Below are 57,671 nucleotides of genomic sequence, written 5' to 3'. Positions count from 1 at the left end.
GGATGGAACGGGTGTTCAAGCTCAGTGAGCACGGCACCAATGTAAGAACCGAGCTGGTCGCGGGCCTGACGACCTTTCTGACGATGGCCTACATCATCTTCGTCAATCCCTCGATCCTGGGGGATGCGGGGATGCCCAAGGGGGCCGTCTTCGTGGCCACCTGCCTGATCGCGGCGCTGGGCACGACCATCATGGCGCTGTACGCCAACTATCCCATCGCGCTGGCGCCGGGCATGGGCCTGAACGCCTACTTCGCCTACGTGGTGGTGCTGCACATGGGCTTCACCTGGCAGGCCGCGCTGGGCGCGGTCTTCGTCTCGGGCTGCCTGTTCCTGCTGGTGACGCTGTTCGGCCTGCGGGAGCTGATCATCAAGGGCATACCGCAGTCCATACGCATAGCGATCACCGTGGGCATCGGCCTGTTCCTGGCGCTGATCGCGCTCAAGAGCGCGGGCATCGTCGCCGCATCGCCGGCCACCTTCGTGACCCTGGGCGACCTGCACAAGCCCGAAGTCATCCTGGCCTCGCTGGGCTTTCTGATCATCGTGGTGCTGGACCGCCTGAAGGTGCCGGGCGCCATCCTGATCGGTATCGTCGCGGTCACCGTGGCTTCGTTCTTCTTCGCAGGCAACGAGTTCCACGGCGTGTTCTCGGCCCCGCCCTCCATTGCGCCCACCTTCCTGCAGCTGGACATCAAGTCCGCGCTGACGGGCGGCATCCTCAACGTGGTGCTGGTGTTCTTCCTGGTCGAGCTGTTCGATGCCACGGGCACGCTGATGGGCGTGGCCAAGCGCGCCGGCCTGCTGGTGCCCAGCCGCATGGGCCGCTTCAACCGCTCGCTGCTGGCCGACAGCGGCGCCATCTTCGCGGGCTCGCTGCTGGGCACCTCCAGCACCACGGCGTACGTGGAAAGCGCGGCCGGCGTGCAAGCGGGCGGCCGCACGGGCCTGACGGCGCTGACCGTGGCCGTGCTCTTCCTGTGCTGCCTGTTCCTGTCGCCGCTGGCCGGCGTGGTGCCTGGCTACGCCACGGCGCCCGCGCTGTTCTTCGTGGCCTGCCTGATGCTCAAGGAGCTGACCGAGATCGAATGGGGCGAGACCACCGAGGCCATCCCCGCTGCCGTCACGGCCCTGCTCATGCCTTTCACCTACTCGGTGGCCAATGGCCTGGCCTTCGGCTTCATCACCTATGCCGTGCTCAAGCTGTTCACGGGGCGCGCCAAGGAAGTGCACTGGATGGTGTGGCTGATCGGTGGCGTCTTCCTCTTCAAGTTCGTCTATATCGGCGGCTGACGTAGCGCACTGTTTTTGGTGGGGGGCCCGCGCCTGGCAGCAATGCCTTGCGCGGGCCTTTTTGCTGGCGCTGCTTTTCCGCGGTACTCATGCGGGGTGGATGGCACCCAGGATGCGCGGGCCGCGTGCGCCCGTCACGGCGGGCAGGTTGCCCGGCAAACCCAGCAGGGCCTGGCGCGCCAGCCAGGCGAAGGCGGCGGCCTCCACCTGCTGTGGCGGCAGGCCGCGCGCGGCCGTGGTGTCCACGGCCACGCCAGGCAGCAAGGCGGCGATGCGCTGCATCAGTTGCGTGTTGAAGGCGCCTCCGCCGCAGACCAGCAGCTCGCCGCCGCCATGCCCGAAGCGCTGCACGGCACCGGCGCAGGCGCGGGCCGTGAATTCGGTGAGCGTGGCCTGCACGTCGGCGGGGCGGGCATCGGCGGCGCTGGTTGCACTGGCGGAAAGATGGCCGGCCAGCCAGTCCGCGTGGAACAGGTCGCGCCCCGTGCTCTTGGGTGGCGGCTGCTGCAGGAAAGGCTCGGCCAGCAGGCGGTCGAGCAGGGCGGGCAGCACCTGGCCCGTGGCCGCCCATTGGCCGCCGTCGTCATAGGGCTGGCCCGTGTGCGCCTGGCACCATCCGTCCATCAGCGCATTGCCGGGGCCGCAGTCGAAGCCCAGCACCGTGCCATCGCCCGCCAGCACGCTGAGATTGGCAATGCCGCCGATGTTGAGCACCAGCACCGTCTCGCCGGGCCGGCCGAACACGCCCTGGTGGAAGGCGGGCACCAGCGGCGCGCCCTGGCCGCCAGCGGCCACGTCGCGGCTGCGCAGGTCGGCCACCACGGCAACGCCGCTGAGCTCGGCCAGCAGGGCCGGGCTGTTGAGCTGCAAGGTGTAGCCCGTGCCGTCGAACATCTGCGGCCGGTGGCGCACGGTCTGGCCGTGGGCGCCAATGGCGGCGATCTGCGCGGGCGCCAGGCCCGTGGCCTGCAGCAGTTCCCGCACCACCTCGGCATAGCTGCGCGCCAGCGCATTGGCCGCCAGCGCCGCGCGGTGGAGCTCATCGCGGCCATCGGGGGTGTTGAGGGCCAGCAGCTCGGCGCGCAGCGCGGCGTCGAACCCCCGGCTGGCATGCCACAGCACCTGCGTGCCTTCGGCAAAGTCCACAAGCACGCCGTCCACCCCGTCAAGCGAGGTGCCGGACATCAGGCCTATGCAGTAGCGGTGGGCGATGGGGGAGGGGGTGGGCTGGTTCATGCCGGCAATGGTAGCCCTGCGGCCTGGGACCCACGATCACAAAAGGATGCGCCTGAAACAACAAAGGCTGCCAGGGCAGCCTTTGCGGGATGGGAGCGCGGCGGCTCAGCGTTCGCTGGCCAGGGCCAGTGCTTCGTTCGATGCCTGCAGCTCGATGCGCATCTGCGCGGCCATCTTGTCGAAGGCGGCGCGGCCGGCCTTGGAGACGGGGCGGGCGGCATCGGTGGCCTGGACGATGGTCATGGGATCGCGGTGCTCGCCGTTGACGCGGAACTCGAAGTGCAGGTGCGGGCCGGTGGCCCAGCCTGTGGAGCCCACGTTGCCGATGATGTCGCCTTGCTCCACGCGCTGGCCGCGCGTGACGCCGATGTGGCTCAGGTGGGCGTAGACCGTGGTGTGGTTGTTGGCGTGGTCCACGAAGATCACGTTGCCATAGCCGTTCTGCACACCCGCGAAGGAGACGGTGCCGTCGCCCACGGTACGCACCTTGGTGCCCGTGGCAGCGGCGAAGTCCGTGCCCAGGTGGGCGCGCCAGGTCTTGTGGATGGGGTGCATGCGCATGGCAAAGCCGCTGCTGATGCGCGAGAACTCCACGGGCGAGGTCAGGTAGGCCTGGCGGCGGCTCTTGCCGTCCATGGTGTAGTAGTCGCCCTTGGCCTTGCCTTCGTCCTGGAACCACAGTGCCTGCACGACCTTGCCGTTGTTGTGGAATTCGGCGCTGAGCACGCGGCCGGCGCGCAGCGGCTCGCCATCGGCTTCCAGCGATTCGTAGACCACGGAGAAGCGGTCGCCCTTGCGCAGGCTGCGGCGGAAGTCCACGTCGCCCTGGAAGATGTCGGCCATCTGCATGGCCACGGCATCGGGGATGGAGGCCGCGTCGGTGGCGGCGAACAGCGAGCTGCGGATGATGCCGCCGGCCAGGCGGGGCGAGGCCGTCAGCTTGCCCGTCTCGATGCGGGTGCTCAGTTCATTGTTCTTGCGCTCGACCACGAGGCGGCGGAAGCTGCCGTCCTCGTCGGGTGCCCAGCGCACGGTCAGCTGCGACAGCTGGTGGTCAGGCGTGGTCTCGGCCGTCACCAGGCGGCCGGCGCGGCCCAGCACATGCTGGCGAACCTGGTCGTTGCCGCGCATGAAGGCGGCGGCGGCCGGATCGGCCACGCCCAGGCGCTGCAGCAGGGTTTCGGCCGTGTCGCTGCCGCGCGTGTATTCGAAGCGGTACAGGGACATGCCCTGCACGCTGTCGGTCAGCTCGGCCAGGGTCTGGCCTTCGGCCAGCGATTCCACGGGCGTGGAGAGCATGCGCACCGGCAGGTCGGCCGGATCGGGTCCCAGGTTGGCCACGGCGAAGGCGCCGCCGCCGCCCGTGAGCAAGATGGCTGCCAGTGCCGCGGTGACACGCTTGGGGTGTTGCTGGATCACGGAGGTCAGCCGCGCAACAAGAGCACCGCTGGCATGGTTCAAGCCATATTTCACAACATCAGATCCTTGGGTTGCGCGCATCCGGCCCAGTGGGGGCCGGACAGCATCGCAGCGGCGGGATACGCTCTCCAGACGGGCAACAAGTCCGCGCTCTGCGGTGCGGATAGGCGGGCGTCTAGAATTCGCCGCAGCGGGAAAATCCCCGGAGTATACCGACGCAGTCCTACGCGGCCTGGCGAAAAACCCTTATGAATCAATCTGCTGTTACAACATACCCGGTCACCGACGGTGTAAGCCAAGCGCTTGAAACCACCCTGCGCGGCGTGGATGAGCTGCTGCCCCAGGCGGACTGGGTGCAAAAGCTGGCCCGTTCCGAGGCCACCGGCGTGCCGCTGCGCATCAAGCTGGGCCTGGACCCGACGGCGCCCGACATCCATCTGGGCCACACCGTGGTGCTCAACAAGATGCGCCAGCTGCAGGACCTGGGCCACCAGGTGATCTTCCTGATCGGCGACTTCACCACCCTGATCGGCGACCCTTCGGGCCGCAACAGCACGCGCCCGCCGCTGACGGCCGAGCAGATCAAGGTCAACGCCGAGACCTACTACACCCAGGCCGCCAAGGTGCTGGACCCCGCCCGCACCGAGGTGCGCTACAACAGCGAGTGGTGCGACAAGCTGGGCGCGCGCGGCATGATCGAGCTGTCGGCCAAGTACACCGTGGCCCGCATGATGGAGCGCAACGACTTCCACCAGCGCTTCACCGACGGCAGCTCCATCAGTCTGCACGAGTTCCTCTACCCGCTGCTGCAGGGCTATGACTCGGTGGCGCTGCGCGCCGACCTGGAGATGGGCGGCACGGACCAGAAGTTCAACCTGCTCATGGGCCGCCATCTGCAGCAGGAATACGGGCAGGACACGCAGTGCGTGCTCACCATGCCGCTGCTGGTGGGCCTGGACGGCGAGCACAAGATGTCCAAGTCCAAGAACAACTACATCGGCATCACCGAGGACGCCAACACCATGTTCGCCAAGGTGCTGAGCATCTCGGACACGCTGATGTGGAACTGGTACACCCTGCTGTCGTTCAAGAGCCTGGCCGAGATCGCCGCGCTCAAGGCCGAGGTGGAAGGCGGGCGCAATCCCAAGGATGCCAAGGTGCTGCTGGCCAAGGAAATCACGGCGCGCTTTCACAGCGCGGCGCTGGCCGATGCGGCCGAGCAGGATTTCAACAACCGCAGCAAGGGCGGCATTCCCGACCAGATCGACGAGGTCAGCCTGTCGGGCGCGCCGCTGGGCATCGGTGCCCTGCTCAAGCAGGCCAACCTGGCGCCTTCGACCAGCGAGGCCAACCGCCTGATCGACGGCGGCGGCGTGCGCGTGGACGGCACGGCCATCAGCGACCGGGGCCTCAAGCTTGAAGCCGGCACCTATGTGGTGCAGGTGGGCAAGCGCAAGTTTGCGCGCGTGACGCTGGGCTGATGCCCGCGCCGGGCCATGCGCCCGGCTGCACAGGAATGAAGGACGCCGGCATGCCCGCGTCCTTTTTTCATCGCCGGGCCGCCCCAAGATGAAAACGGCCCCCTCGGGGGGCAGCGGACCTTGCGCAGCAAGGGGAGCGTGGGGGGCATTTTTCAAGCCGGGGGCGATTCGACGGCTTCGCGCGTGACCTCGGCCTGCTCCTGCAGCCACCGGCAGAAGGCGGCCACCTCGGGACGCGCGGCGCTGCGCGGGCCCACGATCAGCCAGTAGGCCAGCGGCGATTCCAGCCGGTGCGCGGGCAGCACCTCGACCAGGTCGCCAGCCGCCAGTGCATCGGCCACCAGCGGCAGCCGCGCAATCGCCAGGCCCTGTCCGGCCAGTGCGGCCTGCACGATCTGGTGGGCGTAGTTGAAGTACAGCCAGCGCGGCGGCTGCAGCTGGTCGCAGCCCTGCACGCCGAACCAGCGCTGCCAGCCCAGCCATTCCAGCTGGGGCATGCGGTGGGCGTCGCCGGTCTCGATCAGCGTATAGCGCGCGGCATCGGCCGGCGTCCTGAGCGGCGGGCCGCCGGCCAGCAGGCGCGGGCTGGCCACCACGGCCAATTGCTCGCCGAACAGGCGCTGCGCCTGGGGCCAGCCATCGCCTGCGCGGCCGTAGCGCAGGGCCAGGTCCACGTCGGTGGTGTCCAGGTCCATCACGGTGTCGCTGGTGTCGATGCGGATGTCGATATCGGGCCAGGCGCGCTGGAAGGACTCCAGGCGCGGGATCAGCCACATGGCGGCAAAGCTGGCCCAGGTGGTGATGGCCACGCTCTTGCGGCCCACGGTCTGGCGGATCTGGCGCACCGAGGCGTCGATCTGCTCCAGCGCGGGCGCCACCGAGCGCAGCAACTGGGCGCCGGCCCCCGTCAGCTCCACGGCGCGCGTATGGCGCAGGAACAGCGGCACGCCGACTTCATCCTCCAGCGACTGTATCTGGCGGCTCACGGCCGACTGCGTCAGCGACAGCTCGTCGGCGGCCGCGCGGAAATTCAGGTGCCGGGCCACGGCCAGGAAGGCACGCAGATGGCCGGCTCCGATGGCGCGTGTGCGCAGCAGGGGAACGGGTGCAGTGGTGGCATGGGGCATGGCGCCGCCAGCATACGTCAATCGTGTGACCGGCCGCAGCCCTTGGCGGGCAGATAATCGGCGGCGTTGCCGGCACAGGTTCTGGCGTTTTGGATGAATCACCTATGACAGCACCTCTGGATCTCGTCATCATGGCCGCGGGCAAGGGCACGCGCATGAAAAGCCGCCTTCCCAAAGTCCTGCAGCGCCTGGCGGGGCGCCCGTTGCTGGGCCATGTGCTGTCCACGGCGGCGCAGCTGGATGCGCGCTCGGCCGTGGTGGTCACGGGCCACGGCGCGGACCAGGTGGAGCCCGCCATGGCGGCGGCCTGCCAGGGCGGCTCCATGGCGCTGAAGTTCGTGCGCCAGGAGCCGCAGCTGGGCACGGGCCACGCGGTGCAGCAGGCCGTGCCCGCGCTGGCGGGCGATGGCATGGTCATCGTGCTCTCGGGCGATGTGCCGCTGACGCAGGCCGACACGCTGCGCGCTCTGGTCGATGCGGCCGATGGCCAGCGGCTGGCGCTGCTGACCGTGCGCCTGCCCGATCCCACGGGATATGGCCGCATCGTGCGCGGCGAAGACGGCACGGTGCAGCGCATCGTCGAGCAAAAGGATGCCAATGACGCCCAGCGCGCCATCCAGGAAATCTACAGCGGCATCATGGCCGTGCCGGCCCGCCACCTGGCCGGCTGGCTGGCCCGCCTGACCAATGACAACGCCCAGGGCGAGTACTACCTGACCGACGTGGTCGCCATGGCCGTGGCCGACGGCGTGCCCGTGGTCGCGCACTGCATTGCCGACCCGGTGCAGGTGGCGGGCGTCAACAGCCCGCTGCAACTGGCCGAGCTGGAGCGCGCCCACCAGGGCGCCCAGGCCCGCACGCTGATGGAGCAGGGCGTGCGCCTGGCCGACCCCGCGCGCTTTGACCTGCGCGACGACCCGCGCACGGGCCGCGCGGCACGCCTGGCCTGCGGGCAGGATGTGGAGATCGACGTGGGCTGCATCTTCAGCGGCCATGTGGAGATTGGCGAAGGTGCGCGCATCGGCGCCTATTGCAGCATTGCCAACGCCACGATTGCGGCGGGCGCCGTCATCCATCCGTACACGCATGTCGATGGCGAGAAGGCCGGCGTCAGCGTGGGCGAGGGCGCCCTGGTCGGCCCGTTTGCGCGCCTGCGCCCCGGAGCGCAACTGGGCCGCGAAGTGCACATCGGCAACTTCGTCGAGGTCAAGAACTCCGTGCTGGCCGATGGCGCCAAGGCCAACCACCTGGCCTACCTGGGCGATGCCACGGTGGGCGAGCGCGTCAACTACGGCGCCGGCTCCATCACGGCCAACTACGACGGCGTGAACAAGCACCGCACGGTGATCGAGGCCGACGTGCACATCGGCAGCAACTGCGTGCTGGTGGCGCCCGTGACCATTGGCGCGGGTGGCACGGTGGGCGGCGGCTCCACGGTCACCAAGAGCACCGAGCCCGGCGTGCTCACGGTATCGCGGGGCAGGCAGGTGAGCATCACCAGCTGGAAGCGCCCAGTCAAACTGCCCAAGTCCTGAGACTTCCGAGACACGTGGGCTCGAGGGCCCGCATCGCCGGCGGGTCCCGTACGGGGTACGCCGATTTGCCGAATCTCCTGACCCTGTCCATGCCATGACGGAACCTTTCGCCCCCCATCCGCCCCCCGACCCCGCCGCCGACCTGCAGGGCCCTCCCCGCACGTTGCAGGATGCGCTGGAGCGCCTGGCCCAGCGCGAGCAGGAACTGCAGGCCCTGCGCGCCGCGCAGCAGGAATGGCTGCATGCGGTGTCGCACGACCTGCGCGCGCCGCTGCGCCATGTGCTGTCCTTCGGCCCCCTGGTCGATGAGCTGCTGTCGCAGGCCGCGCCTTCGCCGCAGGAGCTGCAGGAGGCGCGCGGCTTCCTGCAGACCATGGACCAGTCGGCGCGCCGCATGGGCGGCATGCTCGACGGCCTGCTGGCCCTGTCGCGCGCCGCGCGCACGCCCATGCAGTGGCAGCCCGTCGCCTTGCAGGAGCTGCTGGAGCAGGCGCGCACGGCGGTGCTGGCGCAGCCGCGCTGGGCGGCCTGCGGCGCGGCTGCGCGGCTGCAATGGAGCCTGCCGCAGCAAAGTCCCGCCGTGCGTGCCGACGCGGCCCTGCTGCGCCAGGTGCTGGAGGCGCTGCTGGACAACGCCGTCAAGTTCACCCGGCCCGTGGACCAGCCGCGCATTGCCATCGATGTGGAGCGCCATGCCGACGGCGGCATCACGCTCAGCGTGACGGACAACGGCGTGGGGTTCGACCCCTCGCGTGCGGGAGCGCTGTTCGGCATCTTCCAGCGCATGCACCGCGAATCCGAGTTCCCCGGCCTGGGCACGGGCCTGGCCCTGGTGCGCGGCGTGATGCGCCGCCACGGCGGCGAGGCCACCATCCGCGCCACGCCCGCGGGCGGCTGCTGCGTTTGCCTGAACTGGCCCGGCGGCGAAGTGCGGCGCGCCGATCGCGGGCTCTGAGACCGCCTGCCGCTGGCGCCTGCCCTCAGATCAGCGTGTCGTCCGGCTCGGGCTGGTGCGTGGGGCGGGAGTCCCTGGTGTCCGGGCCCGTGTCGGAGCCTGTATCAGTGTCTGCGTCCGAGCCTGTTCCCGCTCGGGCAGGCGCGCTGCCGGCCATCAGCGGCGCGGCGGGAATCACCTGGTCGCGCCCGGCATCCTTGGCGCTGTAGAGCGCGCTGTCGGCCGCATTGATCCAGTCCTTGACCGACAGAAAGCTCGGGTCCGCCGCCGCCACGCCAATGCTGGCGCTTACGCGCAGCTGGGGATGCTCGCGCACGCGCAGCTGGCTCAACTGGTTGCGTATGCGCAGCGCCACCGCATAGGCGTCGTCCAGCTGGGTGTGCATGCACAGCACGGCGAACTCGTCACCGCCATAGCGGCCAGCCGCGTCGTGCGAGCGCAGGCAGTGCCGGATGGTCAGGCCTATGGCCTGCAGCACCTCGTCGCCCACGGTGTGGCCAAAGCTGTCGTTGATGCGCTTGAAGTGGTCTATGTCCACGATCAGCAGGCAGGCCGAGGCCTGCGTCTGCCGGTAGTCGCGCAGCGCGGCGCGGGCCTTTTGCCACCAGTAGTCCCGGCTATACAGCGTGGTCAGCGGGTCGATGCGGCTGAGCACCTGCAGCTTCACGTTCTGGCGCGCCAGCTTGCGCACCAGCTGGCGCGTGGACCAGCTGGAGAACACGCTGTGCAGCAGGAGCAGGGGCAGCATGCTCAGCTGCACGGCCAGGCTGGCCTCCCAGTCGGGCACGGGCCGCAGCAGCAGGGCCACCAGCGCGGCGGCCAGCAAGGTGGCCACCAGCGATTGCAGCCAGCCGTCGCGCGTGGCCGTGTGGTTGCGGTCGGCAATGCTGATGGCCAGCAGCGCAATGCTGGGCAATGCGCAGAAATGCATCACGGGAATCCAGCTGCCGATGATCAGCGCGTCTATCTGCAGATTGGCGTGTTCGGCGCGGTGGCTGTCACGGCTGTGGCGGGCGTGCAAAAAGGCGATGTGCGGCCAGACCAGGGCGCTCACCAGCACAAAGCCCCAGACCGCCGGGCTGGCGCCCATCTCCGTCATGGCCGTGCCCACGACGAGGCCGCCCAATGCCATGCTGGAGACGCGCAAGGGATAGGTTCGGCGATGGATGCGCTGGCGCAAGGACATGGCGGTGCGAGCCGAGTGCGCGCCGATTGCCTAGCGCGTCAGAAAGTGTTGTTGCATCAATTTGTATCATTGTCCCCGTGCGTGCGCAACGCCTTAAAGTTTAACGTTGCCCAAAGTTGGCGTTCGGGACACATTGCAGGCCTCTTGTCCTACGCGGGCCCGATGCAGCGTAGCTTCCTGATGAGCACAAATACTCACAAAATCAAGGCTCCTGGCCTCATTCGGCGGCTGTTCCTGGATTTGTGGACGGCAGCGGCATGGCGGTGGAAAACTTGGCGCGCTTGACGCTGAAAAAACTCTTGACATTGCGCACGTTGGCGTCGCCCGTGAATAGCGCGCGGCTCAACTCCAGGTAGGCGGGCATGTCGGGCGCGGCCACCACGAGGATGAAATCAGGCCCGGCCGACACGCGCCAGCACTGCTGCACGGCGTCCAGTGCCACGGCGCGGCGCTCGAAGCTGTCCAGCGAATCACTGTCCTGGCGGTCCAGCGAGACTTCCACGATGGCCTGCAGCCCGTGGCCCAGGGCGGCGGCCAGGCGTTCCGGCTGGAGGATGGCCACCTGCCGCTCGATCAGCCCGGTCTCCTGCAACCGCCGCACGCGGCGCAGGCAGGTGGGCGGCGACAGCTGCAGCAGCGCGGCCAGGGCCTGGTTGCTGCGGCTGGCATCGACCTGCAGCAATTGCAGCAACCGCAGATCGGTGGCGTCCAGTTCTATGGAATTTTGTGTCATTGAATTCTATAAATTGAAATAATATTTCTTGCGCTGGTTTTGATGAGATATTAGTTCAATAGATAAGGAAATTTGGCGAGAAATTTCTTTTCAACCTGCGTAGCATCCGTCGTCATCTCGAAACAAGGAGCTTGTCCATGTGTGGCATCGTCGCAGCGGTTTCCTTCCGCGATATCGTCCCCGTCCTCGTCCAGGGCTTGCAGCGCCTGGAATATCGCGGCTATGACTCCTGCGGCGTGGCCGTGCAGGCGCTGGACGCCCAGGGCGTGCACAGCCAGGGCCTGCAGCGCGCCCGTTCCACGGCGCGCGTGGCCGAACTCATGGCCCAGGTGCAGCAGGACAAGGTCATTGGCCACACCGGCATTGCCCATACCCGCTGGGCCACGCATGGCGAGCCGGCCGTGCGCAACGCCCATCCGCATTTCAGCCACGGCCCCGGCGTCTCGCCCGTGGCCGATGCCGACCAGCCGGCCCGCGTGGCCCTGGTGCACAACGGCATCATCGAAAACTACGAAGCCCTGCGCGCCGAGCTGCAGTCCAAGGGCTATGTCTTCGCCAGCCAGACCGATACCGAGGTCATCGCCCACTTGGTGGACAGCCTCTACGGCGGCGACCTGTTCGAGGCCGTGCAGGCCGCCACGCAGCGGCTGCATGGTGCCTTCGCCATCGCCGTCATGCACAAGGACGAACCGCAGCGCGTGGTGGGCTCGCGCGCCGGCTCGCCGCTGATCCTGGGCGTGGGCCAGGAGGGCGCCGAGCATTTCCTGGCCAGCGACGCCATGGCCCTGGCCGGCGTGACCGACCAGATCGTCTACCTGGAAGAGGGTGACATCGTGGACCTGCAGCCCGGCCGCTACTGGCTGGTGGGCAAGGGCGGCGAGCGCCTGGCGCCCGAGCAGCGCCCCGTGCGCACCGTGCACGCCCACAGCGGCGCGGCCGAGCTGGGTCCCTACCGCCACTACATGCAAAAGGAAATCTTCGAGCAGCCGCGCGCCATTGCCGACACGCTGGAAGGCGTGCAGGCCATCGTGCCCGAGCTGTTCGACGGCGTGGCCTCGGACGGCAAGGCCGGCGCCTCGGCCTGGCGCGTGTTCAAGGAAATCGACCGCGTGCTCATCCTGGCCTGCGGCACCAGCTACTACAGCGGCTGCACGGCCAAGTACTGGATCGAAGCGCTGGCCGGCCTGCCCTGCAGCGTGGAAGTGGCCAGCGAGTACCGCTACCGCACCAGCGTTCCCCATCCCAAGACCCTGGTCGTCACCATCAGCCAGTCGGGCGAGACCGCCGACACCCTGGCCGCGCTGCGCCATGCCCAGAACCTGGGCATGAAGCACACGCTGACTGTCTGCAACGTGGCCACCAGTGCCATGGTGCGCGAATGCGAGCTGGCCTACATCACGCGCGCCGGGGTGGAGATCGGCGTGGCCTCCACCAAGGCCTTCACCACCCAGCTGGCAGGCCTGTTCCTGCTGACCCTGGCCCTGGCGCAGTCGCAAGGGCGGCTGAGCGAGGAAAAGGAGCAGCAGTACCTGGCCGCCATGCGCCACCTGCCCGTGGCCCTGCAATCGGTGCTGGCGCTGGAGCCCCAGGTCATCAGCTGGTCCGAGGACTTTGCCAAGCGCGAGAACGCGCTCTTCCTGGGCCGTGGTATCCACTACCCGATTGCGCTGGAAGGCGCGCTCAAGCTCAAGGAAATCAGCTACATCCACGCCGAGGCCTATCCGGCGGGCGAGCTCAAGCACGGCCCGCTGGCCCTGGTGGACAGCGCCATGCCCGTGGTCACGGTCGCGCCCAACGACGAGCTGCTGGAAAAGCTCAAGAGCAACATGCAGGAAGTGCGCGCGCGCGGCGGCGTGCTCTATGTGCTGGCCGATGCCAAGACCAACATCGAAAGCAGCGAAGGCATGCACGTCATCCGCATGCCCGAGAACTACGGCGCCCTGAGCCCCATCCTGCACGTGGTCCCGCTGCAGCTGCTGGCCTACCACACGGCCTGCGCACGCGGCACTGACGTGGACAAGCCGCGCAATCTGGCAAAGAGCGTGACGGTGGAGTGAGGCAGAGGGCCGGGGGCAGCAGGTATTCTGGGTAATTAAAGTCGTAAACACGCAATTAAAGTTGTAAACAAGCCTGCAGCATCCATGCATCTTCGCGCCGTAATCGTTTGTAACGGTAAAGTCGTAAACTCGAATTCGACGGATGAAGATGACTTGGATATGCGGAGGTAAATTCAGCAGTTTTGAGCTTGTTGCTATAGAAAAGAGCGCACATTTTTGGCGCTCTTTTTTTAATGTGATGAGAGGTTCTTTCGGTCTGAGCAGGCTTACATGCAGCAATGCTGCAAGAGGCTGAGAGGAGCTGGTCACCCGTCCTCCGAAAAGATGTACGGTCCCAGGAAGTCATGGTGCACTCTTCAGCCTGGAACAGGAGAAAGCACTATGGCAGTCCGCCTGCATGGCGGCGATCGCGCGGCGCCTCGTATCCGCGCAGAACTCCAGCTAGCGACCGGCTCCCATCGGTCCTCGGCGAAGCTCTAGGGCATCAACCCCCAAGACCGCGGTCAAGTGGCATGCGCTCACTTCGGTGCTCGATGAGCTCGTGGGTCCTCGGGACAGAGCAAGCCAGCATCTTTCCCAAGAGCAAGAATACTTGGTGAGTGCGTTGCGCAAGCAAGGGCATCTGTCGGTGGACGATCTCATGGGGCAACCCCGTAGCGCCTTGCATCGATGCCTGTAGCGTCACGGAATCAGCCGACAACCCGCAACGCAACTGCCACGAAGGCACGGAAAGCTTGAAGAAACGACGCTGGGATCGGTCACATCTTCGAGCGCATTTTGCGATTTCAATGGTGTCGAGAAAAGGCAGACCAAGCCGTACCGCCCCTGGACGAACGGCATGGTCGAGCGCATGAACCGGACCATCAAGAAATTCACGATCAAGGCCTACGAGTACCAGGGAGTGGAGCAGTTACGGGAGCATGTCCAGGCCTTCGTTCAAAGCTACAACTTCGGAAAGCACTTGAGGGCGCTCAGGTGGAAGACACCATTCCGGGCAATTTGCGAGGCGTGGGCAAAAGATCCAAGCCGCTTTAGATTTCATCTGCACCATCCAACTATTGGACTGGACATCTAGCGCTTAGCCAATACTTCAAACGGTACTACATTAGTCCGTAGATCAACGCGAAGCTGAGTAGTTCAGCCCGAATGCCCGCCAACTGAAGGTACAGCATGGTATGACTAATAGCGCAAGCATGCTGTGTTGTCTAGTCGTGGATGTAGGTGTCCTTGAATTGTATGTAAAGGTTAAAGTCGCTTTATAAGCTCTGGTTGTCAGATTTCGTAAAAAATTGAACTTTTGAAAAATCTTTGAAATGTTGACATGTGCAAATGATTTTTGCCATATGCAGCTCAATTGATTGGTAACACTTATGTCCGCATTGTTGTCAGAAACTAAGTTGCAGAGGTCGTACGCCTCTTCGATTGATTCAACTGGGGAGGCCATTAGTAGCCTAACGCCAGAGTTGGTTATTGCATTATGTGGACCGATAGGATCTCCTTTGCATCAATCGGCAATGCAAATAAAGAACACACTTGCTGAGTTTGAATATCAAACGGAAATTGTTCGTTTAAGCGACTTGATTCGATTGAATGCGAAGAAAGTTAATATCGCGCTAGATGCTGATACTAAGTTTGATGAAATACAGTCGTTGATAAAAATTGGTGATGGGTTGCGGCAAAATTTTGGTCACGATGTTCTTGCAAAGCTTGCCATTGCAAAAATAGGAGCGGATCGTGCACAGCATTTTGGTGCTTTTGAAGATGTAGCCGCGGAATCTGAGAAGGTTGATAATGAAAAAATTAAGCAGCAGAGAATTTGTCATGTAATTGACTCTGTAAAGAATTCTGCTGAACTTGATTTGCTGAGGTTGATATATGGTGACGCCCTTTTTGCTGTAGGAGTATTTTCTCCTTTGGAATTACGTGTGGCGAATTTGGCAAAGCCTGGAAAACTGAAGCATGATGAAATAACGAGGCTAATTGACATAGATTCGGGAGAGGAATTCGATCACGGTCAATCTGTTAGAAACACGTTTCCCCAGTGTGATTTCTTTCTTCGTGTTGATCACGCAGTTGTTGGGCCATCTGAGGCAAAGGCTATTGCGCAGATTAATGAGCGTGTACGACGATTCTTTGATTTAATTTTTAGGACTGTTGTTATCACCCCCACTGCAGAAGAAACGGCGATGTATGCAGCTACATCGGCAGCGCGTAACTCGGCTTGCCTTTCTAGGCAGGTTGGGGCTGCTGTGACTAGCGCTACGGGTGAGCTTCTGGCCGTTGGTTGGAATGATGTGCCTCAAAGCGGTGGAGGGCTTTATGGAATGAAGCCCCTTTCTATGCGTTTGCTTGTTGAGAGCGCCCAAGAAGATCATCGTTGCTTTTCTCAAGTTGGCTCACCATGTCATAACGATAGGGAGAAGGATTCTATTGCGCGTAAAGTCGTTGAAAGCCTGGTAGAAGGAGGTGTTCTGTCTAAAGACGTAACGGACAAGGCTGTACAGACAATATTGGGTGATACTCGCGTGAAAGATTTAATAGAATTTTCACGAGCTGTTCACGCCGAGATGCACGCAATTCTTGCTGCAAGTCGTATTTCAGGTGATCGAGTGGTACAAGGCAAGATTTTCGTAACTACCTACCCATGCCACTCATGTGCTCGCCACTTAGTTGCAGCAGGTATTTCTGAAATTCACTATATTGAGCCATATCGAAAGAGTTTGGCGACTAGGCTTCATGAAGATGCGTTGACGGAATCTTCCGAGGCGCATGGTAAGGTTCAGCTACGGCAGTACGATGGCATCGCGCCGCGGCGCTTCATCGAAATGTTTGAAGGGAGAGGTCGGAAGGAGGCCGGCATGCTAAAATTGCCAAGCCGAACGGAGGCCATGCCCCTAACCCAAGTGAGCCTCAAGGCGATTCCTCGGCTGGAGGAGGTTGTGGTTGCAGAAATTGAGACCAAGAACCTTGAGCTTCCAAGTCTTCTTGCTAGTGAGGAAAACAATGCCAAAGTTACACGATAGACCTGAGCAGTTGCCCCTGCGGCTGTTCGTAGATGTCAGTGTGCAGACGCAGGCTCTTTCCTGTTCGGTGAAGAAGAAAGAGGCTACATCGAAGGGCGGGGCGATGCCGACGCCTCAGGCTGCTTCAGAACACGATATGTCGGTTTACCGACAAATATCTGGTAATTATTTCCGTAGCCGACAGAAGGCCTGATCCAGGATTAGGGTGGAGCAAGCTGTTGCTTGCAGATCGCACGTTCATATGTGCCGACTGGTGCCGGCGCGGTAAGCGGTGAAGTCGTACCTTGCTGTAGCTGCGCTGCCGTCTGGCCGTCTCGTCGCGAGCCTGCACCGGCGTCTCGAACCATAGCTCGTTCAGACACTTGTCGTGGAACATACGGTTGAAGCTCTCGATGCAGGCGTTCTGGACTGCATCGTTGATCATGTGCCGCGCGTCCAGTCCCACCGCCAACGCCATGAAAGCCCGGCTGGTGAACCCCGGCCCCTGATCGGTGCGGATGGTCAGGTGTTAGCGTCGGAAGTGCGCGGCTCGGTCCAGCAAGTGCACGACGTACTCGTCGCCCATCAGTTGTCAATGCCATGACGGTTGCTTATCGAGGGCTAAAGCTCGCCCGGGGACGCTTGGCCTTGCGTCGCTTGCGGCACCGATAGGTTCGCCAGCTTGTACAGGCGCCACACCCGCTTGTAGTTCACCTGCTGTCCCTCCAAGGTCAACAGTTATTGGATGCACTGTTAGCCAAAGTGTCAGTGCCCAGCGCCAATTCGACGATGCGCGTGCTCAGCTTGGCCGCGCAATTGTTCGTGCGGCGCGGATTCTGGCTGTTCGTTCTGGACTATCCGCATAGCGAAAGGCGCTGCGCTCGCTGATGTTCAGTTCCTGAACCCTCTTGGCAGCGGCCTCGCGTCTGGTCTGCATGGTCAGCGCTTTACCTCGAAGCCCACCTTCAACGCTTCAATGTGCAAGCGGGCCGCGGCTCGTATTTTCTTGAGCTTGGCGTTCTCGCCCTCTATCTCGTGCAGCCGCGTGGCTTCGCTGGGTTGCATGCTACCGAACTTGGCACGCCAGGCCGCATCGCTAAAACGACCCACCCAATTGCGGCTTGGCGCATCTGCCTGGAACTGGCTGTCAAGCACGTTGTCGGCGAAGGCGCTGCGCTCGCCAAGGTCTTTGGGCAGGCCTCGGCGACGAGGCCGTGCAGGAAGTGCCCGTTCACGCATCAGCCGCTTAATGCGGTGCAGTCCGCAGTGCTCCCCTAATGCCAGCACGCCATGCCACACGCGCCGCCACAGCCATCTTGGCGGCATCAGTCCCGAGGCGTTTGAACGCGCCTCGGCTTGAGGCTGGGGTTTGTCTACCAGACCAGGGGCAGTCCACTCCAAGGATTGGCGGAGCTTGTCTGCTGGACCAGAGGGCAGTCCAGCTCAGCGTTTGCGATTGGACTGAGATAGAACCGAGGCAGCAAGTATTTTTGTCGTTGACGAAGAGCGAGAGTTGTCCAGCGCTGCGGATGCTTTGCCTTCAGTTTTCCCTCCAGTCTGCGCAGAGCCTCCCGATTGACGTAGCGCAGATGCTGCCATGGTCTTCTGAATTCCACTTGAGGACGGGCTTTGAAGAGTTTTCGCAGCAAGGGATGCCACTTTAGGCGAGGTTTGCTTACTATTTTTCCCCATGGAGACGCTCCTTTAAATATTAAATTGGAATGCTTCGACTATTTAATCGCACATATATTCTTCGAACAAGCAATACTTCAATTTAATGAAGAGACACTTGACGAACTTTCACACCACTCTACTTTTCCTTCTTTAATCCAGAAATGAGATTTACATCCATCCTTAAGCCAAATAGATGGATGCAAGCTTGGACGGCCTTGAGCATCAACCGTCAGTTCCCAGCGTGGGCGTGCCTCAGGGATTAGGAGGAGCTCAAGAGATCTACTACAGCCGCACGGGCACTTCATTCCAATACACCAATCTTCACCTTCATCTCGTGCTAGCACGAGGTCTCTTTCCGGCAATTCCTTCGGCAAACTATCGCCTGACACCACTATCAGGCGTCTTCCGGCTGGTGGACTTGCCCAAAATCGGCCCCACCACTTGGAAAATGCCTTTGTTAATCTTTGCGCAGAATTACGTATGAAGGATTTCAACCCTAAATATTTTTTCATTCCGTGGTTTCCGTAGAAAGCGCCGGTATGCCAAGCAAGGGTTCTTGTGCTCCTTTGCCTAGAAAATGGAAGGGATGCGAAGGAAAATATTCCTCGCCAAAGAAATCTTCTGCAGTCGCCGCAAGAGATAATTTTCGGCGGGCATGGCCACTATTTCCATCATGACGGAATGGGTATGCGCGGGCAATGAACTCAAGCACAGCATCCGCTGCTGCCCTCATATTTAGCGAAATTACTGAAGGAGCTTCTTCATTTGCGCCAGGAATATATCCCTCATCAAGTTGCGATTTGTATTGAGCGGCATCCGTTCTTTTTAAGTACTCCCCTCGAATTCCTTGCTGCGTATATACTCCGCGCTCATAGAGCATGGGGGCTCCTGGCCAAACATAGTCCACGCGAGCACATACATCAAAGATGCTCAGCCCCTTTTTCCCTGATCGCGTCGGTATGGTTACGCCCACATCGAAGGCCGGCAACAGGAAAAATGCTGCAATCAAGTCTACGATTTGCCGGCCTTCCTGAGAGTCGACGCAGCTGAATAAAACGTCGGCCTGACAAGCCTTGATGACTGCCGTACGCGAGATGATATTTTCAGGAACAGGCAGGGCAACGTCTGCCCCCCTGTATGAGTCGATAGCACGTCGCATGGAATCCACTTTGAGTACATTCAAGCCGGCATCAGATTCCGTTGAATTCAGTATGCGGTTCAGATTTTTCTGCTCTACACGATCAAAGTCTACCAAGATAATCTGACCAAAACCTAGCCGGGCAAGCTGCTCTGCAACGATCGATCCTGTGCCCGAAACCCCAACCACGCATGCTGACAGTCTTCCCAACTCGTCACGAGATTCGGCGGTAAAGGCCATGGGACGCTTTGCAAACTGACCATCAGCCCACCAGAAATTTAAGTCGTGATGGGCCATCGTCACTACATCGATTATGTGGCACTCCATGGCTTTGGAGTAAATTCGCCCAAGGATTGCACCTGTGGGAACCATAATTGCTGAGCCGTGCAAAGTTTCTATTGCGTGATGCAGGCAGGGAATGACTTCTTGATCACTACTATCGTCCAATTGAGAAAAGCCAAAAAACCCTCCTGGATGTGAGTGCAAGAGAATCAAACTGTCACCAGTTGGCTCAGCTTTATCGATCGCAGCTTCGACGGCGACGCCAGGCCACTTAAGGAAGTCAGCATGGCGCTGACATTGTGAGTGGGGTACAAGGACGATGTCGTGTGCAAGAAGGCGTGTTCGATTTCCGGCGACTCTGGAGCAAACCAGAATCGCTGCGGCCTCGAGTCCGTCGCCTGGAAAAAGGTGCTTGCGCGCGCGCTCATACACCTCATGCGTCAACGTTAGACACGAGGCCGGCATCATTGCTGGACCTCCTTCAGCAAAGATGTTTCAACGAGTGCAAGATGCGTGATCAAGTTGTCGACGCCAGGGCGCCACTGAGAAGCGCCGCCACGGTGACGGGACCAGCGTTGAAATTGCATCCCCGAGACCACGACACGCGCTTCGGTTGCCGGTATCCCAGCTCCGCTAGAGAGCGTCGCTTGCGGAAACAGATAAAACATGTCGACCTCAGACATGGGGTATGTTTGAGGAATGTTCAGCGCCAACTGCACCACGGAAGGCGAGTACCCTTCAGGCAGCTGATATTGAGGCAGGATGACCCAACGGGTTTCCCCTTGAACCACCGCTTGCCAACCTGGGTAGTGGGTGTTGAGATGGAGTTCATCACCCTCCGGGAGCCGAAACTGGCGCAGCAGATGCACGCCTTCCCCATTGTTGATCTCATTGGGTGAAACCCGCAGCTTCTCGATTCCGGGTGTGGTCAAGTCGATGTCGTCGTCCAGGGTCAAGGCCCGTTTGGGCTGGTCTTTCACCTTCAAAAAGATCTGCCACCCTTTGTCGAGGTTGATGCCTGCGACAGCCAGCGCATCACGGACTTTCACAGTCGAAGTCCGGAAACCGAAGAAGTCATCCTGGATTTTCAACACCCAGCGGGTGAAGAGCTGTTCTACCCCAGCCGCTCCCAACTGCACAATTTCATCATCGTCCAGCAAGCGATCTTCCTCGCGCTCGAGCGAAAGGTAGAAGCTCTTAGATGGAGGCAAGTTTGCTAGCTTGCGCAAGATCTTTACCGGAACGCTGGAGGCTGGCCAGTCGTATCGCAGGCCATCGACCGTCAGCCGCAGCAGGGCATCGCTTTCGCAGACGATGAACCGGTTCTCACCATTTTTGAGGCGAGCTACCTCGGTCGGGCTAATGTCCTCAACACCATGATCCAACCACTGAAGGACGCAAACCTGAGGTTCAGGATTGAATCCGGCTGCAAGCGCGATCTGCGTCCCTGTAGGAGTTCCATCGTCAAGGTGGACGGTACGCAGTTCCAGGTCAAGGCCGCAGACATGGATTTGTTGCCCCTGGCCGGGGCGGGTATCTTCATGCGAAACCATTTTGGTTCCTTTTCTTTAAAAAACTTCTTCTAGTGATGTGGGAAATTCCCACATCGCCCTGCAGTTTTCCAATGAAAAGTTGACAACCTCATGCGCTCAGCACGACACTCTTGGCTTCCACACCGAACGAGCGCGATCGCGTGAGTTCACTCAGGGGGTCAACCTTCACTGGTTTGACCCCTTGTTTCATTTTGCTGCGTTCATCTCACCCTCCATGTCAGTACTAGTCACGCATGCCATCGCATGTGCTCTCGGTTGACATTATAGGGTTGCGCCCGCATGTGTCAACGGGGAGCACATTCCTTGTCATGTGCCCCTTGTTGACATGTCAGCGCGGTTGACATGGCCGCTTGTATTGACTAGATTTTGTTCCAGAGGAGCCGTTGACGTGATTGAAGAGAGCGGTCTGTACGTTGCCTTGGGTGAGAACATTCGTTCTCGCCGGTTGCTTGCTGAGCTGACGCAGGCCAAGTTGGCTCAGCAGGTCGGTTTGGAGCGTACTTCGATCACCAACATTGAGAAGGGTACGCAGAAGGTTCCACTTCATGTTTTGCTGCGCATCTGTGAGGCTCTTGATGTCAACGTCGCTAGCCTGCTGGAGGCGCTACAGCGAGAGGCGGTTTCCGAACACCAAAAGTCCGAGATTGACGGACCGTCGCTCATGGCTGAGCTGAGTTCTGCTGGCAGTCCATTGTTGGGAAGCGCCATCGCACGCGTCTTGGCACCGACTTGAGGGGCACATGTCTCACACAGTAAAGACTATTGAACAGCGCGCGCAGGAGCTTCTGCGAGGTGCGCGTGTGACTAGTACGCCGGTCGATCTATCGAAGATCGCGCATTTCTGCAATGCAGAAATTCATTGGGAGAAGATGGAAGCGGATGTGTCAGGTGCGCTTGTCGTGCGCGGTCACGAGCGGCACATCTTTGTTAATCAAGAGCACCCCGAGGTCCGGCAGCGTTTCACGATTGGCCACGAGTTCGGCCACCTGATCCTCCACGATACAGGTGACAGGATGATCGTAGATAAGGACCTGCGCATATACCAACGCGTTGGTGAAGCTTCATCGTTCGCTTACACCGCTGTTGGAGCAACGACCACGCCCCAGGAGGAGCGTGAGGCAAACATGTTTGCCGCTGCGTTGCTGATGCCTGCGCCTGTGATCGCTGCAGAAGCTTTGGTTCGGGATATTTCTGATGAAGATCAGATGCAGAGCTTGGCCCAAGAGCTCAAAGTTAGCTTGCAGGCACTCTTGATTCGACTTCAGCAACTCAAGGTCATCGAGAGCACCTTGGGAGCGCCACTTAAGCAAACAACATTGTTTGACTGAGCTTTGACGAGCCCTGCCGTCGGGGCAGCTCAAGCGTCTTAGATCTAGCGCCGTTCAGAGGAAATGGTGAATCGCCCCGGGTTTCGAGGAGGCTCCAACTCTGGAGAATGGAGCTATGAAGAAGTCCCCGAAGTTTTCGCCTGAGGTGCGTGAGCGCGCCGTGCGCATGGTGCAGGAGCACCGGGCGGAGCATCCGTCGCAATGGGCGGCCATCGAGTCCATCGCTGACAAGATCGGCTGCGTGCCGCAGACCTTGCACACTTGGGTGAAGCAGCACGAGGTCGATGCCGGCCAGAGTGATGGCGTTAGCACGGCGGAGGCGCAGCGCATCAAGGAGCTGGAACGAGAGGTGCGCGAACTACGCAAGGCCAACGAGATTCTGAAGCTGGCCAGCGCGTTTTTTGCCCAGGCGGAACTCGACGGGCAGGCCTTCCTGCGCCGCATCAAATCCTGAAGGCATTCGTCGACCAGTACCGCCAGCAGCTTGGGGTCGAGTCGATCTGCCGCGTCTTGCAGATCGCCCCATCGGCGTACTGGCGCCACGCCGCGTGCCAGCGCAGCCCGGCCTTGCGCTCGTTGCGAGCCCAGCGCGATACACAGCTGCTGCCGCAGGTGCAGCGCGTCTGGCAGGCCAACCACCAAGTCTATGGCGCCGAGAAGGTCTGGCGTCAACTCAACCGCGAAGGTGTTGCGGTGGCACGTGCACCGTCGAGCGGCTGATGCGCCAACTCGGGCTGCAGGGCGTGCGCCGCGGCAAGGCGGTGCGGACCGCCATTGCTGATTCCAAGGTGCCATGCCCGCTGGACCGGGTCAATCGGCAGTTCCGTGCCGAGCGGCCCAAACAGCTCTGGGTCTCTGACTTCACCTACGTCTCGACCTGGCAGGGCTGGGTCTACGTGGCATTCGTGGTGGACGTGTTCAGCCGGCGCATCGTGGGCTGGCGGCAGAGCCGCTCGATGCACACCGAGTTCGTGCTCGACGCGCTGGAGCAGGCGCTGTACGACCGCAAGCCGTCTGACGACGGCAGCTGACGCACCACTCTGACAGGGGGTCGCAATACCTGTCCATCCGCTACAGCGAACGCTTGGCCGAAGCCGGCATCGAGCCCTCAGTGGGCTCCAAGGACGACAGCTATGACAACGCGCTGGCCGAGACCATCAACGGGCTCTACAAGGCCGAGGTCATTCACCGGCGTGGGCCGTGGAAGACCAAACAGGCGGTGGAACTGGCGACGCTGCAATGGGTGGCCTGGTTCAACCATCATCGGCTGATGGGGCCGCTGGGCTACGTCCCGCCTGCCGAGTTCGAAGCCAACTACCATCGACAACGCGCTGGTCAGGCCGCGACCGTCTGACTTAAACCAACTGGCCTCCGCGGAACCCGGGGCGATTCAGTAGGGTAGGCGTCCGGTGAAGCTAGCGGCAGCTCTTTGTAACGTCCAGATGAGCGATTCCTTGTGTAGCGACTTCTTTCGGAATACTCTATTGAAATGCCAGAAGTGGACAGCCTATTTTCCGAGTATCAGCTCCTGTGCTGGCTGCCTGACGAGACACTGTTCAGTCTTGTTAGCCGTCATCACCAGTTGTGGGGACACGTCACATCTGCTCAAACATGCCAACTGATCTTCGGCCGTGCACGTGCCGGTACCCATCATGATTTATCCAATAGTCTTGGTGCCTTCGCGCAGCGCACAAACGGTTTGCTTGGCGACGTAAATTCCGTTGCGAGAGAGCGGACTCTACTTAAATTCTACGCAGCCTTCGTTCCACAAAGTGAGACTGAAAACGCAGTAGCGTGCATGTCCAGTAACAGCGTAGCCTATTTGAAGCTGCGCCTTGGCATCCTCACAAGCCGATTTCGCGCTAACCATCCGCTAAAAGCCTGTTCCCAATGCATGGAGCAGGACATCCGCGAGACCGGGTGGGCCTATTGGCATCTGAAGCACCAGTTCCCAGGTGTATGGATGTGCACGACACATAAACAACAACTGTTGCTATCAACCCTCAAAGCCAATGGGGTAAAGCGTTTTCAATGGCTTTTGCCTCACTGGAGTGAATTGAATCCTGCCAGTTTGGTGACCGGCGAGACCGCCTCGTCTTGCGTGTTACTGAGCCTTGCAGAACTCATTGAGGCCCTTGTCCAAGCAGCGGTACACCAGCCTTTGTTGTGGAGAGAACTGCACGAGGTCTACCGTCAAGAACTACGGCTGCGTGGATGGACTGCTGGTGTTGCCAGCTTGCGTACGGCTCAGATCGCGGCGGCCTTCCTCGACTACTGCAAGCCGCTGAGGTGCATTCCGGAGTTTGCCGCGCTGGCGGAAGATGGAGTAGCTATGGCGACACAGTTAGGCCGATTGCTGAGACCTCCCCGATGTGGCACCCACCCACTGAGGCACCTACTGCTTATCCATTGGCTGTTTGGCGATGTCCAACGCTTTGACGTCGCACTGAAATCTGAGAGTCTCAACAACCACCCGCCCACTCATGAGGGTGTTCCGGCCACAGTGCCCGTTGTTGACCCCCGAGTTACCCACCTCTGCAGTCTCATTCAGCAGGAGGGGCAATCTGTGCGCAGAGCTGCAGGCTTGGTTGGTGTCGATACGCATACAGCGCTCGTGTGGGCTGCAAAGGCTGGAATAGCGATTTCACGCCGCCCACAGAAGCTGTCTACAGATGTCCGTGCCGGCGCAAGCCGTGACTTGCGCCGCGGGAATGACAAAGAGCAAGTGGCATTTCGAGCGGGTGTCTCAGTCGGGACCATCACTCGATTGCTGCTCAGCGACGTAACTCTGCATGCAGACTGGTCTGAGGCGCGAAGAGAACAAGCGAGATCCCAGTCGCGAGCACGATGGCTCCAGCTGTTGCAGTTATCGGGAAGTCTCGGGATTAAATGGATGCGCCAAATGGACACGCGCACCTACACCTGGCTCTATCGAAACGACCGCGCCTGGTTGGATGCTCACAAGCCGGCGCCTCTTCCCCAGCGTTCAAGGTCCCTCCCGGTTGACTGGGCAGCTAGAGACGAACGACTAAGCGGCTTGGTCCGTGAAGCAGCGCTGCGTCTCATGGAGGAGCGGGGCGTGCGGCGTATCCAATTTTGGCAGTTGTGCCAGCAAATACCTGATCTCCGAGCAAAGCAGGCTGCTTTGCACCGGCTGCCCCGCACCCTTGAGGCCATCCAGGCGGCAATGACTGCACACGTGCCATCTCAGGACCTTTTGCGCTGAGTCAACCCAATTGCACTCGCGTTTTGAACTTGATATGCATATATGTATTAATGTATGCTTAATGCATGATGGAAACGGAAGTGAGAGTACGCGCAGCCAACGCGCGACGCATCTGCACGGCGCATGGAATCGCCCAAGCCGACATCGCTGCTCATGTTGGGGCCAGTCAATCGCAGGTCAGTCGCATCCTCAAAGGGGAGGGCATCAGGGCTTCCCGACTGTTTGAAGAGGTTTGTCTTTTCGTTGAACGGTTCGAGGGCGGCATCAGTGCAGATGCTGTGCGCGGCAATCGGGAACTGATTGAGGCACTTCAAGCCACATGGGATGGCTCCGCTTCACATGCCAAGGCTCTCGCGGCGGTGATTCGGTCGTTGGCGATTTTCAGACCTACTTGACCATGAACGGAGACAGCCCATGAACATGCTTGTTCAACCAGCACCTTTGCCGGAAGAAATGGATCGCGGCTATCTGGGACGGATCATGCGGATCAATGGTTACCGTTCCCCAAAGGACATGGTCGAAGCGATGGCCGGGCACTTTGGTAAGGAAGGGAAGACACGCCGTGAAGTCACAACGCACGAGCTTCTAAGCCGGATGGCGGGAATGACTACCGAGCACTTTGCGCAGCGTCACACGACCATGCCGCTTCGCCGGGGGATTACCTCCTATCTTCCAACGCTTGTGCATGGCGCTGCTGAGCGCACAAGTCTGCTATACGTCAGTGGCACCTTGCGAAAGTATCCGGCGGCCTTCTTCTGCGAGGAATGTGTGAGGGCAGATATGTATTTTCACGGGACGAGCTATTGGCGCCGAGACTTGCAGACTCCAGGCCAGCTGTGGTGTCCCAAACACGAGGAACCGCTGAGCTTTGCTGCCGGAGCGGATCCCTTCCTTACTTCCCCTGCCGAATATGGTGGGAAGTTAGGGAAAATACCCCTGGACTGGGTGACGCCTGCCATTCGCAATGTTCAGGTGGAGCGGTTCTTAGATCTGGCTACCGCGCTCTATGATCGGACTTCTCCTCTCGATGTTGCCCTCATTACTCCACTTCTCCGCGATATGGGGAGCGCGCAGGGTTTCAAGGCCAACGCTTGCTCGAAAAAAGGTGCGTTGATCAGTGACCGGATCAAGGAGCTATTTCCAGAACAGTGGCTGAGCACCGTGTTTCACGAAGTGGTCAAAAAATCTCCAGGAACTTACCTCCACCAAGTGGATGGAACCCTTTATCTACGAAAATCTGCCTCGTCCGTAATTGCCTACTTGCTGGTGCTGTCGATGCTGTTTGAGAGCGCAGACCAAGCAGTATGTGCATTGGCTGAAGCCAGCAATGGGAAAGTGCTGCCATTGTGGCGGTCACGGTTCGAGAAACCAAATATTCCAGACGCGCATGAGCTATTTGACCAGTATGTAGCCGCGAAGGGCGGGCATTCAGTGGTCGCACAGCTGCTGGGGTTGCCTCTTCATACCGTACGAAAAGCCCTGTGTGATCTCGGTTTACCAAACTTACCGGAGTGGGATGAGACATCGGACGTTGGAGCAGTCATTGCATTGAAAGCGTACTATTTAGACAAGCTTTCCTATACCTCTTGTCTTGAAACCTCCGGTATGACCGAGACGCGCTTTGATGCGCTAATGCGTCGGTGCGGCCCTAAGATGGCAATCGCCCTTGAGCGAATGAGTCCGAAGATTAGCATCAGACCACGGGCGCGCCAAGCGAAAGGTCAGCTGCCTTCAATACAGAACGAGGCGGCAATCAATTGAAAAATATTTTATACCTGAGAAACCTTACTCCAGAACTGAGCCCAGAAGCTGTGATCTCGAGATGAAAGATCTTCGTATAATGCTAGGCGCTCTGGATCATTGCTGCGCAGTGCGGCTATGGCGGGACTAATAGGGGCGAGATAGCTTTCTGCAGCGATCTGGAAGTCCGTAATGCGAATATCGTCGTCGCTTCGTTCGAAGGCCACCCGATGCGCAGCGATCCATAAGGCGATAATCAAACGTTGCACACCCGCAGTTATATTGAGGATAGTATCCTCCAACTCCTTTGTGACGGGCAGTGGTTGAGCTACGAATTGGTAAAGCGCGAGTGTTGGTAAAAAGTGTTTTCGGAACGTTGAATCGTTTTCACCCCAAAAGTGCTTAAATGCGTGATGACCAGATGTGACAATGCGCTCTGCGTTGCTAAGACGTTTGGTGAGTGCTCCAATGCCGTCTGGCGTGCCTGAAACGAGCAACGGAATTTGCCACTCGTTCAGAGCGGAGAGAATCCACTTGAGCGATTGGTCTTCGATGATTCTAAGCTCCGGATGTGGATCTCCCGCTTTGCGTTTTCTACGTTGATCGAGGCTCGATAGTTTGAAGAAATTTTGAACCTCATCCAAGTGCAGGAAACCGAGGAAGTGACTCGACGCGACCTGGCGCCACTCGTCCAACATCCTCGGGCCATCGCTCCAGTTGCCAGAGAGAGTCTTGTCGAAGCGTGTGCTGCCCGTTGCTCTTTTCCATGCGGTCATGAGGGTGGCAGCAAGTTCATTGGCTTTTCCACTGGCGGGGACGTTAAGAGACAGCCAAACTACCTGCTGCAGCCCATTGACCATCCGAAAGAATGAGGAATGCTGGATGATCTGGGGGTATGTATTTAGGCATCTACTTATGGCCTGAGTTTTTCCAGAACCGGAAACACCAACAACTGCCGCGCCATAGGTTGGTACATTAACCGGAGGCTTGTAGTGAGGATCCTCTCCACTAATCCTGCTCCACGTGCTTGATGATGATGGATGAATGTGGTCATAGTTTTGCCGGATCATTATGTCCATCGTTTCATACAACTGCAACTCCTCCATGCTGGGTATGTGCATATCTCGTACTGTCATCAGCATATGCAGCCGGATGTGACGTGGAATAGATCCAATATCCTTGGGAGGCCGAGGTGGGAGGTTTAGCAAGAGTTTGGCGATTTCTTGCCGAGATCGTATGATTCCTAGCTGCTCAATCAGTTTGTTTCCGGCATAAGGATCGTGAATGATGGCGGGCATGGGGGTCTGCTTAGGCATTTTGCGAATCCTTATTCATGATTGCAAGCAAGTCATTCATCATCGTGTCGTAATTTGACTTGGACTGAGCACGCGCTTGAGAGGAGCCTTTGACCTCACCAGTCATCGATTGACTCGCGAAATCAATTTCAAGAGCACGTGCTTCACGTATCGAGGGGGTGAGTCCTTTGGTTCGTTGACGGGCGGCGCGTGTCTCTTCAAAGGCATGATGGCGAATGAGCTCTTTACGGCGATAGCCAAGGAGTGCTTCCTCTACGCGTCTATGCGCTATATCCGCCGCCTTGAGCTTTTGATAGGTAAATGTATCTATGACTTCATCATGAGTAAGGGACGGGTCAGCCCGAGTGTGATCTGAGATAGATAGATCAATCATGCCTTTTTCGGATTCATGAGATGTCCAGATTCGAGAGACAGATCCTGGATAATAATTAATCGGGATATCCCAGCTGCCTTTTACTGAGCGTGCGCGAGTGCTCCACTGTTTTTCTTCTATGATTGGTGCGCTATAGACATTGGTGCGAAATATGATGCCATTTCGCGTTACTCGCGCTGTGTCATCAGGTAAAAGTTGGGTAATTACTTCGGCCTGTGATTGCGCGCGTGAGAAGCCGACTCCCATCGCATGGCCCCAGTGCCACAGTCCGGCAGGGCTGGGGAAAACACCATCTGCAATCATATGTGCGTCCAAGCGCTTGCTACGGTCTGCGGATAGATTGTAGACATAAAAGCATTCGTGTAAAAAATGCATGTACTGGCGCACTGACATTATTGCAGCCGCGGGGTTCGATCGGCGAAGATCATATTCCCGACGCCGAGCATCCATTGCGCCTGGTAGGAAGTGATATTGAACGTTTTTCATGATGCGATGCATCACTTCTACGACTCCTTTTAAGTCTGGGCGAAACGGTGGTGTATAGCTGAGCGTGGTTTTAAGAGCCATGCCTGTTGCCTTCGCACGAAGAGAAAGGTACTCTCCTCGATCACAGAGTAATCTTGCAGGAAGCGTTGGTGTGGGATAAAGCGACTGCCTCATTTCATATCCCCACAAATCACTTAAAAGAGCGGAAGGTGCGACTGAGTTGAAGAGGCTCACTTGGGCCGTGTCCCAACTTGGGCCGGTGAGACAAACATAAAATCCAACAACAGCCGTAGAAAAAACGTCTACGATCACATATACGATTGGTCGGCCAATAATCCAGGAGGGATTTATCGAAGATCTAAGATATACGTCGCCTATCGTCGAGTCTATTGCATAGATTTGTCCTGGTCCCTCGGATCCCTCCCATGAAACTCCAGTTAATCCTCGAAGATTTCTTTGAAAATGTCCTTTAGTGGTTTTTTCGCGTATCAGCTCGATATCCCCAATTCCACTGGTGAGCACTCGCTTTACTTGTGCATAGTTCGGATACTGACCTTTTTTTAGTTCAACTGCTACTATATTGCCATTGTCATCAATTCGCATTGCATTGCTGAATTGATCTGCTATGATGCGTGTGTAGCGCTCTGTCATCGGTGGTTTAGGTGTCGGAATGAGCTTATCTGCGGAAATTATTTTAAATCTCCAGATGGTACTCATTCCTGGTTGTATTGATTCACCCCAACAACCGAACAATTTATAGGATAATCGTTGAGAGTCGGTTTTTCTACCTGCTTTCTTTCTAATATTATTTGGAGAAAGTTCACGCCTTATGCCTGGTGCGCCGCATTTGTCAAAACGGGTACGAAGGCTGGTTTTGGTGAGGCCAAAAATGCATAGAATCGACCACAGCTTATAAACGTATGAGGCACTTACCTTGTGCTTCTGCATCGCTTGTTTCACCAAGTTCGCAAGATTGCCATAGATCAAAATGCTTTCTTTGAGATTTTCATAGTCAATGAATTGCTCCATAATTTGACAGCGCCTCTCAAAATCTTTGAGTGCTCTAGGCTTCTCAATTTTTTTATAATAAATTCCTGGTAAATCTAGACTAAGAAGAATCAGCTCGTGACTAGCTATAAGCTCGAGAAGATCTTTGCGGAGCACTTTGTATAAGGATCCTACTAAATGAGTGGACGTATAGCGCTTTGTCTGCTTCAGTGCTCCAATACGAGGTCGCCCACCTTTCGGCCTTGCATGCGTTGATTCAGATTTAATCTGTACGCAATAGGTTGTATCAGTTCTGATGTCATCTGCGATTATTCGATAAATTCCTGCCGCCAGTCCATTGGCATCTGTTGTCAGTTTGTAAACTTGGTTATGTATTAAATGCATGCAGACCTCCGTGCCAAGATGGGATTGAAAGAAGAAAATATCTCTCGGGAAACAGAAGCGAGAGGATGGTGGGGCCTCCAGCTTCTGCGGAGGTCAATTGGTAAAAAACCCCGCCAAACTGCCTGCCATAGTGCCCTTTGCGCGCTATAGATATGGTTTCCCCCCCCCTAAATGAGACGTTATGCTTTGTATAACATCCGAAAATGGAAGCCAGGGCTCGGATCGTACGACTTGGCATGCAATATCTATTTCCGCTTGGCTGGCGGGGTCGGCATAGCCCCATGGAGAGGTCCTGCGAAGTGTTAAGCTCACGTTCGCATCATATTGGTTCGGCGTAATAAGTAGCCAAGAAACGCCTCGCTGGGCCCAATATGTCTTCTCCAGCATAAGTAGTTCTTTAGAGCGGGTGCTAATAATTTCAGATGGTTTACAGGAAATGGCGAGTAACTCCAGCAAACCACGTTCACTTTGTAGAACTAACAGGAGGTCGGTTGTGCTTGTCCAGTGGCGACTCTGGTCGCCACTGGACAGTTGTGGATGTCTGATTCCTAGCATCTCTGCGATTTCGCGTGTTCCAGGAAATTGATTTGTCTCGAAACCCACATGCCAACGCGAAAGCTCATGCGATGAGCTATCCTGGCTTAGCGGAAACTGTTCAGTAAGATCGACGAGGTTTGGCACCAAGCCCGCAAAATTCAACCCGCTCCATTCTTGGTCACTTAATAGTTCGCGCTGACGATCTCGCCAGACGATCAGATGTGAGCGCCCTATGCTTGATGGATCTCCTCGCGAAACCCTATGCCACGGCGTGTAGTCAGCATAGGTGCCGGTTCCTCGCCCCTCTTTGGAGAATCGTTCGAGGACTGTGGGAGTAAAACGCTTTTCTGTTCGCACGAGTGTTCTCCCTAGGCGGTCGAGGTTCTCCCCGGCCGCCCTAGTGTTCGTGGTGACATAAATCGAATTGCGCGGTCTAAGCTCCCACGCTTGCAGTAGCGTTGGGATGTTTGATTGATGGGGTGTAGGTGCTGGCTAGGCAGCAGAAGGTGCGTAGGTCATCTCACGTCTCCAAGGCTTTTTACAGTTGGACGCCCGCTGGGCTGTCCATGAAACTGCACAAACGAAGACTTGACCCTCCGCTCAAGGGCGGATAAATTTGAGGTGTTGGATGCCTCTGAGGACAAGCTTCTCGGGGTAAGTCGGCTTCGGGGTGCAACCCGAGGCCGACTTTTTTATTGCATGGAATCAATAATTCTATCGATCTTAAAGATTGGTCTATTTCATACCCAAGGCCTCCGCGATGAGTGCACTTTGACCTCGCAAACATTTTCGCCCACCTCTTAGTACCTCATATGTGAGGCGCGGACTGAACCCATGTTGTTTTGCCCAGTCTGACACTGTCACTCCAGCGCGATGAAAGTCTTCGCGCGTAATCGCAACAGGTTTTCCGTCGAGCATGCGCCTCGGAAGATTGTGATGCAGAGATGACATTAATAGCGCACAGATTAGGAATCTAGATGAATAGTACTAGCCTACGGCAAGTGTGTCTATTGAGATTCCAAAAAAAACTATGGCTGGTTCTTTGCTGAGAACTTACTTGGTTTAGTCTGATGTGATATTTTTTTGCTGTTATCTGATCAACGGAAAAATATCGTTTTTGATCTTGTTTTTCGGATGCTTAGGGAGAGGTTGAAAAATACAGAGCGGGCGAGTGTATGAGGTTGGCTAAAAAGAATATAGTGATAGTTGCTTGGTAAAAAATTCCATGGCGACGATCCGTTACATAGCTTTTGAGCTATCAAGTGCCTAAATCGAAATCTATAGGTTTGAGATATTTTTATGTGGTAGTGACTAATGCGGTAGGAAATTTTTCCGCACCAAAGACTTAGATCATCGCCAGAGCAAGCTCAACGATCGGTAACAAGGAGCTGCAACAAAGCATCCTATGGGGGGGCGATAAATTCACAACGGTGCTGCTGTATCAAAATGCTTGGCAAGCATTTCCTGTTGTCTGTCAACTTGATAGTGAAAACGCCAGAGTCTCTACTTCTTGCAATGCATGGAAATGCATCAATGACTGCTTTTTGTTCTAAGAGATCGAATAATTTCTAGGCGTACGGCCTGAGGTAAAAGAGTTGTAAGAGGTGAGGCTTGGCGAAGTTGATTGCCGCGCTCTGACTCTTCGAGCGCAAGAGCCCAGTCCTTGTTCTTGATTATTCGGAACCATTGTTCGCGCAAAGGCTTTGAGCGAGGAGACACATGCTCGTCCCAGCGTATAAGCGTAGCTAGGGCTATGTTAGCTAAAGCAGGTTCGGCATCAAGCAGCTTTACGGCTTCGATGTGGAGCATCAGACTCTGACGGTCCTGCTTGAGGTGATTGTCGCTGGTCATGTATTAACGCAGACTAAACGAAGACTTTTCAGAAATAAGCTCCGCTTTGCATTATCTCGACATTCAGGGTGAGGTATCCGATACCTTCTAAGGTGCTCAGGAGGTGTGCGGGTTGCTCGCCCGCAAGAGCCGGGCATGAGGAGTATAGCCAGCTCCCAACCCATGCCGCAGCATTAAATTCTTCTACTATACCGGATTCTTCAACTATCAGCCTTGCTCTACCTATTAAGCAACAGAGTTTTATTATTCTTTCATTATCCGATATGGGGCTTGGTGATTCTATATTGGAGATCTTATTTTTGTCTAACCTTAGCGATGATTTAATCTGTTCTTCCGTTATGTTCATTCTTTCTGATATATTGGATAGCACCCTAGTATGTAACCCAGAATAAGCTAGGCAGATGTGCATCATCGTCGGCGCTTGTAAAAGCTGACGGCACCATAGATCGTCTATTGAATTCTCTGTGCACAATCCGCGCAAATAATTGAAATCATCTTCAAGTGCTGATTCATGAATCCAAGCGCGTAGAAATTTGGAAGACAAAACAATGCGTTTGTTGCTCATTTTATCGATCTGCATCAAAGAAGCATCCACTGATTCTATTTAATATCAATCCTCCATACAAGCTAGTGACCGATACCATGGGTCTATTGAGCTTCTACTCAATAATGAGGAATCGCAAGGTGGTTTCGCTTAGAGCAAGCGAGCCTCGGAAAGGCTATCAATCACTTTTTTATGCAATTTCAGTAGTTCAATTTTTGAGGCTAGTGCCTTTCGTTGTTGCTCAGCCGAGCGCCACGTGAAAAATCCTGCCACAACCATCACACTGCCGAAAATCACCAGGATCAATGGAATTCCCACCAGCCCAATCAGAATTCCTAAGTATTTTCGCAACGTGGCTGATCTAAAGTCTCTGCGAGACGCTTCAATTTCTGAAATTATGCCTATTCGTTGTGGATCGACTGCGTAGATAAATTTGCCTGAGATACCGAGTGCAATTAATAGATTATAGGCATCTCCATTGATTGCATTTTTTCCTAGAATGAGATGCATCGTACAGCTGTCAACGCCCAGTAGTTTCTTTAATTTCCCCTCTAGATCTGCCATGATTGCTACATTGTGAAGTCGACCTGCATTTCGAAAATCTAGATACGAAAAGATCCTGAATTCAGAATTCGCATTTGACGGTCCACATTCCAATAATTGATCGGTTAGAGTTATTTCTCGCCATGTTTCCGCCTTCATTGTCATATTCAAAAAATTGTTTGATATCGGATGGATTCGCCTCGACGCAACTAGGAGCTCCTCTCCCTAGGTTCGCTCAGCCCGGAGTGGTTGCGGTGCGCATGGCCGCATGGATGTTGATTTTGCTGTCTATAGACACGTGTCTAAAGTATACATACCTGACACAGTCACTCGATGCGCCCGAGCACGAACCAACCACTCATGGAGGCGCTTGCCCTGGAGTTGAAGGCTCGTCGTCGGGAGCTGGGATTGACTCAGGAGGATTTGGCTGGACGATGCAACCTCGATCGGCCCTACATCAGCTTGATTGAAGTCGCGCGCAAACAGCCCACGTTGAGCGTGCTGTACAGGCTCTCAGAGGCCCTGGAGCTTCCGCTGGGCAACTTCATGGCACGGGTACAGGCACGGTACCTGAAGGGGCACTTAACAGCTCAAGTGCCAACCCGTCAGTAGTTTCGTTGTTCGGGGGCCAAGCAGATGCCGTACGCAAGAAGGGTGTACTGGCAAGCTGCCACGGGCCGTTGGAGGCACATCTGGGTTGGCTGCGGCAAGCTTCGCGGTTGCCGTTGTTCCAACCCAGTTGGGAGTTCCTCAGTTGCGGCTAAGGATCTGCTGCGGTTGCCATTTCCGCCAGGAAGGGGCCCTCTGATGTAGGGCGCTCGAAGATGAGATAGTCGTCGCGATTCTTGCCCAAAATCCACGTTGTGGGCTGCTGCTGGTTTCAAAGACACCTTGTTAAGGTGCGTAGACTGCCCCTGGTCCGGTAGACAAGCCCCGCCTATCCTTTGAGCATAGGGGGGAATGTCATGAGCACCCCGAGGTTACGTCGGAATTCAAGTAGCTCAGATCTCGAAAGAAGATCTGTCTGCTATGCCCTTAATCCATGTTGGCGGCTTACCTCGGCCTGTCCAAGTAGAGCCAGTGGCCGGATCCCGGTACTTCGGCGTACCCGTCCCCATTTTGCGCTTGGAGCCACCGAACACATCCTCGGCCGACAGCTTGTAGTCTGCAACTAGGCTTCGAACTCGGGCTAGAACACCAGCCTTCTCTGCGGCCAAAGCCTGGGCGATCTTAGCTTCAAGCTCAGCTTTCTGCTGGAGAAGCGCCTTGTAATCAACTGTCATGGATTTCACCTAATCTATGTGATAGCAACGCAGAAATTTTATGATATTTTGATGATGCTAGGTTGCGTACTTGCGGTACTGTTGCGCTGGCATGCGGTTTAGCTTGGGAGTAGAAGCCAGCCAGCTTGGCCAGCCCCAAGACCATCCTTAAAAATAAACCAATTTCAAGAATTGATACCAAACATTTGCCTATTCAAGTCCTATTTTGCATGACCCTGTAGGTAGGTTGTTTTACTATTTGTATGTTAGTTTGAAGTTGTATTGAGGGGGGGTCCATTGATAATTATCGGATAAAATGCTTAAGTTAGTATTCTTATTTTTCCACTGTAGAGACAAAAGATCGGCCACCGCCCACGCCATCCAGTCAGATCTGAACTTTCTCTCACCAGCACCCATCTCTCCTTCACTGCCAATATCATTGCGCCAGATCATGGCTGGAATGCGATATCCGGATTCTGTAGTTGGACTGTGGCCGGCCTTGTCAAGCAGATGCCCAACTTCTTGACCATGGTCCGAAAGATAAATCCATGCGCGATAGGGCGATTTGCCTGCAAATCTAGTGAGATCCAGAGTTTTGGATACTACAGAGTCATGATAAAGAATTGCTGAATCGTACTGTTCCCTGAATCCCTTAACCCAAAACGACCTTTTCTTTTCTTGCATCTCATAGTCAATGTCATCCATTGTTTGGGAGAATGGGTTTTCATTCTTTGGATATCTGAGGGCGTAGTGAGGATGCGCGCCTAGCAAATGAACGACTATGAATTTTTTTTCAGCAGAATCATTTAGGGCCATTTCCAGGCCCTCAAGAACTTCTCCGTCTAATGAGGAGGATGAACGCCCAGGGGTCCGATTGACCATTTCAACTGTGTCTGCATAAGCTGCATGACGCGACTCAATAGCCACATCATCATGATTGCTCACCCACCAAATTTTATATCCAGCGGATCGAGCCATCGCCATCAGATGAACAGACTGTTCACCATTAGCGCCTTGCAGCGAGAACATACTTTCAAACGCAGGAACTGTGCTTGCATCCAAAGACCAAGCATCACGGAATATCACCATATCACGCCCTAGTTCCTTTCGCCTCAAAGACAATATTGGAGTTGTATTTCTCTTATACCCGTAGACTCCCATGTTGTCGCGGTTAATGCTATCGGCAATTACTAGGACGACAACCGATCCACCTTTGCGATCTATTTTTGGAGATATTGCATTTGCTCGAAAGAGTTGATCTTCACGAGAAGATGCTTGGGTTTTCCAATTGCTCTTCACCACAGATACAGATTTATACCAATCCTGCCAAAAAAACACTGGGTGCAATCGTCTCCACGGCTTACTAAGATGTGCAACCACACTAACTAGCATAAGAAGAAGAATGAATCCCGATAATAGCCGAGATGAGTTCGTTGCATCAGCGCGCGCGATCATCAGAAGTTTTCCTGAGAAAAGCATTAGAGCCAATAGACCAGAGCCTAGTATCAAGAAACGTACTGAATTTGCAAAAAGATATTCAGCACTTTCGCGGATATTTGTGTTTGCCGCTGCCTCCAGTACAAGGGAGCTCTCCGGAGAGGCTCCATATGCCTCCTTCAGAAAATATCGAACGATGCCATCAATGTAGAAGATTGATGTTGCAATCCAAACAAATACTCTGGAAAAACAACCGATATCTTTCTTCTTCAAGCCCCAGAAGATAAAAATACCGAAAGGAAGGTATAGGAAAAAAGATTTTGCGGCTCTGAGGCTGTCTTGTCCTAACAGGGAGACGAAAAAAGTTGATATCAGGAGCAGCGCAGCCACCACCCCTGATTTTTCCATCTTACTATGGATTATTTTCCAAAATTTTTTCACTGACAAACCGAAAAAATGGCGCTCACTCAATAAAGTGGCAAAGGCAACTATACAACTATCTATGAATTCTGAGGAAATATCAAGCCGATACTCGTAACGCCATTTTCGGACCTTGCAAAAACACTTCCCATGTGAAGCCTAGCGATGGCTGAAACAATTGCCAAACCCAATCCGTGATTTTTATTTGCATATGACCGCGAAGAGTCTGCTCTGTAGAATCTATCAAATAGTCTAGGTAGGTGCTCTGGGTGTATAGTTTTGCCTTCATTTGTCACAGTCAACTCAATAATAGAGGTTTTTATTTCGGTGGATTCTGATAAATTCTCATGTCTTCGAATATCCACCAATATTTTCCCTCCCATATTGGCATATCGTGTGGCATTCCCTAATAAATTCGAGAGAGCACGACGTACTAAACTTGCATCAAATACGCCACTGGCATCACCATGCACTTCCACTTCTAAGCCAGCCTCCATAATTGCAGCTTCGTGAAAGTCTATAACCTCTCTCGCTAGATCTGCGAGGCTGCAGATTTTTATAAGCCGCGCCCCATTGCCGCGGTCGGCATTCGAAAGAAATAGCATATCAGCAACGATATTGGCCATTCTGTGTAAATCTTCCAGGTTAGAAGATAGGACATCAATAAGCTCTTCGGAGGTTCTGCGTTTCCTGAGCGCTAGCTCTGAGCTACTTATCAAAGTAGAAAGTGGAGTATTCAACTCATGCGCAACATCGGCATTGAATGATTCCATTTGTTTGTAAGCAACCGATAGCCTATCTAGAAGATCATTGATTTGACCTATAAGCGGTCGAAGTTCTTGTGGTTGCTGGCTATCATCCAGCCTATGTATTAGGTTCTGTGCCGAGACTTGCCGCACCTGAGTTATCAGAAATTTTATCGGTGATAAACCCTTCTTGACCAGCCAGACACTCGATATCGAAACAATTAGTGTACTTGCGATAGCGGCAATACCCAAGGTCCATGCCAAATGCCGCAATATCAAATCGTCGGGACTTCTGTCTAATATCAGTGTAACCACAACACTTTGAGACATCCCATCGAATTTTTGAAGCTTGGCGAAGAACTCTCTTTTGATGGTGTTTTTATGATGTCTAACAAGATCAAATAAAGCTTCCCCATTTTTTTCATCTTTTCTGACTAGCAGGGACAGATCGTCATGTCCGCTCAGAAAATCCAGCAGGGTTCCTTGCAAAGACTCTGAGTCTACTTGTGATTTACTTTCATTTAACATGCGCTCTAAAGCGATCTGCTTGTGATCAAGCGCGTCAGCCTGTTTGGCAGATAGTGTTTGAGCGATTACCAGATAGACGGTAATGCAAACAATGCCTAGTCCAAGAATAGTTTGAAAAGCAAGGGAAATCGACAGGCGAGTGGATAAAGGACGAGTTGCTTTATTCTTTTTTTTGTTATTTTTCATCTTGATTCCATAATATAGCCCATTCCTCGAACCGTATGCAGCAATATTTTGTCAAATGGTTCATCTATTTTTAGCCTAAGTCTTCGAATTGCCACTTCAACCACATTCGTCTCAGAGTCAAAATTCATTGACCAAACTTGTGACGCGAGTTCGGAGCGCGAGATAATCTCACCCTGCCTTCTGGTTAAAAGTATCAATAGACTAAATTCCTTGGCAGTTAAATCAAGCCTTTTACCTGCTCTAAAAGCCCGCTGCCTTGCAAGATCTATCTCCAAATCATGAATTCTCAAAATTGTTGGTTCAGCTGACGGCTTGTTGAAGACAGGGGATCTTCTGAGTAGCGCCCTCACGCGTGCAACCAGTTCGGAAAAAGCAAAAGGCTTGACCATATAGTCATCTGCACCACATTTCAAGCCAGTAACCCGATCTTCAACAGACGATCTTGCAGTAAGCATTAAAACGGATGTCTGTTTGGATTGGCGAAGAGCAGTTAGGACCGCCAATCCGTCTATTCCAGGAAGCATTCCATCTAGAATGATCAAATCATATTCTATGGTAGCTGCTTTATTGAGTCCGGTAATCCCATCGGAGGCTGAGTCAACGGAGAAGCCTTCGTCAACCAAGCCGCGAGCAAGCTGGTCCACCAACTTCCCATCATCCTCAATTATTAGGATTCTCATGGGGCGGATTTTGATCCTAAGATCCTGGCGCTTGGATGATAAATTTGTCATCTTATTATCAGGATGCAGCCGGATAGCGTCCCCTATAGTGCCCTTCGCCCACCACATGCGCTTGCGCATAAATATTTCAGGGCACTACAGCGACCGACAGGCACATGGGCTTTGCCGGGCAGGAGTTTCATACATGAACTTGGTAACCTTACGTGGCAAGAGTAGGCTTCGCACAAGCCTTTGCCAAACCTTGCTAGTCAGCATGTTGGCTGGAGCGGGTTTGGCCCACGCCGTCCCCACGAGCTCAAGCGGCCCCACCACAGCGTCAAGTGAGGCGCCCCCGTCCCTGACTCTCGCTGTCGCGGTCGAGAAGGCCCTCGCGACTCATCCAAGCCTTCGCGCGGCTGAGTTCGGCCTGTCGGCCAGCGACGGCGCCGTGCTCCAGAGCAAAGCTCGCCCTAACCCTGAGCTGTCTTACTTGCAAGAAGATACCCGCAGTCGTACCAAGACATCAACTGTGCAGTGGAACCAGCTGATAGAGGTTGGAGGCAAGCGCGATGCTCGGATGCGCATTGCTGAACGGGGACGCGACGTTGCACAAGCCGAGCTGGCAGCTACCCGCGCCAACATCCGTGCTGACGTGAGGGCGACTTTCTACAGCCTCTTGGCGGCCCAGGAGCGCGTGACTGTTGCAAAACAGACATTGGAAATTGTGAGAAATGCGCGCGAGGCCGCGACCAAACGCGTTGCTGCAGGCAAGGTCGCCCCATTGGAAGAAAGCCGCGCAAAGGTGGCAGAGTCTGGAGCCGAGCTTGAACTGGGTAAGGCCGAGTCAGACCTGAGAGTCGCTCGCCAACAAATGCAGGCACTTCTGGGCGGACAAGGCTTTGCATTCGGTCCAGCGCTTGGCACGTTCGATATCGCCCCCGAAGCTCCTGCGGCCCCAGACTTGTTGATGCGGCTGGAGGAATCGCCTGCCATCAGGCAAGCGCGCTCGTTCCTGGAGCAAAGCCGTGCGTCCGCAGATCTGGAACGTGCCAAGCGCATGCCGGACCCCACCGTGAGCTTAGGCGTTAAGCGGGCCCAAGAGGTTGGACGGAATCAATTGGTACTGGGGGTTTCGATCCCACTGCCGGTGCTGGACACCAACCGGGGCAACCAGATACAGGCGCTGCGCCTCGCGGATCAGGCTGAAGAGAAGCTTCAAGCGTTGCGCGTTCAGATGCAGACGAATCTCTTCCAGGCGCGTGAACAGCTGGAGACTAGCCGTCGTCTTGCACAGCAACTTTCAACCCAAGTCCTGCCCACGGCCCAGACGGCTTATGAAGCCGCAGTGAAGGGCTTTTCACTCGGGAAGTTTAGCTACCTCGACGTACTAGATGCACAGCGCACGTGGTTCGACGCACGTAGCCAGTACCTAAGCCAGCTGCTGTCCACCCACAGTGCCGTCGCAGATCTCGAGCGCCTGCTCGGTACACAAGCTGACCAGTAAACCTCTGAGCCTCAAACATGAACACGAACTCTTCTCCAAGTTCTAAGCGCAGCACAGTTATCGCAATTGTGAGCATCCTATCCGTAGGGGTCCTGGCAGCGACTTTAATTCTTCGAAACGGCTCTTCGAGCCCCCCGCCTGCGGGCGAAAAAGCAGCTCAATCCCAGGAAAAAGGTCACGGCCATGGTGAAGCGGCAAGTCATGCCGACCAAGAGCACCATGGTGAGAAGGCAACAAAGGCTCACAAGGATGAGGACGGCCATGCCGACGGTGAGCATCATGAGGAAAGTGGCGAAAACAAAGCCTCTGCCAAGCCTGCTGCAGAGGCTGGTCACGATGACGATGAAGGCGTGATTCCCATGGACGCGCAGCGTATCAAGGTCGCCGGGGTAAAAGTGGCTCAAGCTGGGCCAGCGACCGTGCGCAGCTTGCTTCAACTGCCAGGTGAAATCCGCTTCAATGAAGACCGGACGGCACACGTTGTCCCTCGCGTCGCGGGCGTTGCCGAAAGTGTGCCGGCCAATCTTGGGCAAAGCGTAAAAAAGGGCCAACTCTTGGCTGTACTGAGCAGTGTCGCCGTGTCAGAACAACGAAGCGAGTTGCTTGGCGCTCAGAAGCGCCTAGCACTGGCGCGCACCACCTATCAACGCGAGAAGCAACTCTGGGAAGAAAAAGTTTCCGCAGAGCAAGACTATCTGCAAGCGCAGCAGGTACTACGCGAGGCTGAGATCGCTGTCTCCAACGCCGAGCAGAAGTTGGCAGCAACCGGGGCGGGAGCTGGCTCTGCTGCTGGGCTCAACCGGTTCGAGCTACGAGCGCCGTTCGATGGCGTCATCGTGGAAAAGCATCTTTCTATCGGTGAGGCTGTCCTGGACACAACGCAGGTTTTCACGATTTCCGACCTCCGCTCCGTCTGGGCCGAGATGCGAGTCTCCGCCCCAGACATGCCATCAGTTCGTGTAGGGGAAAAGGCGACGGTTCGTGCAACGGCTTTCGAATCGACAGCGACCGGCGAGGTTTCCTACGTTGGCGCACTCATTGGTCAAGACACGCGAACGGCCCCCGCCCGCATCACTTTGCCTAACCCGGATGGTGCATGGCGTCCAGGCCTGTTTGTGAACGTGGAGGTCACCGCATCATCCCAAGATGCAGCGCTCACAGTAGTGTCGACAGCGATTCAGCGTATTGAGAACCAGCAAACTGTCGTGTTCGTTCCGGTCGAAGGTGGATTCCGGGCTCAGCCCGTCCGTGTCGGTCGCTCGGACACGAAAAACACCGAGATTCTTGAAGGCCTCAAGCCGGATCAAGCGTATGTGGCTGAAGGCAGTTTTCTGCTGAAGGCAGAGCTTGGCAAAGCCACCGCAGAGCATGCTCACTGAGGCGGGGATCGGAGACCTTCATGTTTGAACGCATCATCCGCTTCGCCATCGAGCAGCGTTGGCTCGTACTGCTTGCCGTGTTTGGCATGGCCGCGCTAGGCGTGTTTAGCTATCAGCGCCTAGCAATCGACGCTGTGCCCGACATCACCAATGTCCAGGTGCAGATCAACACCCAGGCGCCTGGATATTCTCCGCTCGAAACTGAACAGCGTGTCACCTACCCCATAGAAACTGTGATGGCAGGGCTCCCAAATCTGGAGCAGACGCGCTCGCTATCGCGCTACGGCCTGTCCCAGGTCACCGTGGTGTTTAAGGACGGCACCGACATCTACTTCGCACGCCAGTTGGTCAACGAACGCATGCAGCAGGCCCGCGAAAACCTGCCTGATGGCGTAACGCCAACGTTAGGGCCGATCTCAACAGGTTTGGGAGAAATCTACCTGTGGACCGTGGAAGCGGAGGAAGGCGCTAAGAAGCCTGACGGTTCGCCATACACGCCCATGGATCTGCGCGAGATTCAAGACTGGGTGATCAAGCCCCAGTTGCGTAATGTGCCTGGCGTGACCGAGATCAACTCTATCGGCGGCTACGCGAAGGAATACCTGGTCGCACCGTCGCCTGCCAAGCTTTCAGCTTACGGGTTCACACTCGCCGATATCGTGGCCGCGCTTCAGCGTAACAACGCAAACGTCGGTGCGGGCTACATCGAGCGCCAAGGTGAGCAATATCTGATACGAGCGCCTGGTCAGGTCAAGGGAATAGCGGACATTCGCGAAGTCATCGTTGGGTCTGCTCAGGGGCAACCGATACGCATCCGAGACTTGGCTGAAGTAGGCCTAGGACGTGAACTGCGTACCGGTGCTGCGACTGACAATGGCCGCGAGGTCGTGCTTGGTACAGTGTTCATGCTGATTGGCGAGAACAGCCGAAAGGTATCCCAGGCGGTCGATATACGCATGCGGGAGATCAACCGCAACCTGCCCGAAGGTGTCAAAGCTGTCACTGTTTACGACCGCACCAACCTGGTCGACAAAGCTATCGCCACGGTCAAGAAAAACCTGATCGAGGGCGCCACCTTGGTGGTGGTGATCCTCTTCCTGTTCCTGGGCAACCTTCGCGCCGCGTTGATCACAGCAATGATCATCCCGCTGTCCATGCTTTTCACGTTCACAGGCATGGTGTACTACAAGGTCAGCGCCAACCTCATGAGCTTGGGGGCATTGGACTTCGGCATCATCATTGACGGTGCAGTCGTGATTGTGGAGAACTGTGTGAGGCGCTTGGCCCATGCGCAGGAGGCACGCGGCCGCCCGCTCACTCGCAGTGAGCGTTTCCATGAGGTATTTGCTGCGGCAAAGGAAGCTCGACGGCCCCTGCTGTTCGGTCAGCTGATCATCATGGTGGTCTATCTACCCATCTTTGCGCTCACCGGTGTGGAAGGAAAGATGTTCCACCCCATGGCACTGACCGTGGTCATCGCCTTGGCCGGAGCCATGCTGCTGTCGATCACCTTCATTCCGGCTGCGGTTGCCCTGTTCATGGGCGACAAAGTAGCGGAAAAAGAAAACCGCATCATGAGTTGGGCACGCCGTTCTTACTCGCCCATCCTGGCAAGAGTCATGGCAGCCCCTGCAGTAGTTCTGACAACCGCTTGTGTAGCGGTGGTCCTTAGCCTGCTGCTGGCGACACGCCTAGGTAGTGAATTCGCTCCCAACCTCAATGAAGGCGACTTTGCGATCCAAGCACTTCGCATTCCTGGCACCAGCCTCACACAGTCGCTGGAGATGCAGATCCAGATCGAGAACACCTTGAAGAAGGAGTTTCCTGAAATTGACCGTGTGTTCGCACGTACCGGTACCGCCGAGATTGCGTCAGATCCTATGCCGCCCAACATCTCGGACGGCTACATCATGCTAAAGCCCAAGGATCAATGGCCCGATCCTTCGCGTTCTCGCGACGATTTATTGGCTGCGATTCAAAAGACCGCAGACAGCGTGCCAGGCAACAACTACGAGTTTTCCCAGCCGATCCAACTCCGTTTTAACGAACTGATTTCTGGCGTGCGTAGCGACGTAGCCGTAAAGATTTTCGGTGATGACATGTCCGTACTGGAGAAGAACGCACAAACTGTGGCTGGCATGCTTCAGCAAATCCAGGGCGCGTCAGAAGTGAAAATTGAGCAGACGACAGGCCTGCCGATGCTCACAGTGCAAATCGATCGCGAAAAAGCTTCACGCTACGGCCTCAACATGGGGGATGTGCAAGACACCATCAGTGTTGCGCTGGGGGGCGGAGAAGCGGGGATTGTTTTCGAAGGGGACAAGCGCTTCGACATCCAGGTTCGCTTGCCCGAGGACATTCGCAATGATGTGGAGGCTCTGAGCCGACTTCCGATTGCGTTGCCAAAGGGAGCAGATGGCCGGGTGGGGTTCGTGCCGCTGTCCTCAGTCGCGACTTTTGAGACGGCTCCTGGCCCAAATCAAGTCAGCCGAGAAGATGGTAAACGCCGTATCGTCGTCAGTGCAAACGTACGTGGACGTGACATCGGCTCCTTCGTGAACGAAGCTGAGCAACGCCTCGAAAGCCTTCAGCTACCAGCGGGATACTGGACCCGCTGGGGCGGAACATTCGAAAACTTAGAGTCGGCGCGTCAACGTCTCATGATTGTGGTACCTGTCGCTCTGCTGATGGTCTTCGTCTTGCTCTTCGCAATGTTCGGCAATGCTCGAGACGGGCTCATCGTGTTTACAGGTATCCCGTTCGCGCTCACGGGCGGCATCTTGGCGTTGTGGCTGCGAGACATACCACTGTCCATTACTGCCGCTGTAGGATTCATTGCTCTGTCAGGGGTCGCTGTGCTCAATGGCTTGGTGATGATCTCTTACTTCCGGACGTTGCGTGAGGAAGGCAAGAGCGTGCCAGACGCCGTAACGGAAGGGGCGCTCACACGACTACGCCCAGTCCTTATGACGGCTTTGGTAGCTTCGCTAGGCTTCGTACCTATGGCTATCGCCACAGGCACAGGAGCGGAAGTGCAGCGTCCCCTTGCAACAGTAGTCATAGGCGGCATCCTCTCCTCCACGATGCTGACACTGCTCGTCCTGCCCCTGCTGTACAGGCTCATCCACAGGAACGACCCTTCGGAAGGCGACGTTCAACAGAATCCCGAGGATGGGGCATCGTCCTCGGGTGAGGTGGCGATCGCGTAACTTGGGACCGTGATCGCTTTTCAGGCCATGGCCAAAAGCCATGGCCCTTTTTATGTCAATTAGATTACAGCATTGTCATGGCAATGTGTGCGTCCTGTGGGGGCAGCTTTTCTATAGTAGAGCCATCTACTCGGGTCCAACAAAGCCACGAATAGAAATTCAAAATCTCTTGAAAGGATCTCGAAATGAAGCACCGTCGTCTTAACATTGCATCCTCTATCGCTGCATTGGTCGCTTCGACCGCATTCATTCTTCCTGGCATAGCCGCAGCCGAAAGCTATCAGCATCCCGCGAACAATGAAGCAGGCGTGAAAACCTACCCCGAGCACTTCAACTCACAAAAGACCCGGGAACAAGTTAAAGCTGAGGCAGGTACGGCCGCTCGCGAGGGCGGAAGCAATCGATTCAATACTGGCGCTTATCCAGCGTCCTCCAAGCAAGCAAATGCCGGAAAGACCCGTCAAGAAGTCATTAACGAATTGCTTAAGGAGACTCCAGAACAGCGTGATGCACGTCAACGCGCAATGGGTGGTTGAAATAAGTTGTGGATGACGAATCGGAGCTGCGTGATCAGCGGGCATGCTCTAGCCAATGGATAGATTCGTTGTAATAGTGAAAATGATAATCCCATATCTTTAGAACGTAGTTCTTTGGATATGGGATTTTTTGTATTTGGCTCAATAAGAAGAGCTAGTCATGTTAAATAAAAATCGAAGCTTGCTTCGAAAGATTTCATCCAATCTAACAGTTAGCCCAGCAGTCTTGATTATTGCGACTGGTGTTTGGCTTGCAACTGTGGGGAACATCCCCCTGTGGAAGACTCTGCTCCAGTTGCAAGAGGAAATTGGGGTAACATTTTTTATAGGATTTTTAGTTGCAGTTGCTGCGCTAAACATCTCTCTTCTTTCAATATTTGCTTTGGGGCCACTACTTAAGCCAGTATTGGTTGGGGCAATACTTGTAAATTCCATCACTAGCTACTTCATGCTGAGCTACGGGATCGTAATAGATCCTGGAATGATACGAAATACATTGCAAACTGATATCGGAGAAGCAATTGATCTTCTAAGCTACGAATTACTGGTAACGGTACTTGGATTTTCAATAATCCCCATATTCTTGATTATTCTGGCCGGCGTAAAAAAGACGACTGCAATCAAGGCAATATTTACATCTGTACTATTGGCATTCCTAGGACTTGCCTTGGCTTTAGTGTGCATTTTCCTCATTTATCAACCTTTCTCGTCGATAATGAGAAATCATACGAAAATGAGGTACCAAATTAGTCCTTTGAATACATTTTACTCAACAATAAAGGTGGCTACAAACCCTCTGGATAGAAGAAGCTTAAAAATAGAAAAAATCGGTCAAGATGCAAAAATACAAACTAACGAGCTAGTCAATGGCGAAGAACCAATATTGCTACTCATAGTTGGAGAAACAGCAAGAGCCGAAAACTTCGGAATCAATGGCTATGAGAGGAATACAACGCCACTGCTATCGAAGCGAGCTGACATCTTCTCCTCAAAGAACGCATGGTCTTGCGGCACCAGTACCGCTGAGTCGTTGCCCTGTATGTTTTCTCACTTAGATCGAGAAGACTATGCATCAAGGAAAGTAAACCACGAAAACATGCTGGATGTCCTGGCTAAGGCTGGGCTTTCGGTTTACTGGTTGGACAACCAGTCTGGTTGCAAAGGAGTTTGCGCTAGGGTTGCGACCGAATACTACAGATATGAGCCAAGCAATCCGCTTTGCGAAAAAGATGGCGTCTGCCAGGACTCTGCCATGCTGGTTGGCCTCAAGGATCGCATTCAGTCATCTTCATCGATGAAAAACGGGAAAGGAAAAGTAATCGTACTTCATCAAATGGGAAGTCATGGGCCTGCATATTACAAAAGGTCTAGTCTCTCAAGAAAGACATTTAAACCCGAATGCGAGTCGGCAGCGCTCCAAAGTTGTACGCAACAAGAAGTCGTGAACGCTTACGACAACAGCATCATCGAGACGGACTACTTTATTAACAACGCCATAGATTGGCTGAAGAACTCATTTCCCGCTGCGCCAACTGCACTCATGTACGTATCCGATCACGGAGAATCATTAGGTGAAAATAATATTTATCTGCACGGGCTTCCATATTCTTTTGCACCGAAAGGGCAGAAAAACATACCATGGGTAATGTGGGTATCAAAGCCAATGGAAATCTCAAGCGGTACAAGTTTAGCGTGCTTGAAAAGCAAAAATCTCAACATCAAAATAAGCCACGATAACTACTTTCACACAGTCTTAGGTCTGCTGGATGTGCAGACGAATGTCTACGATAAGACTCTAGACATAGCTGCTTCTTGCACAAGTGAGAACTGACGACAGCATGACAAATTTGTAATCAACTTAGGCGCTAATGGCGGATATCATATTTATTCATAGTTTGTCAACCTCAAAGCACAACATTTCAACAAATCTTCGAAGGAAGATTAGAAAAGGGGTATGAAATGAGCGAAGTTCGTTTTGAAGACATAGCATTGCGAATCAGAACGCAAAGGCTCGCACTAATTGCAAGCAATATTGCCAATGCGGACACACCTGGGTATCAAGCAAAAGACTTGGACTTCAAGGCAGCGCTTGAAAGAAGTTCTGCCAACATGTTGTCGGTTAAGGAGACGAAAAAGGGGCATATCCCAAGCTCAGAGTTGAAGTCCATATACGACACTGAAGTCGCCTACCGCCCGGCCTCACAGAACTCTCTCGATAAAAACACGGTGGATTTAGATCAGGAGCGTGCTAGTTTCATTGACAACGCAATACGCACGGAGTTGGCAATGAAACAAGCTGTGGATGAGTATATGGAAATCGGAGAAATGTTATCCAAACTTGTCTAGACACGGATCTTAACAAATTAGGAAGCTTATCATGGGATTCAGCAGCTGGTTATTCGGAAAAGGACATCACCGTAAAAATGATGGACATCACAAAAATTCCAGTGGATACCTTAAAAGAGGTAGTTACGGCGAAGTGGGATATGCATGCCCAACATGCCGAACACCAAACTCCGCAACAAGCAGATTTTGTGGCCAGTGTGGAGTTTCCTTAGTATGTCGTGGATGCGACGCAAATTTAGTTGCAGGCGCAAAATTTTGCGCGCAATGTGGAAGAGAAAATCTTTAAGTTGACGCTTGCCAAGTCAACTGGCACGCTGCGATAAAGGTATAGCTATCTCCTGTTGTCGATTAAATATCATGAAAAAAAAACTTCGTCTAGACATACCGGTAGTTCTATCATCTATTTCAACAAGCGATGACCTTTTGGTGAGACGCTTACTAAGTGATATTCAAAGTAGGGATGGTGTCGAGAAGGTCCATCTGGATGCTGGCAAAGATGGCGAATGGCCTAAATTGTGCATTCACTATGATTCAGAAAAATTACCACTGATTCGTATTAGAGAGCTAGTTGAGGCAGCAGGATCCAGGATATCCGACCGCTGGGGACACTTTCTTATAGAATTTGAAGGTATAAACCATGCCAGAAAAGCCCGCACTGTAGAGACTAAGCTTCTTGGTCTAAGTGGAGTTATAGAGGCGCAGGTGAGCCCGACTGGCCAAGTTCATGTGGATTTTGACAAGAATAAAATAAAAGAAGTTGATATTCTGGATGCTCTCCGAGATTTAAATATTAATCCCACTCAACCTGAGTTAGGTAATTCGGGGTTCAGGAAAGAACGTCCGCAATCCAAAAATGAAAATGATCATGGCCATGATCACGGGGGAGGAATTCTGGGGAAAAATGCAGAGATGGTATTCGCTATCACCTGCGGGGTGCTTCTTGCACTTGGCGTAGCGATTGAGAAATTTCTCCCCTCCTTGCCGGCTTGGTTTCCAATCGGAATTTACGTTCTAGCATATTTCTTCGGTGGATACTTTACTCTCAGAGAGGCACTGGAGAATCTTCGGCTCAAGCGGTTTGAAATTGATACACTCATGCTAGTGGCCGCCGGAGGAGCCGCGGCGCTGGGCTCATGGGCAGAGGGTTCCCTACTCCTATTTTTATTCAGTTTAGGTCACGCTCTTGAGCACTACGCGATGGGACGTGCAAAGCGAGCCATTGAAGCACTTGCCGAGCTAGCGCCCAACAGTGCAACAGTCCGGAGAGATGGTCAAGTACTAGAAGTTGCAGTTGAAGAGCTGGTTGTAGGAGACTTGGTTCTCATGAAGCCAAATGAGCGGATTGCCGCTGACGGCTTTATCGTCCGAGGAAATTCCGCAGTTAACCAGGCGCCTGTCACTGGGGAAAGTATTCCCGTAGATAAGAAGGCCGTGGAAGATGCGGAGAAGGCTAGATTAAATCCTGATGCCATTAATTCGGAGTCAAAGGTGTTCGCTGGCACAATCAATGGTGCTGGAGGTATCGAAATTGAGGTGACCAGAAAATCTGCGGACTCGGCTCTTGCTCGAGTCGTGAAAATGGTCAGTGAGGCCGAGACACTCAAATCTCCAACTCAACGCTTCACCGAAAAATTCGAAAGAATATTTGTTCCAGCCGTTCTGATACTTGCCTTTGCGCTCCTGTTTGCATGGGTTGTCATTGATGAGCCATTTCGTGATAGCTTTTACCGCGCTATGGCAGTATTGGTTGCAGCAAGCCCCTGTGCACTCGCCATTGCTACACCCAGTGCAGTGCTATCAGGTATAGCTCGTGCAGCACGAGGTGGTGTTTTGATAAAGGGTGGAGCCCCCTTAGAAGAGTTGGGATCTCTCAATGCGATTGCATTCGATAAAACCGGAACATTGACCGAAGGACGTCCACGCATAACTGATATCGTGCCAGCGAAAGGTATTACACAGGAAGAGCTTTTGCAAGTAGCTGTAGCGGTAGAGTCCCTTAGCGACCATCCGCTGGCTGCTGCAATTGTGAAAGACGCTGGCGAGAAGTTAGTGAATCAGCGGAATCTAGTAGCTAGCGATCTTGAAAATCTTATTGGCCGCGGCGTAAAAGCAAGCATTAATGCTGAACCTGTCTGGATTGGTAAATCCGAGATGTTCGGTATTGAAGACATCCCCAAACTAAGCGCTGAATCACAGCAAATCATTGACAATCTGAGAGAATCTGGTCGTACAACGATGTTTGTCCGATTTGGAGACAGAGATCTGGGGGCCATTGGATTACTCGACACCCCGAGAGCTGGTGCTAAAGAGGCGTTGAAGGCACTGCGGAGCCTGGGTATAACGCGGATGATAATGATATCCGGTGATCATCAAAAAGTCGCCGATGCAGTTGCTCAGGAAGTTGGTCTGGATGAGGCCTGGGGCGATCTGATGCCTGAAGACAAAGTCAAAGCCATACGAGATCTTAAGAAGAAAACCAAGGTGGCAATGGTTGGCGACGGGGTGAATGATGCCCCCGCTATGGCCAACTCTACTGTTGGAATTGCGATGGGAGCAGCTGGTTCTGATGTTGCGCTGGAAACTGCTGATGTTGCCCTTATGGCAGATGATCTCAGGCATTTGCCTTTTGCAGTGGGTCTGAGTCGGCATACAAGATCAGTGATCCGTCAGAATGTCTTTGTCAGCCTTGGCATAGTGGCAGTTTTAGTGCCGGCGACTATTATGGGCCTCAGTATCGGAGCCGCTGTAGCAGTGCATGAAGGCTCGACTTTACTAGTTGTATTCAATGCGTTGAGGCTTCTGGCATACAAAAAAAAGCAGCCTGCATTTTGATCAGATAAGACTAAAATCTCTTATTTTTTGTATTGGCCTCGTGTAGATGGGGCCCATCTTTCATGGGTTCAATAAAAAAAATGAATGAGAAAGGATTTGGTTTCAGTAAGCCATTTTTTCTCACTCACATGGTTTTTCCAATCCTTCCAATAATAGCAATATCTTACATATTGATGATTGCTGGCGGAGATTTTTGGCTGACAACAAAAATCTACAAATATCAAGGTTACGAATGGCGCCTGACAGATCATTGGATTGCAGCTAAGATACTCCATAAAGGAGGGAAGAATGTTAGTTTGACAGCTCTCCTAATACTTATAGCAATAGTTTGCTCTTCATTTTTCAAAGTTGGTTCTTCTTTTCGGACTTGGAGACTTCCTCTGATCTATCTGAGTAGTTCTGTATTGCTATGTGTCTTTTCTATTGGGATCTTAAAGACAGTTACCAACATGGACTGCCCTTGGAGCCTTGCTGAATTTGGAGGAGATCGACCATTTGTGGGTTTGTTTGAACATCGGCCATCAAGCATTGGGAGAGGAAATTGTTTCCCTGCTGGACATGCTAGTGCCGGATACGCTTGGATTGGTCTATACTTTTTTTTCTTAATGTCCAAGCCTTTGTTTAGATGGCGAGGACTTGCGATAGGCATTACTCTGGGGTTGATCTTTGGTTTGACTCAGCAACTTCGAGGCGCCCACTTCATATCCCATGATTTATGGGCGCTAGCCATTTGCTGGTACATCTCAGCGCTGACATACATAGTATTTTCACTAAAGACTCAATATCGTGTTGGATAAATCAACTAGTCCCCAAATCTTTGTTAATCACCAAAAATCACGAAGAGGACTTTCTCGCATATTTTACGCAACAAGCTATTCATGGAGCGGCTTAAAAGATGCTTGGGAAGAACCCGCATTCAGACTTGAGGCGATGCTGGCCCTGGTTTTGATCCCTTTATCAATAGTAGTTGGCAATGGATTGCTTGAGATATTATTTCTTCTTTCCGGTGTTTTTCTAGTATTGATAGTTGAAATATTGAATTCGGCCATTGAGTCAGCCATAGATAGATTTGGCCAAGAAGAAAATGAGCTATCCAGAAAAGCAAAGGACCTTGGAAGCGCTGCAGTATTTGTGGCTATAATTTTCTGCACTATTATTTGGTGCACATTAATTTTTAAAAATATATGGATCGATAAATAAAAAAAGCCCACATAATAGTGGGGCTTTTAAATTGAGAATTAATTATCCACCGAACTCATATTCATTCTGAGAGACGAAAATTGATCGTCCTTGCGGATCAAATCCAACAGGTGCAAACTTGGCTATAGGGACTTCAGTATGATAGATGGAGTCCGCCTTCCAGATCAGAGTCTTTCCGTTGCTTATGAATTGGATGATTTCACCACAGGTTATATTTATTGGACCTTTCTGGGAAAGATCAATTGTTCTGTAGCTCGTAGACTGGACTTCATAGCCGTAGTACGACTTCCCTGTAGGAAAGTAGTCCGCGTTAGCTTGGCCCGCAACAAGCAGCAGGACAGCGGTAGTGAACGGCAGTGCAAATTTCATTACGGTTCCTTTCAAAAAAATTGCCATGAGGCGAACACCTCATGGCAATTACTATAGGCTAGGCAATATTTTAATTGACCGGCTGAATGGTTACGTTTTCGTCATAGTTCAGAAAGCCAATCTCAATTTCCTATCAGAAGGAGTGGCGGATGCCCACTTCTGCACCCGTGGAGCTACCGCCAGCGGCCAGTCCAGCAGCTCCACCCACCAGGCTAAAGTTTGCGCCGCCCTTGTTGGTGACACGTGCAATCGTGCCGTACAGCGCAGTGCGGCGTGACATGTTGTGCACGTAGCCAATAGCGAACTTGTTGGCGTCGCTACCGTTATAGGCGGCCGGGCCTCCGCGCGAGTCTGTACGCACATAGTTGGCACGAATGTAGTCCTTGCCAACGGGAACAGTGACGCCAATTTGCCAGCGGTCCTCAGACCCTACAGCACGCGAGCCATACATACCATAGGGCAAATCATCACGCTGGAAGTAGCCCATCAGGGTTGCCACTCCAAAGTTGTAGGAAGCGGCCGCACCGTATTGCTTGAGCTTTGCGCCCGAGGCGTTGACATCGGTCGCGCCATACGAAACGGACATGCTCAGAGGACCATTGTCATAGGCCAAACGACCCGCGATATGGCGGCCAACGCTGGTCAACGGGTCTTCATCCATGGCATACATCGCCTCAGCCTGCAAACCGTTCCACTTGGGTGAGAAGTACTGGATAGCGTTGTCATGACGATAGTAGGACGCAAACGCACCAGGCATGCGGCTAGTAACGTTTGAACCGGCCAAACCAATCACGTTAAACGGGTCGTACTTGGTCGCATTTTGGGAAGCAGGCGAGAAATCGCGTCCGAGACGAACTTCACCAAAATTGCCCATCAAGCTAATTGTCGATCGACGCTGGAAGAACTTACCAGTCGAACTGAACGTACCGGTATCAGCAGCAATGTCAGATTCAAGCCAGAAACCCGCTTTCAAGCCACCGCCCAGATCCTCAACACCGCGCAGTCCCCAACGACCAGACGCGAGACCACTGTTGTTCATGGTCAGGTTGCTGGGAAGGTTGCTGTTGTTCACGTAACGCGTGTTCACGTCAACGATACCGAACAGTTCGACGGAAGATTGGGCGCTGGCACCGGCAGCCACGCCTGCCAGGGACAGCGCGACTATGTGTTTGAAGTTCATGATCATTTCCTTAAGAAAACTGTTGATTGATGCCTGCTTCGGGCATCAGCAGAAATCGTAAACGTCGCGCGCAAAAATATCGCTGGATGAAAAGGAATGAGTAAGGTTGCGCAAGTCAAATTCGCTGATTTCTAGATTTCACGAACCATGCCACCAACAATCCGAGCTTTCGAGGCCTATGTCCTTATAGTCACCACATATTGTTTGCACGAATATTGCAAATATGTCATTTTTTTTGGTTGGAAGTTGCCGGGATTAGTTTGCTAACGTCTTTGATCTAGTAGGAATCGGAATTAGGTTCCTTGATTAATAGCTAACCCGGGGGAGTGTGATGCGGAGCGAGGATCTGCAGCTGAGACAGCTTGCTAAAACAGGAGATATAGAAGCATGTTTGAAGCTGGGGGAAGCATACTTAACAGGCTCACCTGGAATTTCTAAGAATATTTCTATAGGTGTTTCATATCTAAAATCCGCGTTCCCTAAGGCCCAGCAAAGAGCATCTATCTCATTGTCTACTCATCTCTCTTTAAAAGAAATAGTCAAAGAAGACTTGATTTTTGCACTAAAGAATGCAGCAGAAAATGATGAGATTGCGCGGCTCAAGCTTTCCGCGTGGCACTTCTTGCGCTGTGAAGCAGAAATGGGGAAAGTTTGGCTACAGCGCTGTACAACTCAATTGCTTGATAGCACTGACACAAGCCATCAGAAAATTTCTGTAGGCAAGCTACTAAGTTCCTTACATGCGCTTAGGATTATACATCCGACTGACGTTTCTTCCATAATCGCCAGTGAAGCAAGATCGGCTTTAAATGGAAGACAGCCGGATAGGTGCATTCAGATTCTGTCGGTCCTTTCATCCCATAGCTGCTTCGTGCCACTAAACATGACTTTGCATCAGCTCATATGCGACATAGTCGCCTATGCGGAGAAATTTAAACACGATTTAGGACATTTGCCAGCTGATTTAATTGAGCAAAGCTTAGAACGATGCTCTGCCGTGGGCGATCTCAAGGCCTGCCATATTCTCGGGAGATCTCTGGCGGGCTACCCATGTGGACATTTGCCCGCAAAGCGTCTTGTCAGAAGCCAAAACTTGAGAAAGTCAGTTGCATTGCTACTGAGATCTGGAGATTCTGGTGTATCTATGGCATGGCTGCACCTCTTTCGAATTTGCTCAGACTACCGTAGTTCGGTTGCTAATCCCACTATGGCTAGATTTTGTCTGGAGAAGGCCGCCAAACACGGAATTGCGGAGGCAGAGCGTTGCCTAGGCGTGATGATTCTTAGGGAGTCTGTGGAGATAGACTCCATGGAGTCTGGGATGAAAATGCTGCACTCTGCAGCAAATAAAGGTGATCCTCTGGCACGATCGCTTCTATGCTCCTTCGTCTTGCCTGTCTTTGGTCCAGAAGATGAAGCCCAAAGTGCCATATCAGAAATACAAGAAATTGCACCTCTCTTGGCGATGAGACTGCGCTTAGCGCGTGCATTTGGCCTAACAAAGCTTGAAGCACTTTCAATGAACATAAACGCTACGATTCGACCGTGGGGTATCGTGCTTGAGAAGAATACTCAAGTTGCAAAAGGTAAGTTGGCTGAGCCTAGAGTGATTCCAGCAACTACTGAGTATGCAATGACCTGCTTGGAAATTGCGGCCAATCTGTTTTCTTCTAAATCACCGGAAAATATCATATTAGAGGGATCTCTTCGAGCAAGATCTCTTCAGCTAAGGCGCCTACTCCAAAAATTACATATCCAAGAGAGGTTTTTCTTTTCTTCCGTTTCATCTCAACAAAGAGAAGCTATTCGATTGGGGACAAAATGGGCGAAGGTGCAAAAAGAGATTATTAAAGAGGTCTTTTAATAATTTGTCCATCTCACAATGCGCATGCTTGTAATTAGGCCTCCGGCAGGAGTTTCGCATTATTTGCGAGATACCTTGCGCGCGCTTGGCTATATTTTCGACGAGTTCAGTGACTATCACTCTGGACTCCGTCATGCTATTAAAAATGAGATAAATTTAATACTTTTTTATGAGAATAAAATTCTCCTGGAAAAATTTAAATTGTTCGCAAAAATTAATACGGATAAATATCTTCCAATGATGATCCTAACAAAAATTAAAGATGGCAAGGATCGAGAAGTGTTCTTCGATAATGGGGTGAAAATAGATCCATCAATCTCAGACCACAGTGAGAGTTTCATAAAAAGAATTGAACAGCTGAAGAGCCGATTGCTTCTTGAGTTCAATAACAAGGAGTGCTATTATTTAGGAGATCTTATTCTTGATCTTTCTAAGCAGCGTGCAGAACGAAAGGGCAAGAGGCTTGATTTAACCAAAGGTGAATTTTCATTGCTGTTGGCATTTATGCGGCGCTCTGGTCAGCTTTTGTCTCGGGAGTCTCTGGCGGCACAGGTTTGGAATAGAGACGGCAATTTTACTAAAAACATGGTGGACGTAGCAGTGCGAAGGTTGCGTAGAAAGCTTGATGATCCTTATGATATCAAACTACTTCATACTCAACGAGGATCGGGCTATATCCTGGAGATTCGCCATGTGAAAGGTAAGTTTGACGAGATGTCTGAAGATTATTAGATAAAAAGAATAATGCATCATTAACTTGCAATTTTTTGCAATTGGATCTTGTCAACCTTAGTTTGAATCTGAGTAGCAATTTTAATGTGTACTGCAGATGCATTGGCGTGATATCTTTGTACATGAATGCATAATCTGCATTCCTGCTTTTAATTTTATGCGGGAAAAATAAGTGGGCGCATTGAGTTAAAGCCAAGTTGTTGTTTCTTTAACGGTGAAGTGCTGCGAGCAGGATGAACGCGGGGACATACTGCAATCGACACCAAGAAGCTCGGCTGCATCGTCAGGTAAGTCATTGAGTGGACTGCTACCGGCGTGACTCGGTTGAAAGTGCATGTGGGCGATGCTTTTTGTGACTATTGATGACCATGCAGGCATAGCCTTCACCACCATGCATCCCGGCGAGAAGAAGCATGAAGCCAGCGCTCCTGCACAATGCGATGGCGTGCCGCGCTGGGTTGGGAATGAGCGTTAAACGCTTGCTGGTTGACAACGGTGCAGCTTTCCCGTCAAAGGCGATTGCTGCTGCTTACAAGGCTTTGGGCGTACAACTCAAGTTCGCCAGATCGAACCAGCCACAAGGCTGAACGATTCATCCAGTTCGCGCTGCTCGAGTGGGCTCTATGGGTGGACGTACCAGACCTCAGCTGAGCGGACCGACGTTCTGGCGTGCTGGCCGTACCATTACAACTGGCACAAACTGCACGCCGGCATCGGTCAAGTCGCTCTGATATCCAGGCTCGAATCCCCAAGCACATCATACCTGGTCACATCTATAGCTCTGTGAGGAGATCTATTCCCCCGTGGTGTTGTATGCATTAGATTTGATACCGGAAGGTGAAAATAATCATAGATTGCCTAAGATAGCACAGTTGGAGAGGTCACGATAAAAGAACAAACTTCAGAAGAATGGGATTTGTGTTCCAATTGGTGCAGTTGAATTAGTGGTTTATAATTGTGAAATAGCTGGAATTCGACAAAGAACACACAATCATATAATTCTTGCTAAATCAGTTTTTCTGCATAGTGAGCTATCTTCCGTAACATGAAATCTGGAGTTTGATCATAATTTCTCAGTCGCTTTCCAGCGACGCGGCAGCCACCACCATAGCGTGAAGATTAGGGTCGCAATCAGTGCCGCAGCTAAGCTACCAACGAAATGGCCAAAGATGGTGGATAGAACAAGCTGTGTGCCTGATATTAGTGCGATCGCAAGCGTTACAGCACCTGCCAGAATTTGGCGTGATGCAAATGTTTTAAAACGAGGTCTGTCAAT

General features: G+C 54.3%; 48 protein-coding genes, 3 pseudogenes and 1 other annotated feature (2 of these 52 only partly in view). Of the genes and pseudogenes, 27 read left to right on the top strand and 24 right to left on the bottom strand.

Annotated features, from left to right (window positions below; translation table 11 throughout):
• On the top strand, window positions 1–1,292 hold the 3' portion of the coding sequence (locus tag KDK82_RS16420) for an NCS2 family permease (protein ID WP_012207705.1). Its footprint begins 7 nt before the window's first position; 1,292 of the gene's 1,299 nt are visible here — the last part of the coding sequence; the start codon falls outside the window, past its left edge; it ends in the stop codon at window positions 1,290–1,292.
• A gap of 87 nt (window positions 1,293–1,379) precedes the next feature.
• Here the strand turns inward: KDK82_RS16420 and KDK82_RS16415 are convergent, their stop codons facing one another.
• Together KDK82_RS16415 and KDK82_RS16410 are read right to left on the bottom strand one after the other, a co-directional pair.
• Window positions 1,380–2,528: an anhydro-N-acetylmuramic acid kinase gene (locus tag KDK82_RS16415; RefSeq protein ID WP_088165632.1), complete on the bottom strand. Its 1,149-nt coding sequence runs from the start codon at window positions 2,526–2,528 to the stop codon at window positions 1,380–1,382.
• Window positions 2,529–2,633: 105 nt separating this feature from the next.
• On the bottom strand, window positions 2,634–4,028 hold the full coding sequence (locus KDK82_RS16410) for a M23 family metallopeptidase (protein ID WP_088165631.1): 1,395 nt from the start codon (window positions 4,026–4,028) through the stop codon (window positions 2,634–2,636).
• Window positions 4,029–4,195: 167 nt separating this feature from the next.
• Between KDK82_RS16410 and tyrS the strand changes: the two genes are divergently transcribed.
• Window positions 4,196–5,428, top strand: a complete 1,233-nt coding sequence (tyrS, locus tag KDK82_RS16405; protein ID WP_012207702.1) for a tyrosine--tRNA ligase — start codon at window positions 4,196–4,198, stop codon at window positions 5,426–5,428.
• A 152-nt stretch (window positions 5,429–5,580) separates the two neighbouring features.
• Here the strand turns inward: tyrS and KDK82_RS16400 are convergent, their stop codons facing one another.
• The gene (locus KDK82_RS16400; protein ID WP_088165630.1) at window positions 5,581–6,555 is read right to left on the bottom strand and encodes a LysR substrate-binding domain-containing protein; all 975 of its coding nucleotides are present in this window, start codon (window positions 6,553–6,555) and stop codon (window positions 5,581–5,583) included.
• A gap of 104 nt (window positions 6,556–6,659) precedes the next feature.
• On the opposite strand from KDK82_RS16400, the gene glmU reads away from it, so the two are divergent.
• The gene (gene glmU / locus KDK82_RS16395) at window positions 6,660–8,090 is read left to right on the top strand and encodes a bifunctional UDP-N-acetylglucosamine diphosphorylase/glucosamine-1-phosphate N-acetyltransferase GlmU (RefSeq protein WP_088165629.1); all 1,431 of its coding nucleotides are present in this window, start codon (window positions 6,660–6,662) and stop codon (window positions 8,088–8,090) included.
• A 94-nt stretch (window positions 8,091–8,184) separates the two neighbouring features.
• Window positions 8,185–9,045, top strand: a complete 861-nt coding sequence (locus KDK82_RS16390; protein WP_012207699.1) for an ATP-binding protein — start codon at window positions 8,185–8,187, stop codon at window positions 9,043–9,045.
• 25 nt (window positions 9,046–9,070) lie between these two features.
• On the opposite strand, the gene KDK82_RS16385 is transcribed toward KDK82_RS16390, so the two are convergent.
• Window positions 9,071–10,231 (bottom strand): sensor domain-containing diguanylate cyclase, encoded by a 1,161-nt coding sequence (locus KDK82_RS16385; RefSeq protein ID WP_088165628.1) that lies wholly within the window; start codon window positions 10,229–10,231, stop codon window positions 9,071–9,073.
• 217 nt (window positions 10,232–10,448) lie between these two features.
• Window positions 10,449–10,964, bottom strand: coding sequence for an Lrp/AsnC family transcriptional regulator (locus KDK82_RS16380; RefSeq protein WP_012207697.1), 516 nt, complete (start codon window positions 10,962–10,964; stop codon window positions 10,449–10,451).
• 137 nt (window positions 10,965–11,101) lie between these two features.
• Between KDK82_RS16380 and glmS the strand changes: the two genes are divergently transcribed.
• The 3 genes and pseudogenes from glmS to KDK82_RS16365 all read left to right on the top strand — a co-directional run bounded on the left by glmS (window position 11,102) and on the right by KDK82_RS16365 (window position 16,044).
• Window positions 11,102–13,021, top strand: coding sequence for a glutamine--fructose-6-phosphate transaminase (isomerizing) (glmS, locus tag KDK82_RS16375; RefSeq protein ID WP_088165627.1), 1,920 nt, complete (start codon window positions 11,102–11,104; stop codon window positions 13,019–13,021).
• Window positions 13,022–13,402: 381 nt separating this feature from the next.
• Window positions 13,403–14,096 (top strand): annotated as a pseudogene (locus KDK82_RS16370) (integrase core domain-containing protein).
• A gap of 295 nt (window positions 14,097–14,391) precedes the next feature.
• A complete protein-coding gene (locus tag KDK82_RS16365; RefSeq protein ID WP_046238517.1) occupies window positions 14,392–16,044 on the top strand; it encodes an anti-phage dCTP deaminase in 1,653 nt (550 codons plus the stop codon).
• Window positions 16,045–16,168: 124 nt separating this feature from the next.
• On the opposite strand, the gene KDK82_RS33455 is transcribed toward KDK82_RS16365, so the two are convergent.
• The 5 genes and pseudogenes from KDK82_RS33455 to KDK82_RS16340 all read right to left on the bottom strand — a co-directional run bounded on the left by KDK82_RS33455 (window position 16,169) and on the right by KDK82_RS16340 (window position 20,670).
• Window positions 16,169–16,468, bottom strand: a complete 300-nt coding sequence (locus KDK82_RS33455; protein WP_164846502.1) for an integrase core domain-containing protein — start codon at window positions 16,466–16,468, stop codon at window positions 16,169–16,171.
• A gap of 650 nt (window positions 16,469–17,118) precedes the next feature.
• Window positions 17,119–17,328 (bottom strand): annotated as a pseudogene (locus KDK82_RS33215) (IS3 family transposase); the annotation flags it as partial.
• A gap of 464 nt (window positions 17,329–17,792) precedes the next feature.
• Complete coding sequence (locus tag KDK82_RS33400) at window positions 17,793–18,002, bottom strand: DUF6527 family protein (protein WP_236884722.1); 210 nt, start codon at window positions 18,000–18,002, stop codon at window positions 17,793–17,795.
• 203 nt (window positions 18,003–18,205) lie between these two features.
• Window positions 18,206–19,585, bottom strand: coding sequence for a ThiF family adenylyltransferase (locus KDK82_RS16345; RefSeq protein WP_088165626.1), 1,380 nt, complete (start codon window positions 19,583–19,585; stop codon window positions 18,206–18,208).
• Window positions 19,582–20,670 carry a multiubiquitin domain-containing protein gene (locus tag KDK82_RS16340; RefSeq protein WP_046238515.1) on the bottom strand — a complete coding sequence of 363 codons (1,089 nt, stop codon included), beginning with the start codon at window positions 20,668–20,670 and terminating at the stop codon, window positions 19,582–19,584. The genes KDK82_RS16345 and KDK82_RS16340 overlap by 4 nt, the downstream gene beginning before the upstream one ends.
• A 388-nt stretch (window positions 20,671–21,058) precedes the next feature.
• Between KDK82_RS16340 and KDK82_RS16335 the strand changes: the two genes are divergently transcribed.
• The 6 genes and pseudogenes from KDK82_RS16335 (at window position 21,059) to KDK82_RS16310 (ending at window position 26,985) form a co-directional block, all read left to right on the top strand.
• A complete protein-coding gene (locus tag KDK82_RS16335; RefSeq protein WP_052734027.1) occupies window positions 21,059–21,403 on the top strand; it encodes a helix-turn-helix domain-containing protein in 345 nt (114 codons plus the stop codon).
• A gap of 7 nt (window positions 21,404–21,410) precedes the next feature.
• Window positions 21,411–21,998, top strand: a complete 588-nt coding sequence (locus KDK82_RS16330; RefSeq protein WP_052734026.1) for an ImmA/IrrE family metallo-endopeptidase — start codon at window positions 21,411–21,413, stop codon at window positions 21,996–21,998.
• 115 nt (window positions 21,999–22,113) lie between these two features.
• Window positions 22,114–23,352, top strand: a pseudogene (locus KDK82_RS16325) (IS3 family transposase).
• Window positions 22,392–22,523: a sequence feature (AL1L pseudoknot), on the top strand. (Overlaps the previous pseudogene by 132 nt.)
• Window positions 23,353–23,487: 135 nt before the next feature.
• Window positions 23,488–25,224, top strand: coding sequence for a TnsD family Tn7-like transposition protein (locus KDK82_RS16320; RefSeq protein WP_088165625.1), 1,737 nt, complete (start codon window positions 23,488–23,490; stop codon window positions 25,222–25,224).
• 65 nt (window positions 25,225–25,289) lie between these two features.
• A complete protein-coding gene (locus KDK82_RS16315) occupies window positions 25,290–25,619 on the top strand; it encodes a helix-turn-helix transcriptional regulator (protein WP_080945268.1) in 330 nt (109 codons plus the stop codon).
• Window positions 25,620–25,638: 19 nt separating this feature from the next.
• Window positions 25,639–26,985: a TniQ family protein gene (locus KDK82_RS16310; RefSeq protein ID WP_080945267.1), complete on the top strand. Its 1,347-nt coding sequence runs from the start codon at window positions 25,639–25,641 to the stop codon at window positions 26,983–26,985.
• Between the two features lie 8 nt (window positions 26,986–26,993).
• Here the strand turns inward: KDK82_RS16310 and KDK82_RS16305 are convergent, their stop codons facing one another.
• The 7 genes from KDK82_RS16305 to KDK82_RS32135 all read right to left on the bottom strand — a co-directional run bounded on the left by KDK82_RS16305 (window position 26,994) and on the right by KDK82_RS32135 (window position 34,027).
• The gene (locus KDK82_RS16305) at window positions 26,994–28,262 is read right to left on the bottom strand and encodes an AAA family ATPase (protein WP_227740892.1); all 1,269 of its coding nucleotides are present in this window, start codon (window positions 28,260–28,262) and stop codon (window positions 26,994–26,996) included.
• Window positions 28,263–28,272: 10 nt separating this feature from the next.
• Window positions 28,273–30,531 (bottom strand): DDE-type integrase/transposase/recombinase, encoded by a 2,259-nt coding sequence (locus tag KDK82_RS16300; protein WP_046238520.1) that lies wholly within the window; start codon window positions 30,529–30,531, stop codon window positions 28,273–28,275.
• A 144-nt stretch (window positions 30,532–30,675) separates the two neighbouring features.
• The gene (locus KDK82_RS33450; RefSeq protein ID WP_368731465.1) at window positions 30,676–31,086 is read right to left on the bottom strand and encodes a TnsA endonuclease N-terminal domain-containing protein; all 411 of its coding nucleotides are present in this window, start codon (window positions 31,084–31,086) and stop codon (window positions 30,676–30,678) included.
• Between the two features lie 717 nt (window positions 31,087–31,803).
• Window positions 31,804–31,986, bottom strand: coding sequence for a hypothetical protein (locus KDK82_RS16290; protein ID WP_046238510.1), 183 nt, complete (start codon window positions 31,984–31,986; stop codon window positions 31,804–31,806).
• Between the two features lie 612 nt (window positions 31,987–32,598).
• On the bottom strand, window positions 32,599–32,919 hold the full coding sequence (locus KDK82_RS16285; protein ID WP_046238509.1) for a hypothetical protein: 321 nt from the start codon (window positions 32,917–32,919) through the stop codon (window positions 32,599–32,601).
• Window positions 32,920–32,947: 28 nt separating this feature from the next.
• Window positions 32,948–33,484: a DUF2384 domain-containing protein gene (locus KDK82_RS33000; RefSeq protein WP_128422635.1), complete on the bottom strand. Its 537-nt coding sequence runs from the start codon at window positions 33,482–33,484 to the stop codon at window positions 32,948–32,950.
• A 129-nt stretch (window positions 33,485–33,613) separates the two neighbouring features.
• Window positions 33,614–34,027, bottom strand: a complete 414-nt coding sequence (locus KDK82_RS32135) for a hypothetical protein (protein ID WP_128422634.1) — start codon at window positions 34,025–34,027, stop codon at window positions 33,614–33,616.
• Window positions 34,028–34,339: 312 nt separating this feature from the next.
• Here KDK82_RS32135 and KDK82_RS16280 point away from each other — a divergent pair, with 312 nt between their 5' ends.
• Window positions 34,340–34,618: a helix-turn-helix domain-containing protein gene (locus KDK82_RS16280; RefSeq protein WP_046238508.1), complete on the top strand. Its 279-nt coding sequence runs from the start codon at window positions 34,340–34,342 to the stop codon at window positions 34,616–34,618.
• Between the two features lie 389 nt (window positions 34,619–35,007).
• Here the strand turns inward: KDK82_RS16280 and KDK82_RS16275 are convergent, their stop codons facing one another.
• From KDK82_RS16275 to KDK82_RS16260, 4 genes are all read right to left on the bottom strand, one after another.
• A complete protein-coding gene (locus tag KDK82_RS16275; protein ID WP_080945266.1) occupies window positions 35,008–35,289 on the bottom strand; it encodes an H-NS histone family protein in 282 nt (93 codons plus the stop codon).
• Window positions 35,290–35,523: 234 nt separating this feature from the next.
• The gene (locus KDK82_RS16270; protein ID WP_227740894.1) at window positions 35,524–37,176 is read right to left on the bottom strand and encodes a phosphoethanolamine transferase; all 1,653 of its coding nucleotides are present in this window, start codon (window positions 37,174–37,176) and stop codon (window positions 35,524–35,526) included.
• A 29-nt stretch (window positions 37,177–37,205) separates the two neighbouring features.
• Window positions 37,206–38,585 (bottom strand): heavy metal sensor histidine kinase, encoded by a 1,380-nt coding sequence (locus tag KDK82_RS16265; RefSeq protein ID WP_080945264.1) that lies wholly within the window; start codon window positions 38,583–38,585, stop codon window positions 37,206–37,208.
• On the bottom strand, window positions 38,582–39,265 hold the full coding sequence (locus KDK82_RS16260; RefSeq protein WP_080945274.1) for a heavy metal response regulator transcription factor: 684 nt from the start codon (window positions 39,263–39,265) through the stop codon (window positions 38,582–38,584). Before KDK82_RS16260 ends, KDK82_RS16265 begins: the two co-directional genes overlap by 4 nt.
• A 184-nt stretch (window positions 39,266–39,449) precedes the next feature.
• Between KDK82_RS16260 and KDK82_RS16255 the strand changes: the two genes are divergently transcribed.
• The 10 genes from KDK82_RS16255 (at window position 39,450) to KDK82_RS16210 (ending at window position 52,250) form a co-directional block, all read left to right on the top strand.
• Window positions 39,450–40,748, top strand: coding sequence for a TolC family protein (locus KDK82_RS16255; RefSeq protein ID WP_046238507.1), 1,299 nt, complete (start codon window positions 39,450–39,452; stop codon window positions 40,746–40,748).
• A gap of 17 nt (window positions 40,749–40,765) precedes the next feature.
• Window positions 40,766–42,127, top strand: a complete 1,362-nt coding sequence (locus KDK82_RS16250; protein ID WP_046238506.1) for an efflux RND transporter periplasmic adaptor subunit — start codon at window positions 40,766–40,768, stop codon at window positions 42,125–42,127.
• A gap of 20 nt (window positions 42,128–42,147) precedes the next feature.
• Complete coding sequence (locus tag KDK82_RS16245) at window positions 42,148–45,336, top strand: efflux RND transporter permease subunit (protein ID WP_046238505.1); 3,189 nt, start codon at window positions 42,148–42,150, stop codon at window positions 45,334–45,336.
• Window positions 45,337–45,521: 185 nt separating this feature from the next.
• Complete coding sequence (locus tag KDK82_RS16240) at window positions 45,522–45,872, top strand: DUF4148 domain-containing protein (protein ID WP_080945263.1); 351 nt, start codon at window positions 45,522–45,524, stop codon at window positions 45,870–45,872.
• Window positions 45,873–46,032: 160 nt separating this feature from the next.
• A complete protein-coding gene (locus KDK82_RS16235) occupies window positions 46,033–47,703 on the top strand; it encodes a phosphoethanolamine transferase (protein ID WP_088165624.1) in 1,671 nt (556 codons plus the stop codon).
• Between the two features lie 128 nt (window positions 47,704–47,831).
• Entirely contained in the window at window positions 47,832–48,218 is a 387-nt protein-coding gene (gene flgB, locus KDK82_RS16230; protein ID WP_046238784.1) for a flagellar basal body rod protein FlgB, read from the top strand.
• A gap of 31 nt (window positions 48,219–48,249) precedes the next feature.
• A complete protein-coding gene (locus KDK82_RS16225) occupies window positions 48,250–48,504 on the top strand; it encodes a zinc ribbon domain-containing protein (protein ID WP_080945288.1) in 255 nt (84 codons plus the stop codon).
• Window positions 48,505–48,575: 71 nt separating this feature from the next.
• Window positions 48,576–51,050, top strand: coding sequence for a heavy metal translocating P-type ATPase (locus KDK82_RS16220; RefSeq protein ID WP_080945289.1), 2,475 nt, complete (start codon window positions 48,576–48,578; stop codon window positions 51,048–51,050).
• A gap of 80 nt (window positions 51,051–51,130) precedes the next feature.
• The gene (locus KDK82_RS16215) at window positions 51,131–51,847 is read left to right on the top strand and encodes a phosphatase PAP2 family protein (RefSeq protein ID WP_080945290.1); all 717 of its coding nucleotides are present in this window, start codon (window positions 51,131–51,133) and stop codon (window positions 51,845–51,847) included.
• Window positions 51,837–52,250, top strand: coding sequence for a diacylglycerol kinase (locus KDK82_RS16210; protein WP_227740895.1), 414 nt, complete (start codon window positions 51,837–51,839; stop codon window positions 52,248–52,250). The genes KDK82_RS16215 and KDK82_RS16210 overlap by 11 nt, the downstream gene beginning before the upstream one ends.
• 42 nt (window positions 52,251–52,292) lie before the next feature.
• On the opposite strand, the gene KDK82_RS16205 is transcribed toward KDK82_RS16210, so the two are convergent.
• Both KDK82_RS16205 and KDK82_RS16200 read right to left on the bottom strand, forming a co-directional pair.
• A complete protein-coding gene (locus KDK82_RS16205) occupies window positions 52,293–52,619 on the bottom strand; it encodes a CzcE family metal-binding protein (protein ID WP_080945292.1) in 327 nt (108 codons plus the stop codon).
• Between the two features lie 133 nt (window positions 52,620–52,752).
• Window positions 52,753–53,799, bottom strand: coding sequence for a porin (locus KDK82_RS16200; protein WP_046238786.1), 1,047 nt, complete (start codon window positions 53,797–53,799; stop codon window positions 52,753–52,755).
• Window positions 53,800–54,130: 331 nt separating this feature from the next.
• Between KDK82_RS16200 and KDK82_RS16195 the strand changes: the two genes are divergently transcribed.
• The 3 genes from KDK82_RS16195 to KDK82_RS32125 all read left to right on the top strand — a co-directional run bounded on the left by KDK82_RS16195 (window position 54,131) and on the right by KDK82_RS32125 (window position 56,982).
• Window positions 54,131–55,663, top strand: a complete 1,533-nt coding sequence (locus KDK82_RS16195; protein ID WP_088165623.1) for a hypothetical protein — start codon at window positions 54,131–54,133, stop codon at window positions 55,661–55,663.
• 18 nt (window positions 55,664–55,681) lie between these two features.
• Window positions 55,682–56,395 (top strand): winged helix-turn-helix domain-containing protein, encoded by a 714-nt coding sequence (locus KDK82_RS16190; RefSeq protein WP_046238788.1) that lies wholly within the window; start codon window positions 55,682–55,684, stop codon window positions 56,393–56,395.
• A 413-nt stretch (window positions 56,396–56,808) separates the two neighbouring features.
• Complete coding sequence (locus tag KDK82_RS32125; RefSeq protein WP_128422649.1) at window positions 56,809–56,982, top strand: DDE-type integrase/transposase/recombinase; 174 nt, start codon at window positions 56,809–56,811, stop codon at window positions 56,980–56,982.
• Between the two features lie 476 nt (window positions 56,983–57,458).
• Here the strand turns inward: KDK82_RS32125 and KDK82_RS16185 are convergent, their stop codons facing one another.
• Window positions 57,459–57,671, bottom strand: the end of a protein-coding gene (locus tag KDK82_RS16185; RefSeq protein WP_046238789.1) for a DUF6328 family protein. It continues 273 nt past the right edge of the window; the window shows 213 of its 486 coding nt (coding positions 274–486); its start codon lies off the right edge, out of view; the stop codon is at window positions 57,459–57,461.

Source organism: Delftia sp. K82 (assembly GCF_002193035.1).
Lineage (GTDB): Bacteria > Pseudomonadota > Gammaproteobacteria > Burkholderiales > Burkholderiaceae_C > Comamonas > Comamonas acidovorans.
The sequence above is the reverse complement of the archived record's forward strand: the minus strand, read 5'-3'. Positions and strand labels throughout refer to the sequence as shown.

What these genes read in the sequence shown, in the direction of transcription:
- KDK82_RS16220 (WP_080945289.1), top strand. Translation starts at nt 48,576, where the DNA reads ATGAAAAAAAAACTTCGTCTAGACATACCGGTAGTTCTATCATCTATT.
- flgB (WP_046238784.1), top strand. Translation starts at nt 47,832, where the DNA reads ATGAGCGAAGTTCGTTTTGAAGACATAGCATTGCGAATCAGAACGCAA.
- KDK82_RS16255 (WP_046238507.1), top strand. Translation starts at nt 39,450, where the DNA reads ATGAACTTGGTAACCTTACGTGGCAAGAGTAGGCTTCGCACAAGCCTT.
- KDK82_RS16235 (WP_088165624.1), top strand. Translation starts at nt 46,033, where the DNA reads ATGTTAAATAAAAATCGAAGCTTGCTTCGAAAGATTTCATCCAATCTA.
- KDK82_RS16365 (WP_046238517.1), top strand. Translation starts at nt 14,392, where the DNA reads ATGTCCGCATTGTTGTCAGAAACTAAGTTGCAGAGGTCGTACGCCTCT.
- KDK82_RS16280 (WP_046238508.1), top strand. Translation starts at nt 34,340, where the DNA reads ATGCGCCCGAGCACGAACCAACCACTCATGGAGGCGCTTGCCCTGGAG.
- KDK82_RS16340 (WP_046238515.1), bottom strand. Translation starts at nt 20,670, where the DNA reads ATGGTTTCGCATGAAGATACCCGCCCCGGCCAGGGGCAACAAATCCAT.
- KDK82_RS16410 (WP_088165631.1), bottom strand. Translation starts at nt 4,028, where the DNA reads ATGCGCGCAACCCAAGGATCTGATGTTGTGAAATATGGCTTGAACCAT.
- KDK82_RS16275 (WP_080945266.1), bottom strand. Translation starts at nt 35,289, where the DNA reads ATGACAGTTGATTACAAGGCGCTTCTCCAGCAGAAAGCTGAGCTTGAA.
- KDK82_RS16225 (WP_080945288.1), top strand. Translation starts at nt 48,250, where the DNA reads ATGGGATTCAGCAGCTGGTTATTCGGAAAAGGACATCACCGTAAAAAT.
- KDK82_RS16215 (WP_080945290.1), top strand. Translation starts at nt 51,131, where the DNA reads ATGAATGAGAAAGGATTTGGTTTCAGTAAGCCATTTTTTCTCACTCAC.
- KDK82_RS16330 (WP_052734026.1), top strand. Translation starts at nt 21,411, where the DNA reads ATGTCTCACACAGTAAAGACTATTGAACAGCGCGCGCAGGAGCTTCTG.
- KDK82_RS16190 (WP_046238788.1), top strand. Translation starts at nt 55,682, where the DNA reads ATGCGCATGCTTGTAATTAGGCCTCCGGCAGGAGTTTCGCATTATTTG.
- KDK82_RS16290 (WP_046238510.1), bottom strand. Translation starts at nt 31,986, where the DNA reads ATGCTCGACGGAAAACCTGTTGCGATTACGCGCGAAGACTTTCATCGC.
- KDK82_RS16195 (WP_088165623.1), top strand. Translation starts at nt 54,131, where the DNA reads ATGCGGAGCGAGGATCTGCAGCTGAGACAGCTTGCTAAAACAGGAGAT.
- KDK82_RS33450 (WP_368731465.1), bottom strand. Translation starts at nt 31,086, where the DNA reads ATGCTAGGAATCAGACATCCACAACTGTCCAGTGGCGACCAGAGTCGC.
- KDK82_RS32125 (WP_128422649.1), top strand. Translation starts at nt 56,809, where the DNA reads ATGAAGCCAGCGCTCCTGCACAATGCGATGGCGTGCCGCGCTGGGTTG.
- KDK82_RS33455 (WP_164846502.1), bottom strand. Translation starts at nt 16,468, where the DNA reads ATGATCAACGATGCAGTCCAGAACGCCTGCATCGAGAGCTTCAACCGT.
- KDK82_RS32135 (WP_128422634.1), bottom strand. Translation starts at nt 34,027, where the DNA reads ATGGCAGATCTAGAGGGGAAATTAAAGAAACTACTGGGCGTTGACAGC.
- KDK82_RS16390 (WP_012207699.1), top strand. Translation starts at nt 8,185, where the DNA reads ATGACGGAACCTTTCGCCCCCCATCCGCCCCCCGACCCCGCCGCCGAC.
- KDK82_RS16345 (WP_088165626.1), bottom strand. Translation starts at nt 19,585, where the DNA reads ATGATGCCGGCCTCGTGTCTAACGTTGACGCATGAGGTGTATGAGCGC.
- KDK82_RS33400 (WP_236884722.1), bottom strand. Translation starts at nt 18,002, where the DNA reads ATGAAGTGCCCGTGCGGCTGTAGTAGATCTCTTGAGCTCCTCCTAATC.
- KDK82_RS16265 (WP_080945264.1), bottom strand. Translation starts at nt 38,585, where the DNA reads ATGAAAAATAACAAAAAAAAGAATAAAGCAACTCGTCCTTTATCCACT.
- KDK82_RS33000 (WP_128422635.1), bottom strand. Translation starts at nt 33,484, where the DNA reads ATGAGCAACAAACGCATTGTTTTGTCTTCCAAATTTCTACGCGCTTGG.
- KDK82_RS16300 (WP_046238520.1), bottom strand. Translation starts at nt 30,531, where the DNA reads ATGCATTTAATACATAACCAAGTTTACAAACTGACAACAGATGCCAAT.
- glmU (WP_088165629.1), top strand. Translation starts at nt 6,660, where the DNA reads ATGACAGCACCTCTGGATCTCGTCATCATGGCCGCGGGCAAGGGCACG.
- KDK82_RS16305 (WP_227740892.1), bottom strand. Translation starts at nt 28,262, where the DNA reads ATGCCCGCCATCATTCACGATCCTTATGCCGGAAACAAACTGATTGAG.
- KDK82_RS16240 (WP_080945263.1), top strand. Translation starts at nt 45,522, where the DNA reads ATGAAGCACCGTCGTCTTAACATTGCATCCTCTATCGCTGCATTGGTC.
- KDK82_RS16415 (WP_088165632.1), bottom strand. Translation starts at nt 2,528, where the DNA reads ATGAACCAGCCCACCCCCTCCCCCATCGCCCACCGCTACTGCATAGGC.
- KDK82_RS16205 (WP_080945292.1), bottom strand. Translation starts at nt 52,619, where the DNA reads ATGAAATTTGCACTGCCGTTCACTACCGCTGTCCTGCTGCTTGTTGCG.
- KDK82_RS16200 (WP_046238786.1), bottom strand. Translation starts at nt 53,799, where the DNA reads ATGAACTTCAAACACATAGTCGCGCTGTCCCTGGCAGGCGTGGCTGCC.
- KDK82_RS16400 (WP_088165630.1), bottom strand. Translation starts at nt 6,555, where the DNA reads ATGCCCCATGCCACCACTGCACCCGTTCCCCTGCTGCGCACACGCGCC.
- KDK82_RS16380 (WP_012207697.1), bottom strand. Translation starts at nt 10,964, where the DNA reads ATGACACAAAATTCCATAGAACTGGACGCCACCGATCTGCGGTTGCTG.
- KDK82_RS16320 (WP_088165625.1), top strand. Translation starts at nt 23,488, where the DNA reads ATGCCAGAAGTGGACAGCCTATTTTCCGAGTATCAGCTCCTGTGCTGG.
- KDK82_RS16250 (WP_046238506.1), top strand. Translation starts at nt 40,766, where the DNA reads ATGAACACGAACTCTTCTCCAAGTTCTAAGCGCAGCACAGTTATCGCA.
- KDK82_RS16315 (WP_080945268.1), top strand. Translation starts at nt 25,290, where the DNA reads ATGATGGAAACGGAAGTGAGAGTACGCGCAGCCAACGCGCGACGCATC.
- KDK82_RS16310 (WP_080945267.1), top strand. Translation starts at nt 25,639, where the DNA reads ATGAACATGCTTGTTCAACCAGCACCTTTGCCGGAAGAAATGGATCGC.
- glmS (WP_088165627.1), top strand. Translation starts at nt 11,102, where the DNA reads ATGTGTGGCATCGTCGCAGCGGTTTCCTTCCGCGATATCGTCCCCGTC.
- KDK82_RS16260 (WP_080945274.1), bottom strand. Translation starts at nt 39,265, where the DNA reads ATGAGAATCCTAATAATTGAGGATGATGGGAAGTTGGTGGACCAGCTT.
- KDK82_RS16285 (WP_046238509.1), bottom strand. Translation starts at nt 32,919, where the DNA reads ATGACCAGCGACAATCACCTCAAGCAGGACCGTCAGAGTCTGATGCTC.
- KDK82_RS16385 (WP_088165628.1), bottom strand. Translation starts at nt 10,231, where the DNA reads ATGTCCTTGCGCCAGCGCATCCATCGCCGAACCTATCCCTTGCGCGTC.
- tyrS (WP_012207702.1), top strand. Translation starts at nt 4,196, where the DNA reads ATGAATCAATCTGCTGTTACAACATACCCGGTCACCGACGGTGTAAGC.
- KDK82_RS16245 (WP_046238505.1), top strand. Translation starts at nt 42,148, where the DNA reads ATGTTTGAACGCATCATCCGCTTCGCCATCGAGCAGCGTTGGCTCGTA.